The sequence below is a fragment of the Oceanisphaera sediminis genome, assembly GCF_039539745.1.
Lineage (GTDB): Bacteria > Pseudomonadota > Gammaproteobacteria > Enterobacterales > Aeromonadaceae > Oceanimonas > Oceanimonas sediminis.
Genome location: NZ_BAABDS010000039.1, coordinates 168,923 through 210,842, shown reverse-complemented (window position 1 = coordinate 210,842; position 41,920 = coordinate 168,923). Strand labels below are relative to the sequence as shown.

Here is a 41,920-nt window from a genome sequence, read left to right as displayed (position 1 = left end):
CTGCCATGTGAAAGTAGGTCACTGCCAGGCACCCAATACAAAAAGCCCGATTCGAAAGAGTCGGGCTTTTTTGCGTCTACGTTTTAACCGTGAGTGGTGAATGCTGCACGGATGCACGCGACTACATCCGTGCTGTATACGAATACGATATCGTTAAAGGCTCGGCGTTATCTCTTCTTTTTCCAACTGCAACTTTAGTTCGGCAATGCCGTCTTCCAGTTGCACCTTGACCTTGAATCCCAGCTTGCGGGCCAGAGTGATCATGCCCCGGTTTGAGGGCATGGTGATACCGCTCAGACTGCTCAGGCCGCGAACGCGAGCGTAGCGGATGATCTTCTCCATCAAGAGCCGGCCCAGGCCCATGCCCTTGAGATCGGAGCGAACCAGCACCGCAAACTCCGCATCTTCGTTATCCGGATCCGAGATGGCTCGTACCACGGCCAGAATTTTTCCGTCTTCGGCTACGGCCACAAAGGCTATTTCCCGGTCGTAATCAATCTGCGTCATGTGGGCCAGTTCTTCATGTCCGATCACCACATCGGCGAAGAAGCGCTTGTAGCGGTCTTCATCGGACACATGACTGACAAAATCCTTATGGGCCGGTTCATCTTCCGGCAATACCGGACGGAGCAGGATGCTGCTGCCATCCTTGAGCAGTGTTCTTTCTTCCCATTCCTTGGGGTAGGGGCGGATTGCCAGGCGAGCCTGGCCATCCCCTGTAAAAGGCTCGAGCTTCATGCTCACATCCAGGGCGATCAGCTCCTTGCCGGTGGCCAGCAGCGGGTGAATATCGAGCCGGGTGATCTCGGGATGATTGATGATGAGATGAGACACCTTGGTCAGTACGCGGCAGAGGGCTTCCATGTCCAGCGATTGCTGCGATCGGTTGGCCCTGACCTTGCCGCTTTTAAGGGCATTAATGACCAGATAACGGGCCAGGGTCATGTTCAGTGGCAGCAGGGCAACGGCGGCCTGCTCTTCGCCCTCCCAGTCGATACCGCCATCACCCAGCAGAATGACCGGGCCAAACACCGGATCCGAGCGCACGCCTATATGTAATTCCTGGGATCCTGCCCGGCGTGCCATGCGCTGCACGATAAGGCCGTGAATACGGGCACCGGGATAAGCCTGCCGTACTCGATCCATAATGGCATCGGCGGCCTGTGCCACCTCGGCGGCCGAGCGCAGGTTGAGTACTACGCCCGACACCTCGGATTTGTGCACTATGTCGGGAGATCGCAGCTTGATCGCCACCGGATAGCCGATTTGTTCGGCAATATGCGCGGCCTCGGTGCTGTCCGAGGCAATCCAGGTCGGCAGGGTCTGAATGCCGTAGGCCGCCATCAGGCGGCTGACTTCGTGGGTATCCAGCTGAACAATGCCTTGATCAAAGGCTTCTCTGATCAGCAACTTCACCGTCTCGCTGTCGCTGGGCATATCGGAGATGGACTCCGGGGTTTCCATCAGTTGCTTCTGGTTGCGGCGATACTCGACTAGGTGCATAAAGGCGCCGGCGGCACTTTCCGGCGTGCGGTAAGTGGGAATACCGGCCTCGGTAAAGCAGCGGCGCGCCTCGAACACGCTGGTTTCCCCCGACCAGTTGGTGAGGATGTTGAAACGCCGGGCACGCGGATGTTCCTTGATGATCCTGATGACTTCCCTGGCCACCAGGGTGCTGTTTACGGCGGCAGAGGGCGCATGCATGATCAGGATGGCGTCGCAGTCATCGCTGTCGAGCAGTACCTTCAAGCTATCGGTATAGCGTGCGACCGGCGCATCGCCGACGATATCGATGGGATTGGTTCGGGACCAGGCCGACGGTAATACCTGGTCCAGCGCCGCCCTGGTGCCCTCGCTCAGGCTGGCCAGCTTGCCGCCTCTGGCCAGCAGGGTATCGATGGCCATGATGGCCGGGCCGCCGCCGTTGGTCAGGATCACCAGCCGTTCGCCACGCAGGCTCTGGGCATGGTTGAGGGTTTCTACTGCCGCAAACAAATCGTGGGTATCTCTTACCCGCAGCATGCCGGCCCGACGAATAGCGGCATCGTAGGCGGCATCCATGCCTACCATGCCTACATTACCACCGGTGTGCAGGTGGCCGAGCTGGGCGCCGATGCGGGTCTTGCCGCTTTTGACCACCAGTACCGCCTTGTTGCGTGAAGCGGTTCGCGCCGCCGACATGAAGGCGCGCGCGTCCTGCACCGCATCCATATACAGCAGAATGGCACTGGTGTGCCTGTCCCGTGCCAGATAGTCCAGCAGTTGGGCGAAGTCGATGTCACAGGCATCACCGAGCGAAATGAAGTGCGAGAAGCCAATGTCGTTATGGCGGGCCCAGTCCAGAATGGTGGAGCACACCGCCGCCGATTGCGAAACAAAGGCAATTCGCCCCGGTTTGGCCGGAAAAGGCGCAAAACTAACATTAAGCCCCATATGTGGCAGTATCACCCCCATGCTGTTGGGGCCGAGCAGGCGCATGCGATGTTCGCGCGCGCTGGCTTTCATCTGCTCCAGCTGTTCGGAAGAGGTACCGGCGGCCAGAATAATGGCGGCTTTACAGCCTTTTCGGCCGAGTTGGTCGATAATGCCCGGATTCTTGCCGGCTGGCGTACAGATAATGGCCAGGTCGGGCACTCGGGGCAGGCTCTGAATGTCGGGGTAGGCCATCACCCCGGCCACCGCTTCGTACTTGGGGTTGACCGGCATGACGGGGCCGCTGAAGTTACCGGCCAGCAGGTTTTTCATCACCAGCTTGCCGGCGCCATCGTCCCGATGAGAGGCGCCGATTACGGCGATACTGGTGGGTCGGAACAGGGCATCAAGTCCTTGCAGCGGCATACAGACTCCTTTATACAGATGGCATGACGATAGGCGACAGCGCCATATAGATGGTATGGCAGGACCTAAGGGTTGTAGCATATTATCAGGCCCCTGGTCTTTTTTAGTGAACAAGGGCGCAAGCCTGAACGAGGTATAGAATGGAACTCTGGTTGTTGTTTATTCCTGCCTGTCTGGCCCTGAATCTAACACCGGGACCGGATATCTTCTTTGTGCTGTCGCAAGCTCTGGGCGAACGCCGTTTTGCCGGACTCTGGGCCGCGCTGGGGTTGGGGCTGTCTTATCTGGGTCATACCCTGCTGGCGGTCGTGGGGCTGTCGGCGCTGGTGATGCAATCGGCCACCGCTTTCATGGTAATCAAGTATCTGGGCGCGGCTTATCTGCTGTATCTGGGCTGGACCAGCCTGCGCAGTGCCTCGACCATGCATCTGCCCCAGGCGCAAAACAGCGGCAGTGTTGGCCGCATATTCTATCGCGGCCTCATGGTTGGCCTGCTCAACCCCAAGGTCGCGCTGTTCTTTCTCGCTTTTCTGCCCCAGTTCATCAGTCAGGAACGCGGCTCGGTGCCGATGCAGCTGCTGCAGCTGGGGCTGGTATTCACCCTGACCGCCACCCTTTGCAACGGTGCTTACGGTCTGCTCGGCCAGCGGCTGAAGCGTGGTCTGCAGGGCCGAGAGCGGGTCTCGGTTTACCTGAATCGACTCTCGGGTGGGCTCATGATGGCACTGGGTGCCCGCTTGGCGCTGGTGCAGCAATAACTTGCCCGGTAATAAGCGGTCGAGGCCACTGGCCGCATCGGGTAAAATGGCGTCAACGCCTTATTTTCACATAGCTTTCAAGGACTAATGATGCAGTTCCCGACCATAGAAGACTTTGTCGGCAATACCCCCCTGGTACGCCTGCAGCGGCTGGCCAGCCATACCGGCAGTCAGGTGCTGGTGAAGCTGGAGGGTAATAACCCGGCGGGTTCGGTAAAGGACAGACCGGCGCTGAACATGATTCGCCAGGCCGAGGCTCGGGGTGATATCAAGCCCGGCGACACCCTGATCGAAGCCACCAGTGGCAACACCGGCATCGCATTGGCGATGTCGGCGGCGATCAAGGGCTATCGCATGGTGTTGATCATGCCCGACAACGCCACCGAAGAGCGCAAGGCCTCCATGCTGGCCTATGGCGCCGAGCTGATTCTGGTGAGCAAGGAAGCCGGGATGGAAGGGGCCCGGGATCTGGCCGACAGAATGGCCGCCGAAGGCAAAGGCGTGATCCTCGACCAGTTCAACAACCCGGACAACCCCGAAGCACACCTGCTGACCACGGGGCCCGAGATCTGGCAGCAAACCGAAGGTCGGGTCACCCATTTCGTGTCCAGCATGGGCACCACCGGCACTATTATGGGGGTGTCGCAATACCTCAAGCAGCAGAATGAAGCGGTGCAAATCGTCGGCCTGCAACCCTGCGAAGGCAGTAATATCCCGGGTATTCGTCGCTGGCCCGAGGCCTATCTGCCGGGCATCTTCGAAAAGAGCCGGGTGGATCAGGTGCTGGATATCGGCGAAGCAGAAGCGGTCGCCACCATGCTGCGGCTGGCGAAAGAAGAAGGCATCTTCTGCGGCGTCAGCTCCGGCGGTGCCGTGGCCGGCGCGCTCAAGCTGGCCGAGCAGGTCGATAACGCCATCATCGTCGCCATCATCTGCGACCGGGGCGATCGCTATTTGTCATCCGGGGTATTTAACGGGTAACAGCAGGGATTAGGGAATAGGGATTGGAAAAGCGAGTCTGCCAATCCCCAATCCCCAATCCCCGGTTTCAAGCCGTTAACGCCAGACTTTCTTCGGTCACCTGCTGATCGCCCAGATAGAGGCGGCCGCCCTGGCTGCCCAGATAAAGGGTCTGACCGCGGCGGGCCTGCTCCAGCTGCCGGCGAGGCAGCTCGGCTTCCAGCAATTGGCCCGGCCAGTTCTGGGGTTCCAGCTCCAGTCGCAGCAGGGCACCGCGCGGATTGACGTCGGTCACCACCACCGGCAGCGGGTGTTGGGCATCGGCTGCGGTGCTCAAGCTGATTTCGTGCGGGCGCAGATACCAGCTGGCCTTGCCCTGCCTATGGCTGGCCACCGGCAGTTGCAGCGGATAATGCCCCACCTTGAAGCGGCTGCCGTGCAGCTCGCCATCAATCCGATTCACCTCACCGAGAAACTCCAGTACGAAGCGACTGGCCGGTTGCTGCCAGATATCATCCGGGCTGCCGATCTGCTCCACCTTGCCCTGGCTCATCACCACCACTTGATCCGACACATCCAGCGCCTCTTCCTGATCGTGGGTCACGAAGATGCTGGTGAAGTGCAGCTCGTCGTGCAACCGGCGCAGCCAGCGGCGCAGTTCCTTGCGCACCTGGGCGTCGAGGGCGCCAAAAGGTTCGTCCAGCAACAGCACACGTGGCTCTACCGCCAGAGAGCGGGCCAGGGCCACGCGCTGACGCTGACCGCCGGACAACTGGGCCGGAAAACGGTCGGCCACATGCGACAGCTGAATCATCTCCAGCAGCTCGCCAACCCGGCGTTTGATGTCGGCTCTGGACGGGCGCTCCGCCTTCGGCATGATAGTCAGCCCGAAGGCGATGTTGTCGAACACCGTCATGTGGCGGAACAGCGCATAATTCTGAAACACGAAGCCGACCTTGCGATCCCGGGCGTGCAAGTCGGTCACATCGCTGTCGTTGAAGCGAATGCGGCCGCCGTTGGCGTGCTCCAGCCCGGCGATGATGCGCAGCAGCGTGGTCTTGCCCGAGCCGGAAGGACCCAGCAGCCCCACCAGCTGGCCGCTGGGCAGGTCGAGGTTGATGTCGTGCAGCACCCGGGTGTTGCCGAAGGACTTGTGAACCCCCTCAATCTGAATACTCATGCGGTCTTACTCCTGTGCTTCGGCGCCGTGCAGGCGCCACTCGAGATAGGATTTGAACAACAAGGTGATCACCGCCATCAGTGTCAGCAGGGCGGCGGCGGTAAAGGCGCCGACCGCGTTATAGTCCTGATGCAGCAGCTCGACGTGCAGCGACAGGGTATTGGTTTCGCCGCGAATACCGCCGGACACCACCGACACGGCGCCAAATTCGCCCACCGCCCGGGCGTTGGTGAGGATCACCCCGTACAGCAGCGCCCAGCGAATGTTGGGCAGGGTGATTTTGCGAAACAGTTGCCAGCCGCTGGCCCCCAGCAGCACCGCCGCTTCTTCCGAATCGGTGCCCTGGCTGCTCATCAGCGGCACCAGCTCACGCACCATGAAGGGACAGGTGACGAACACGGTGACCATGACGATGCCGGGCCAGGCAAACATCAGTTGCATGTCGACCCCGTCGAGCCAGCCGCCGACCGGGCCGTTGACGCCGTACATCAGCAGATAGAGCAAACCGGCCACCACGGGCGATACCGCAAAGGGCACGTCCATCAGGGTCAGCAGTAGCTGACGACCGCGAAACTGAAAGCGGGTGACCAGCCAGGCCAGCAGGGTGCCGAACACCAGGTTGATGGGCACGGTCAGTGCCGCCACCAGCAGGGTCAGGCCGATGGCATGCAGCATGTCCGGCTCGTTCAGGTTATCCAGCACGCCACCCACACCGGCGGCGAAGGCACCGGCAATAATGGCCAGCAGCGGCACCACCAGCAACAGCAGGGTCAGCACCACGCCGGTGCCAATCAGCAACCAGCGACCCCAGGGACGAGCGGCTTTCAGTGTCAGAGACTGTTCCATCAGCTGTTACCTCGTACCCGACGCATAAAGCGGCTTTGAATGCCGTTGATCAGAAACAACAGCACGAAGGAGGCCAGTAAGATGATGCTGGCGATGGCACTGGCGGCGGCATAATCGAATTCCTGCAGCTTGATGAAAATCATCAGCGAGGTAATTTCGGTCTGCCACGGCATGTTGCCGGCAATAAAGATAACGGCGCCAAATTCACCCAGACTGCGGGTGAACGACAGGGCGGTGCCGGTGATCAGTGCCGGCTTCAGCTCGGGCAATACCACACGGCTGAATGCCTGCCAGGGGCTGGCGCCCAGGGTGGCGGCCGCCTCTTCGTATTCCGGTCCCAGATCTTCCAGCACCGGCTGCACGGTACGCACCACAAAGGGCACGCTGGTAAAGACCATGGCGATGACGATGCCAACCCAGGTGTAAGACACCTTGATGCCCAGATCGGCCAGCCATTCGCCGTACCAGCCGTTGGTGGCAAACAGCGAGGCCAGCGTCAGGCCGGCCACCGCCGTAGGCAGGGCAAAGGGCAGATCCATCAGACCGTCGAGCAGGGCCCGGCACGGAAAACGGTAACGGGTCAGAATCCAGGCCATTAACAGGCCAAACACCATGTTGAACAGGCTGGCGGCGGCGGCGGCGCTGGCGGTGACCTTGTAGGTGGCCACCACTCTGGGGTCACTGATGACCTGCCAGTACTGTGCCCAGCCCATCTGGCTGGTATTCAGTATCAGCCCGGTGAGCGGCAGCAGGATAATCAGGCTGACGAACAGCAGGCTGGTGCCCAGACTCAGGGTAAAACCCGGTAGTACCCGCTTGGATGAACCCAACAGCGCCGCCATGGTTTAGCGTCCCTGAGCCTGCAGTTGATCCAGGCTGCCACCGTTGGCGAAGTGGGCGGCCATGGCCTGCTCCCAGCTGCCGAAGATGTCTTCTACCTTGAACAGTTCGGTGGCAGGGAATTTGTCTGCCACTTCGGCGGCAACCGTGTCGTTATGTACCCGGTAGTAGTAACCGGCGAGAATGCGCTGGGCTTCGGGAGTGTATAAAAACTCCAGATAGGCCTTGGCCTGTTCGGCGGTGCCGTTACGCTCCACGTTGCGGTCAATCCAGGTCACCGGAAACTCGGCCAGCACGTCGACCGGCGGCACCACCACCTGATAACCCGCTTGTGGGTTCAGTGTGCTGATGTTGTTCACTTCCGACTCGAAGGTGATCAGCACATCACCGATGCCACGCTCCACAAAGGTAGTGGTGGCGCCACGGCCGCCGGTGTCGAATACCGCCACCTGTTTGATCAGTTTGCCCATGTGCTCGCGAATCTTGTCTTCATCGCCGTCAAACTGCTGGTGGGCGGCGCCCCAGGCGGCCAGATAGGTATAACGGCCGTTACCGGAAGTCTTGGGGTTGGGGAACACCAGCTGCACGTCGTCCCGGGTCAGGTCGTCCCAGCCTTGAATATTCTTGGGGTTACCTTCACGCACCAGAAACGCCATGGTGGAGAAATAGGGCGAGCTATCGTTGGGCAGACGAGCTTTCCAGTCGGCGGGGATCAGCTGGCCTTTCTGGTGCAGCACATCGACGTCGGTCACCTGGTTATAGGTGACCACATCGGCACGCAGGCCCTGCAGAATGGCCTGTGCCTGGCGGGAGGAGCCGGCATGAGACTGTTTGATTTCCAGGGTTTCACCGGTCTTCTGCTCCCAGTGTTCGGCGAACACCGGGTTGATCTCGGCAAACAGCTCGCGGGCGATGTCGTAGCTGCTGTTGAGCAGTTCTTTTGCCTGAAGGGGGACGGCGGTGCTTAACCCGGCAGCAAACAGCAGGGAAGCCAGAAGAGATTTGCGCATGATGAACTCCAGGGACTCAAAGATGATGTACCCGAGTTTAATATGCTTATAGAGTATTTAAACTAAGTTTTTTATTCGTTTAAGGTATATGAAAGCAAGGGTGGATCTATCGAGTCCGATTCATACCAATTTGAATAAACATCTGATCATTTTAACCTCGGGATCAGAGGCAACACCGATGCATCAAGGAGGACAAAGGGATCTGCTCAGCCGACCATTCGCGCCACGGATGGCGCGGCTGAGCCTAGAGGGGGCAGCTTGCTGCCGTGACGAAGTGCTTTCGTCTGATCGAACATCCAGTGAATGTTCGCAGTGGGCTAAAGCAGTGAGTGTCACGTCCCACGGCGAGTCGGCGGAGCGGGCCCTTTGTTCGACTTTTATACAAAAATGGAATAGATCATTTGTTTAGGGGGATTGGTATAACAAAAAGGGCCTGCATCTGCAGGCCCTTTTTACGTCAGCTGTTTACCGAACGCCTTATTGCGGGGCGACCGGTGAAATCGGCTGTGCCGGCTTGGCGATCAAGGAGCGGGTGTCTTCAATCGCTTCGGTGATGATCACCTGTACCGCCTGACCCAGCTCGTACAGCGGGGCCTTGTCCAGGTAAACCCGGCCATCGTCCCAGCTGCATTCCAGTCGATCCCGGTTGGCCAGGATCAGCGAGGAAGGCATGAACACCACGGCACCGTTTTCCTGCAGGCGCAGCTTGACGCCACCGCGACCGATATCGACCACTTCGGCATCGAACACCTTGCCTTCGGCCACGGCCGGCTGCAGATAACGCACATACAGCCAGTCGGCGATATCGCGCTCGGCCCGGCGATGCATGCGGCGCTGCTCGGACAGGTGAACGGCCAGTTCGTCACTGGGTGCATGCACGCCATGTTCCTGCTCGGCAAGAATGGCCTTGATCAGACGGTGGTTGACGATGTCGCCGTATTTACGAATCGGCGAGGTCCAGGTGGCGTAGGCGGTCAGGCCCAGGCCAAAGTGCTCACCCGGGGTGGCGCTCATGGCGGCAAACGACTGGTAACGACGGGTGCGACTGTCCAGATAACTGGTGTCGCGGGCATCCAGCCAGCGGCGCAGGGCACAGAAGCCTTCCAGGCTCGACAGGGTGTCAGGCTCGAAGGGGGCTTCGTGGGTCTGCAGCAGTTCGACCAGGCCTTCCATTTTTTCACTGTCAAAACCGGCGTGCACGTTGAAGATACCGGTGCCGGCATGTTCGGTCAGCCAGTTGCCGCAAGACAGGTTGGCGGCGATCATCGCCTCTTCTACCATCTGGTTGGCGATGCGACGGTGATCGACCAGAATGGCCGTGACGTTGCTGTCTTCGTCGAGCGCAAAGCGGTAATCGGGTCTGTCCTTGAACACGATGGCGTGCTTGCTGCGCCAGGCGCTGCGGGCATGGGTCAGGGCGGTCAGCTCACGCAGCTGCTCGGCAATGACTTCGCTGCCGGGCTGCCAGTCGCCGATTTGCTCGACCCAGTCGGAGACCTGATCGTAGCTTAAGCGGGCCTGGGAGCGAATGTGGGCGGCGAAGAAGTCGGCCTTGTCGGACACCTTGCCGTCAAAGTCGATCTGCAGGCGGGCACACAGGGCCGGACGCTCTACCCCTTCCTGCAGCGAACAGAGTTCGTCGGCCAGGGTGCGGGGCAGCATGGGAATGTTGCGGCCGGGGAGATAAACGGTAAAGGCGCGCTCGGCGGCGACGCGGTCCATTTCGCTGTTGTGGGCAACATAGGCGGTGGGGTCGGCGATGGCAACGGTCAGTTCCCAGGCGTTATCCAGCTTTTTCACGCTCAGGGCATCATCCATATCCAGGGTGGATTCGCCATCGATGGTGAAGAAGGGCATATCGGTAAGATCCTGACGCGGCAGGGTTTCTTCCAGCGTTTGCCACTCGGCCCTGTCTTCCGGCGCCTGGTTGGCCAGCTTGTTGCGGGCCAGCACCACCCACCAGGGAGCGATGGGGTCTTCTACGCCGGCAATCACTTCCACCACGCTGGCGAAAAAGCCTTTGTTGTCTTTCAGGGCGTGGCGGGTCATTTCGCCCAGTACCCAGTCGCCTTCTTTCAGGCTCTTTTCGTCCAACCCCTTGATGGCGCGTGCCTTGATGGCATCTTTCATCAACGGATGATCGGGCACGATATTGAGCCGGTCACGGAACCACTTCACCCGGGCCACAAAGCGGGTAACACCGGCTTCGATCAGGGTCTCGGGCTCAACCAGCTCGCGCTCGTTTTCGGTACGCACCACGGCGGTAATGTGATCGCCATGCATCACTTTTTTCATCTGTGGTGGTGGAATAAAGAAGCTTTCTTTTTCGCTTACTTCAAGAAAACCAAAACCTTTGGAGGTACCTTTCACGATGCCTTCTTTAATGGGAAGGGTTTCGCGGATTTGTTGCTTGAGCTGGGCCAGCAGGGGGTTGTTTTGAAACATAAGTAAAGACCTGTCGAAATATGCGCCTGACTATACGGATTTACCCCCGATATGCCAAGGAAACCTTGACGCTAGCCGTGGCATTGGATAAGGCTGAGTCTGGACATGTCGGGGTGACCGGCCTCGTTCACGCCCTGGCTTAGCAGGTAGTAACCGCGGTTGTCGGGGTAGCACCATTTTTAACCGGGACGCGGCCGTCGAGCTTGGTTATCATAATCGTTTGAATCCGACTGCTAAGCGATACTCATATGTCACCACAATCCTGGCTGCTGGCGATTCGGCCCAGAACCCTGCCTCTGGCGGTGGCCTCCATGCTGTTGGGCGCGGGCACCGCCGCTCAGGCCGGCGCCTTTAACGGCGGCGTGCTGACGCTGGCGCTGCTGACCGCGCTGTTGCTGCAGATACTGTCCAACCTGGCCAACGACTATGGCGACGGCGTACGCGGTACCGACTCGATAAACCGCACCGGCCCGACCCGAGTGCTGGCCTCCGGCCTGGCGAGCCCCGATCAGCTGCGTAACGCCATGATAGTAACCGCCGCACTGGCAACCGGCTCGGGCCTGTTACTGCTGTGGGCGGCATTGGGGCCCGATGTCGGTGCCTGGCTGGGATTTATGGCGTTGGGGTCTTGTGCCTTGCTGGCGGCGCTGGGTTACACCCTGGGCCGGCGCCCTTATGGCTATCTGGGCCTCGGCGATGTGGCGGTATTCGTGTTTTTCGGCCCGGTGGCGGTGCTGGGCTGCAGTTACCTGATGCAGCATCGGCTGAGCGAGTCCGCCGGCTGGGCATCACTCACCGCCGGCCTGCTGGCGGTGGCGGTGCTCAATATCAACAACATTCGCGACATGGACACCGACCGGCAGGCCGGCAAGCACACCCTGGCGCTGCGGCTGGGGTTGCGGCGGGCGCGGGCCTATCAGTTGTTGCTGCTGGGGGGCGCCGTGCTGGCCGGCACCCGCATCATGACCGAGCCGGGCTTTGTAAGTTTGCTGGCGCTCTGGCCGCTGGCGCGGGCCACTCAATTGGTGCTGACCGGCCAGGGCGCCGAGCTTAACCGGGCGCTGGCTCTGACCGCGCGGGGCACGCTTGCCTTCACCGGCCTGCTTGCGCTGGGGCTGGTGGTCGGATAAAAACCGGCCGAGTCCAATGCCGAAATGTTTCATGGCGGTTAACTTTTTATAGCCGGATTGTCCGGTAATGACTTTGCTTTTGTGAGCGGGGTCTGTTTATACTGGCCGCTATCTTGTCGGAGTGCTCTATATGGGCTGAGACCGCGAAAGCGGGATCCGTTGAACCTGATCAGGCTAATACCTGCGTAAGGGAAGCAAGCGAGAACTTGGCGCCACACCTCTTCTGCCGAGTTCTTTCTCAACACTCCTGACAAGCATTTTCACCCTCAATGGATTCGAAGTGAGATTGCTATGTCAAAAATAAACCGTCGTGAAGTTCGCAGCCAGGCCCAGGCATTTATCGATAACCTGAAAGGCGAGCACTTCCCCAATTCCCGCCGCATCTACATCGAAGGCTCGCGCCCGGACATCAAGGTCGGCATGCGCGAAATTCATCTGGCCGACAGCTTCAAGGGCGGCACCGAAGAAAACCCCATTCTCGAGCCCAATGCGCCGGTACCGATTTACGACACCGCCGGTCCCTACGGCGATCCCGATGCCGATCTGGATGTACGCCGGGGTCTGCCCCAGATGCGTCGTCAGTGGATTCTGGAGCGTAACGACACCGAGGAGCTGGAGGGCGTTACCTCCGAGTTTACCCAGCAGCGCATGGCCGACGATGGCCTGGATCACCTGCGTTTCGAGCAGATGCCCAAGCCGCGCAAGGCCAAAGTCGGCGCCTGTGTCACCCAGCTGCACTATGCCCGCAAAGGCATCATCACCCCCGAGATGGAATACATCGCCATTCGCGAGAACATGGGCCGCGAGCGGGTGCGGGACGAGATGCTGCTGCAACAGCACCCGGGCCAGAACTTCGGCGCCAACCTGCCGGACGCCATCACCCCCGAATTCGTGCGCAAGGAAGTCGCCGAAGGCCGCGCCATCATTCCGGCCAACATCAACCACGCCGAGTCCGAGCCGATGATCATCGGCCGCAATTTCCTGGTGAAAATCAACGCCAACATCGGTAACTCGGCGGTGACTTCCAGCATCGAAGAAGAAGTGGAGAAGCTGGTGTGGTCCACCCGCTGGGGTGCCGACAACGTGATGGATCTGTCTACCGGTCGTTACATTCACGAAACCCGCGAATGGATACTGCGCAACAGCCCGGTGCCCATCGGTACCGTCCCCATCTACCAGGCGCTGGAAAAAGTGAACGGCGTGGCCGAAGACCTGACCTGGGAAGTGTTTCGCGACACCCTGATCGAACAGGCCGAGCAGGGCGTGGATTACTTCACCATTCACGCCGGCGTGCTGCTGCGCTTCGTGCCCATGACCGCCAAGCGCGTCACCGGTATCGTGTCGCGCGGTGGTTCCATCATGGCCAAGTGGTGTCTGTCCCATCACAAGGAAAGCTTCCTCTACGAGCATTTCCGCGAAATTTGCGAAATCTGTGCCGCCTACGATGTGTCGCTGTCGCTGGGTGACGGCATGCGTCCCGGCTCCATTGCCGACGCCAACGACGAAGCCCAGTTTGCCGAGCTGCACACTCTTGGTGAGCTGACCAAGGTCGCCTGGGAATACGACGTACAGGTGATGATCGAAGGCCCCGGCCACGTGCCGATGCACATGATCAAGCGCAACATGGAAGAGCAGCTGGAGCATTGCCACGAGGCACCCTTCTATACCCTGGGCCCGCTGACCACCGATATCGCCCCCGGCTACGACCACTTCACCTCCGGCATCGGTGCCGCCATGATCGGCTGGTTCGGTTGCGCCATGCTGTGCTACGTCACCCCGAAAGAGCACTTAGGGTTGCCGAACAAGGAAGACGTCAAACAGGGGCTAATCACCTACAAGATTGCCGCTCACGCCGCCGATCTGGCCAAGGGCCATCCGGGTGCGCAAATCCGCGACAACGCCATGTCCAAGGCGCGCTTCGAGTTCCGTTGGGAAGATCAGTTCAACCTGGCGCTGGATCCGCAGACCGCCCGTGCCTATCACGACGAAACCCTGCCGCAGGAATCCGGCAAGGTAGCCCACTTCTGCTCCATGTGCGGACCCAAGTTCTGCTCGATGAAGATCACTCAGGAAGTGCGCGAGTATGCCGCCGCCCAGGAAGCCATAGCGGTGCAACTGGTCGATATGGACGGCAACAGCGAAACCGTGGTCGCCGGCATGGCGCAGATGTCACAAGAATTCAAGAAACGCGGCGGTGAGCTGTATCACCAGGCCGACAAACTGGAGCAATAATTTCTATGACAAGACCCATCGTCTGGACCATCGCCGGCTCCGATTCGGGCGGCGGTGCCGGTATTCAGGCCGATTTGCACACCATTCAGGGACTGGGCGGCCACGGCTGCTCGGTTATCTCCGCCATTACCGCCCAGAACTCGGTGGCGGTATCCATGGTCGAGCCGGTATTGATGCAGGCTTTTACCAGCCAGCTGGTCTCGCTGGCCAGCGACATGCCGGCCCGGGCCATCAAGATTGGTCTGCTGCCCGGCGGCCTGCGGGCCGAGGTGCTGGCGCGCACGCTGCGTGAATATCGCCGCCAGTGGCAGCCCTTTGTGGTGCTGGATCCGGTGGCCATTGCCAGCACCGGCCAGAGCATGGCCGAAACCAACCTGATCCCGGCGTTGCAGCAGCACCTGCTGCCCGAGGTGGATCTGGTTACCCCCAATGCGCTGGAACTGAAAGTATTGTCGGGCATCGCGCCCGACTCTCCGGCACAGCTGCGCGCCGGGGCCGCCGCCCTGCTGGAACTGGGCGTACGCGCCGTATTGGTGAAGGGCGGTCACCTGGACTGGGCCGGCGAGCAGGCCATCGACTATTACACCGACGGCCAGCGTGAAATCTGGCTGGCCAGCCCCCGAGTGCAAACCCGTCACGGTCACGGCACCGGTTGTACCCTGTCGTCGGCCATCGCCACCGCCGTGGCGCTGGACTACCCGATTGAAGATGCGCTGGTGCTGGCCAAGGCCTACGTCAATCAGGGCCTGAAGGGCGCCGAGGCCATCGGCGCCGGTGCCGGCCCGGTGGCCCATCTGGGCTGGCCGACGGATTTGAACGACTTTCCCACCGTGGTGATGCCGGGCTCGGCCCTGGCCGAACAGCTGGGCATCACCGGCACCAGCCCGCAAGGGGATTTTGCCGCCATGGATACCCTCAAGCTGGGGCTGTATCCGGTGGTGACCTCGGTGGCCTGGCTGGAACGCCTGCTGGAGCAGGGAGTACGCACCCTGCAGCTGCGCATCAAGGACAAGGCCGACGCCGAGGTGGAAGCCGACATCAAGGCCGCGGTCGAGCTGGGCCAACGCTACAACGCCCGGCTGTTCATCAACGACTACTGGCGGCTGGCCATCAAGCACGGCGCCTACGGCGTGCACCTGGGCCAGGAAGATATCGAAGTGGCGGATCTGGAGGCCATTCGCGCCGCCGGTCTCAAACTGGGCCTGTCTACTCACGGTTATTACGAAATGCTGCGCGCCCGCGAGCTCAAGCCGTCCTATCTGGCGCTGGGTCATATCTTCCCCACCAAAACCAAGGACATGCCGTCCCGCCCTCAGGGGCTGGAGCGGCTGCACCGCTATGTGGCCTTGATGGAGGCGGAATTTCCGCTGGTGGCCATCGGTGGCATCAGTCGCGATCGGGTACCGCTGGTGGCCCAGACGAATGTCGGCAGCATCGCCCTGGTCACCGCCATTACCGAAGCGGCCGATCCGGATGCGGCCATCCGCGATCTGCTGGAAATGGTGGAGGGATAAGATGCTCAGCGACAGCGAATTCATGCGTTATAGCCGGCACCTGTTGCTGGAAGAGGTTGGCGAAGAGGGGCAGATGAAGCTGAAACACGCCTCGGTGCTGGTGGTGGGCCTGGGTGGCCTGGGCTCGCCCGCCGTGCAGTATCTGGCGGCGGCCGGAGTCGGCACCCTGTGGCTGGCCGATTTCGATCACATCGAGGTCAGCAACCTGCAGCGCCAGACCCTGTATGACATGGACAGCCTGCAACACAGCAAGGCGGAAACGGCGCGCGAGAAGTTACTGGCGCTGAACCCCGACATCGAAGTGATCGCCATCAATCAGAAGCTGGACCGGCAGAGCCTGGGCGATTTTGTCGCCGAGGTGGATCTGGTGCTGGACTGCACCGACAACATCTCGATTCGCCAGGACATCAACGCCGCCTGCTACGCCTGGGGCAAACCCTTGCTGGTGGGGGCGGCCATTCGCTTCGAAGGTCAGTTGCTGGCGCTGGATCCGGCCGCCGAGCATGGCTGTTATCGCTGTCTTTATGGCCCCGACATCGGCGAACGGCTCAACTGCAGCAACTCCGGGGTCATCGGCCCCGTGGTCGGCACTATCGGCCTGTTGCAGGCGCTGGAAGCCATCAAGTTTTTTACCGGTACCGGCAGTGTGCCCTGGGGTGAGCTCAAGCTGTTCGATGCCAGGGCGCATCGCTGGCACAGCCTCAAGGTGCCGAAAGATCCGGCCTGTCCGGTGTGTGGACCCAAGGGGGAAGAACAACAATGCGAGTAGTACTGAACGACGAAGCGCTGGATCTGGCCGAAGGCACCACCCTCGGCCAGTTGCTGGTCGAACTGGAGCAAGACAAGCCCGGCGTGGCGGTGGCCCTGAATCAACAGGTGGTGGCCCGCAGCCAGTGGGGGGAGCAGCAGCTGACCCCCAACGACAACATTACCCTGTTCCACGCCATAGCCGGAGGCTGACATGAGCCTGATTATTGCCGATAAAACCTTTAATTCCCGCCTGTTCACCGGCACCGGCAAGTTTGCCAGTGGCCGCCAGATGAAAGACGCCTTCGTTGCCAGCGGCACCGATCTGGTGACCATGGCGCTGAAACGGGTGGATCTGAAAAACCACAGCGACGACATACTGCCGCCGCTGCTGGAACTGGGCGTGAATCTGCTGCCCAACACCTCGGGTGCCAAAAATGCCGAAGAAGCGCTGTTTGCCGCCCGGCTGGCGCGCGAGGCCCTGGGCACCAACTGGCTGAAACTGGAAATTCATCCGGATCCCAAGTATCTGCTGCCCGATCCCATCGAAACCCTCAAGGCCGCCGAGCTGCTGGTCAAAGACGGCTTCATCGTGCTGCCTTACTGCGGTGCCGATCCTGTGCTGTGCAAGCGGCTGGAAGAAGCGGGTTGTGCCGCCGTGATGCCGCTTGGTGCGCCCATCGGCTCCAACAAGGGGCTGGTGACGCATGACTTCCTCGAGATCATCATCGAACAGGCCACTGTGCCGGTAGTGGTGGACGCAGGCATCGGCGCCCCCAGCCACGCCGCCTACGCCATGGAGCTGGGCGCCGATGCGGTGCTGGTCAACACCGCCATTGCGGTGGCCGGTGATCCTGTGGCCATGGCCGAGGCCTTCAAGCTGGCGGTGATTTCCGGCCGTATGGCCTATGAAGCCGGTCTGGCCGGCCAGAGCCGGCAGGCCCAGGCGTCCAGCCCGCTCACCGCCTTCCTGGAGACCTTATGAGTTTCTTCGACGTCTGGTCATCCATGGACTGGGATGACGTCAAGATGAGCATCTATGGCAAGCAGGCCCGGGATGTGGAACGCGCCTTGGCCAAGCCGAAGCGGGATCTGCAGGACTTCATGGCGTTGATCTCGCCCGCCGCCGAGCCCTATCTGGAGCAGATGGCCCAGCAGTCTTATCAGCTGACCCGCAAGCGTTTCGGCAACACGGTCGGCTTTTATATTCCGCTGTATCTGTCCAACCTGTGTGCCAACGACTGCACCTACTGCGGCTTTTCGATGAGCAACCGCATCAAGCGCAAGACCCTGAGCGCCGAGGAAATCGAGCAGGAATGTCTGGCCATCAAGGCGATGGGCTTCGATACCGTGCTGCTGGTGACCGGCGAGCACGAAGGCAAGGTGGGGCAGGACTACTTCAAGCAGATGCTGCCGATCATCAAGCGCCACTTCAGCTACGTGATGATGGAAGTGCAGCCGCTGTCGGAAGAAGAATATGCCGAGCTACGCGAATACGGGCTCGACAGCGTCATGGTGTATCAGGAAACCTATCAGCACCTGACTTACGACGAGCATCATATTCGCGGCAAGAAGAAGGATTTTCGCTGGCGGCTGGAAACCCCGGATCGGCTGGGAAAGGCGGGCATCGACAAGATTGGCCTGGGCGCCCTGTTCGGGCTGGAAGACTGGCGGGCCGACAGCTTCTATGTGGCGGCGCATCTGCGCTATCTGCAAAAAAATTACTGGCAGACCCGTTATTCGGTGTCGTTCCCGCGCCTGCGACCCTGTGAAGGCGGTCTGGTACCCAAGTCGGTGATGACCGATCGCCAGTTGGTGCAGTTGATTTGTGCCTATCGCCTGCTCGACGGCGAGCTGGAACTGAGCCTGTCGACCCGCGAAGCGCAGGAGTTTCGCGACAAGGTGATACCGCTCGGTGTCACCAGCATCAGCGCCGGCTCCAAGACCCAGCCCGGCGGCTATGTGGAAAACGTCAAGGAAGAGCTGGAGCAGTTCGAAATCGACGACGACCGCAGCCCGGCCGAGGTGGCCAGGGCCATTACCGCCACCGGCCTGCAACCGGTATGGAAAGACTGGGACAACAGCTACTCCGCCAGCCGCAGCTGAAGCTGTTGGCCGTAAGCTTTCAGCCATAAGCCGCCAAAGAGGGCGCAACGCGAAGCATCAGTGCGGTTGCGCTCCGCCGACACGCTTCAAGTACTTCCCTGTAGCGCTCGAAAATGCCATCCATGGCATTTTATGGTCGGCTACGGCAATCCCCACTGCTGCTTCGAGCAACATGGGTGTTGTCTGCATGCTACTAGTCAGCGCCAAGCGAGCTGAGGAGGGGAAAGCGTGTCTGCTTCGCCGTGCCCTTTGCGCCATGGATGGCGCAACGGAGCCCCCATGGATGGGTTTACGGCGTGCCGGAGAAGCAGTGCGCTTTGACCGACGGGAATGCACTGGGCTACAAACAAGACGTAAGTGCCATGCTGCTCGAACGACGAACCGGGTCGTCGGTTGGCCCACAGATGTGGCAGTTACCCACGGCAACGTCTAAAATGGTCGTTTTTATCACCCGTCCCGAGGCAGCATGAACAACACACACAGCAAGGTGATCGGTTACATACTGTGGATTTTCGGATTCATGGGTGCGCACCGCTTTTATTACGGTCGGCCGGTCAGCGGCACCCTCTACTTCTTTACCCTGGGTCTGTTCTTCATCGGCTGGATAGTGGATTTATTCCTGATTCCGTCCATGGATCGGGATGCAGACATGCGCTACGCCAGCGGCCCCAAGGACTACAGCCTGACCTGGATTCTGATGACCTTTCTCGGCATCTTCGGCATTCACCGCCTGTACATGGGCAAGTGGGTCACGGCCATCATCTGGTTTCTCACCGGTGGCTTGTTCCTGATAGGATTTCTCTACGACTTCTGCACCCTGAACACTCAAATCGACGAAGTTAACCGCAAATCACGCCGCTTCGGCTGATGTTTACCTCCACGAATTCGTTAGAACAAAAGGCCCCTTGGTGCGTAACACCGTTCAGTTAACGGGAGCAATTGGCTTTCAAACCGACCTTCTGCGCCATGGATGGCGCAGCAGAGCCCCGGGGATGGGGTTACGGCGTGTCGGTGGGAAGTCAATGGATCCCGTTTTACGCTTAACTGACAGGTGTTCCCTCTTTCCTGCATCGGCGTTGCCTGCTGCAAGCCCGAATTATGCGGACAAAGACGATTGCTCTGAACATGCATGTTTCGGGTACTATCGAATAAACTCGGGCATCCGGTATCAACATCTGCAAGGAACGGCATGAACACACAAACCATCGTCACCGCCCTGAGCGCGGTACGAGCGCAAAAGCCGCTGGTGTTGAATATCACCAACTATGTGGTGATGAACAACACCGCCAACGGTTTACTGGCGGTGGGGGCCTCGCCGATCATGGCCCATTCTCGCGATGAGCTGGCGGAGATGATGGCCTTTTCCGGTGCCCTGGTGGTCAACATCGGTACCCTGGACAGCGTCTGGATTGAGCGGATGCGCTTTGCGGTCGAGCAGGCGAACCAGCATGGCAAGCCGGTGGTACTGGATCCGGTGGGCTGCGGGGCCAGCAGCCTGCGTACCGAAACATCCCGGCGCATCGCCGAAGCGGCGGAGTGCCTGATTATTCGCGGTAACGCTTCCGAGATCATCGCCCTGGCCGGTGCCGAAGCGGGTTCCAAAGCCAACGGCAAGGGTGTGGATTCGCTGGATGCCAGCGAGGCGGCGGTGGACGCGGCCCGTTATTTGGTGCAGCACTATCGCTGCAGTGTGGTTATTTCCGGTGAAACAGACGTTATCATTACGGAGAATAGCGAATTCAGGTTGCATAACGGACACGCCATGATGCCCTTTGTCACCGGCATGGGTTGTACTCTGTCGGCACTGACTGGTGCCTTTGCCGCCGTGGGTGAAACCACCGGTCTGGCGGCGGCGGCGGTGCTGGGGGTGGCCGGTGAAATCGCGGCGGAGCAGTCGGCAGGGCCGGGCAGCCTGCAGCTGAACCTGCTGGATGCCCTGTATTGTCTGGATGCAGAAACCCTGATGCAACGTTTGAAGCTAACCTCATCAGGTTAAGCAGGTGGGTTATTAACTCCCACTGTCTCATCGGCCAAAGGGCCAGCTCCGCCGACACGCTGTGGATACGTCCGTGTACGCTCTCTGTTTCATCCCTGAAACAGAAGGTCGGCTGAGCAGATCCCTTTGTCCTCCTTCAGCTCCGGCGTCGCCTGTTTGTATCGCCAGCAGGCCCGGCTGGCGTTATGAAGAGGTAACCTTGCTGCCGATTAACCACAACTCCCAAATATTGAATAGTCAGCATCACTATCCCTTAACAACAAGCCGGAGCAATCATGAATCCCTATCGTTTATATCTGGTCACCGATGATCGGCAGCCTATTGATGTGCTTGAAACCGTGGTGGCCGAGGCGGTTGCAGGCGGCGTGACCATGGTGCAGGTGCGCGAAAAGCACGGCGATGTGCGGGCCTTTATCGAACGGGCGCAAACCATCAGGACGGTGCTGCAAGGCACCGGGGTACCGCTGATCATCAACGACCGGGTCGATGTGGCGCTGGCGGTAGATGCGGATGGAGTGCACCTGGGTCAGTCGGACATGCCGGCGACGCTGGCCCGTCGGCTTATCGGCCCGCACAAGCTGCTGGGCCTGTCGGTCGAAACCGAGCGGCAGTTGTTCGAGGCCGAATCGTTACCGGTGGATTATCTGGGCTTGAGTGCCATCTTTTCTACCCCTACCAAAACCAACCTGATCAAAGAGTGGGGCCTCGACGGGCTGGCCGGCGCCGTGGCACAGAGTTCGCTGCCATTGGTGGCCATTGGCGGTATTAACGCCGCCAATTTGCGGGAGATAGCGGTAACCGGCGTACATGGGGTGGCGCTGGTATCCGCTATCTGCCAGGCGCCATGTCCACGCACGGCGGCGCAGGAGCTGGTGCGGCTGATGGGCTGAGCGGGTGCGCAGAATGAAGTATTCATGCAGGTCTTTAACATAAGCATTTAGTACTCGATTATTTCGTGTGTAGCGCTATTTCGGGGGCTTTTTTTCGTATTTGCCTGTAAACAAACGGCTAATTCCTTTAGGATGGCAAGGTTTTTGCAATCGAAGGAGACAGTTTTGAGCAAGCAAAAAATAGCAATTTTAGGCGCTGGTCCTAGCGGTTTGGCGCAGTTAAGGGCTTTTGAGGCGGCTCGCCGGGCAGGGGTTCAAGACCTGCCGGAAATCGTCTGTTATGAAAAACAAAGTGATATCGGCGGCATGTGGAATTACACCTGGCGCACGGGTTTAGATAAAAATGGCGAGCCAGTTCATGGCAGCATGTATCGGTATTTATGGTCCAATGGCCCGAAGGAATGTCTGGAGTTTGCCGACTACTCCTTCGACGAACACTTTGGTCGGGCCATTCCCTCCTATCCGCCGCGTGCCGTGCTTAAAGACTACATCATGGGTCGTCTCGACAAGCAGGCCATTTTTAAATACATCCGATTCGAATGCCCGGTACGTTGGGTGACCTACGACGAAGGCACCGAAAAGTTCACCGTGACCGTGATGAATCACAAGACCGGAGAGCAGGAAACCAACGAATTTGATCACGTAGTGGTCGCCACCGGCCATTTCTCTACCCCCAACATGCCGTACTTCGAGGGCGTAGAGCAGTTCCCGGGCCGGGTATTGCACGCCCACGACTTCCGCGATGCGCTGGAATTCAAGGATCAGAACGTGCTGCTGATCGGCGCCAGCTATTCGGCGGAAGACATTGGCTCTCAGTGCTACAAGTACGGTGCCAAGTCGGTCACCATCAGCTATCGCAGCAACCCCATCGGGTTCGACTGGCCACAAGGCATGGAAGAGCGTCCGCTGCTGGCGCATTTTGAGGGTAATACCGGCTATTTTGCCGACGGTTCAAGCAAACAGTTTGATGCCATCATCATGTGCACCGGTTATCTGTTCCACTTCCCGTTCCTGCCCGATGAACTGCGGTTGCAGACCCATAACTGCCTGTATCCGGACAACCTGTATAAAGGCGTCTTCTTCCAGAACAATCCCAAGCTGATTTACCTGGGCATGCAGGATCAGTACTTCACCTTCAACATGTTCGACGCCCAGGCCTGGTATGCGCGGGACGTGATGTTGGGCAAGATAGCGCTGCCTGCAGCCGATGAGCGCCGTCAGGACATGCAGCAGTGGCTGAGCCGTCATGAAGCACTGGCCGGCTGCCATGCGGCCATTGATTTTCAGGCCAGCTATATTCGTGACCTGAACAATGAGACCGACTACCCCGAGTTTGCGGTAGAAAAGCAGGCGGATCTGCTCAAGGAATGGCTGCAGCACAAGCAGGAGAACATCATGGGCTTTCGGGAAAACGCCTATCGTTCTACCGTGACCGGCACCATGGCCTCCAAACTGCCGGCTCGCTGGCTGGACATCAAGGATGACTCGCTGGAAAGCTTCATGTCTCTCGACTTTGTCGAGAACAAGAGCTTCGACAAGGTCGACTGATATTCTTGTTTAGCGCGTCATTCTGACGAAAGTCGGCATCTTTGTGTAGAAAGGTACCGGGTCCGTTATACCGGTATGACAAGTGCACAAAAAGCCCGCCTCAGTAAGGCGGGCTTTTTTTGTTGTTTCAAAACTGCGCCCGAAACGCTCTGTATTCCTGCTGGGCTTCGCTGGCGGTGCTGGTGGTCAGCCACAGTTGCTGCCCCGGTCGGCATTGGGCCAGGCGGGCACAGGCCAGTGGGGTCAGGGTGCCGAGACGCGGATAGCCGCCAATCGTTTGACGGTCGTTCAGCAGCACTATGGGCTGGCCATCGGGCGGCACCTGTACCGCCCCCAGTGCTATGCCTTCCGAAATCATCGAGTCCATGCTGCAGTGCAACAGGGATCCTTGCAGTCGGATCCCCATACGATCCGATCGAGGATCCACCCGCCAGGGCTGGCTGAAGGCGTGGATCAGGCTGTGATCCTCGAAAAAGCGGAATTGGGCACCGGGGATCAATGCCAGCCGGGGCTCCGCGCCGTAGTCGGGGGGAGTATCGGCTGGCAACTGGCGTTCGGGGAGCGGCTGGTCAGTCGGTAGAAAAGCCAGGCGATCGCCCGCCGCCAGTGCGCTGCCATCGCCCTTATGACCGCCCAGACCGTCGCGTACCACACAACTGGCACTGCCCAGCACCTTTTCTGCGATAAAGCCACCCACCACCGCCAGATAGGCCCGTACCCCGAGGCGCGCCATGCTCAGGGTCAGGGTGTCGCCGGCATTCAGCTCAAAGGCTCGCCAGTTGGACAGCGGCTGCTCGTTGCGGCGGGCCTGCATGTCGGCGCCGCACAGGGCCAGGGTGCAAGGCTGCTCGGCGCTCAGCGTGAGCCCGCCCAGGGTGATCTCCAGCGCCGGACTGCCCCAGGGGTTGCCCAGCAGCCCGTTGGCCCAGGCCCAGGCGTGCAGATCGGCCGGGCCGCCCTGAGTCACCCCCAGCCGACGCACCCCGAAACGACCGCCATCCTGCAGGGTGCTGAGCGGGCCGGGCTGTTGAATGGTCAGATATCCGTGGCGCATTCAAGACTCCTTCATGGGCGTGCTGTCGCCGCCCAGTCGTTCGAATTCGGCCCTGCTCACCGGCACGAAGCGTACTCGATCGCCCACCTGCAGCAGGCTGAAGCCCGTACGGTGCAGATCGAACAATTTGGCCGGGGTGCGGCCGAGCAGGTTCCAGCCGCCGGGGGAGGTTTTGGGGTAGGCGGCAGTCTGCCTGCCGGCAATGGCCACGCTGCCGGCGGGTACCCGTGGCCGCGGGCTGTCGAGGCGGGGCAATTCCAGTTGCGCCGGCAGCGTGCCCATAAAGGCGAAGCCGGGGGCAAACCCCAGGGCAAACACCCGGTAGCAGTGACCGCTGTGCAGCTCGATGAGCCGGTCGGTGCTCAGCCCGGTGTGTCGTTCCAGCCGGGCCATGTCCGGCCCCACGCTGGAGTGATACCACACCGGCAGCTCCTTTACCGGCGCCGCCTCGTCCTCGGCATCGGGGGTGAGCTCGGTCAGCAGTTGTTGCAGCAATCGGCGCGCCTCAACGTTGTCCAGCTGCAAGGGGTCGAACTGCACCAGTACCGTGGTGTAAGAGGGCACCACATCGACCAGCTGCTCGCCAAAGGCCCGTTCGCAATCGCGCACCAGGGCGGTAATCCAGCCCATGTTGCGTTCGTCTATCTCGTCGAACAGTCGCACCAGCCAGGCATCCATGCCGGCATTTTCCAGCCGGGGTTGGGGGCAGATGCTCATGACAGCGTGGCCAGCATTTGGCGAATGGCCTTTACGGCGGCAATGGACTCGGGATTGTCGCCATGTACGCACAGGGTATCGGCCTGCAACCGCAGTTCGCTGCCGTCATTGGCGATAAGCGGCTGGCCGGTGGCGATGCGCCGGGCCTGCTCGACGATCACCGCCGGGTCGTGATGCACGGCGCCGGGCAAGGAGCGGGACACCAGAAAACCGGCGGCGTCGTAGGCGCGATCGGCAAAGGCCTCGAACCACAGGCCAATGCCGTGCCGGGTGGCCAGCGCCCGGGCCGGGGCGGGATTGGCCGTGGCCATCAGCATCAACGGCAGGCCGACATCGAAGGCGGCCACCGCCTTCATTACCGCCGCCAGCTTGTGTTCATCTCGCATCATGTCGTTGTAGAGGGCGCCGTGGGGTTTGATGTAACTCACCCGGGTACCCTCGGCCCGGCACAGGGCGTCGAGCGCGCCCAGTTGATACAGCACCATGTTTTCTATTTCGTCGGGTGTGCAGGCCAGGGTGCGGCGACCAAACCCCACCAGATCCGGATAGGCCGGATGCGCGCCGATGTTTACCTGATGTTGTTGTGCCAGTTGCACGGTGTGGCGCATGGTATCCGGGTCGGCCGCATGAAAACCGCAGGCCACGTTGGCCAGGTCCACAAAGGGCATGACGGCGTCGTCCTGCCCCATGGTCCAGGCGCCAAAGCTTTCTCCCATGTCGGCGTTCAGCAGTAGTCTGGGCATGATGTCGGCTCCTCCATAATCAGTGGTCTTTATCTTACCTTTACCAGACCTGCCCCGCTCGAGGATCGGCCGGTCGGTTAATGTGGTCGTCGGCTTTGCAAAGAAATAACCTTGCCAGCCCGCTTTTTGCCATTATGATATGCGTTCATTTTAACCAAGAGGTCCGGTCAATCGCCGGTGTACCATATGGATTGCTCGCGAAGTTGCTTGCAACAGAGTTCTGAATTGTCACTTCCCCCCTGTTTTTTGCTGTCCCCGGCACTCGCCACCCCATCCGGATTTGTCTGCTGCCCCGGCTATACTGATTTTGCCGGCCTGGCCTGCGTTATTCGCTGATCTGCATTCATCTACATTCTCTCAAGAGGTAAATCATGGAATTCCTGATGGATCCGTCTATGTGGGCGGGCTTGCTGACACTGATTATTCTGGAAATCGTGCTGGGTATCGACAACCTGGTGTTTATTGCCATTCTGGTCAAGAAGCTGCCGCCGCATCAGCGCGACAAGGCCCGGCTTATCGGCCTGTCGCTGGCGCTGTTGATGCGTCTGGCACTGCTGAGTGTGGTGTCCTGGCTGGTCACCCTGACCACGCCGCTGATCACCCTGGGTGAGCTGAGTTTCTCGGGCCGGGATCTGATCCTGATGGGCGGGGGTCTTTTCCTGCTGTTCAAGGCCACCACCGAGCTGCACGAGCGGCTCGAAGGCAAGATGCACGAAGAAGAAACCAGCACCGTGTACGCCGGCTTTGGCGTGGTGATCGCCCAGATCCTGGTGCTGGATGCGGTGTTCTCGCTCGACTCCATTATTACCGCCGTGGGCATGGTCGACAGCCTGCCGGTGATGATGACCGCGGTGGTACTGGCGATGCTGGTGATGGTGGCTGCTTCCAAGTCGCTGACCGACTTCGTCAACGCGCACCCCACCGTAGTGGTGCTGTGCCTGAGCTTCCTGCTGATGATCGGTTTCAGTCTGGTGGCGGAAGGTTTCGGTTTCCATATTCCCAAGGGCTATTTGTACGCCGCCATCGGTTTCTCGATTCTGATTGAATTCCTCAACCAGCTGGCTCAGCGCAATTCCGCCAGGGAAGAGGCTCGCCAGCCGCTGCGTGAACGTACCACCGCCGCCATTTTTCGCCTGATGGGTGGCAAAGAGCATGATCAGGAGCAGCCGGCACAGACCCCGGAACAGGCTCAGGAGCAGGGTTTTGCCGAAGAAGAGCGCAACATGATCAGCGGCGTGCTGTCACTGGCCGAGCGTTCCATTCGTACCGTGATGACGCCCCGGGCTGACATTGTCTGGCTGGACGTGTCCGATAGCCGGGAAGAGGTGATCGCCGAGCTGATGGCCTCTTCGCACAGCCAGTTTCCGGTGTGTGATGGCGAGCTGGACGACCTGCTGGGTGTGGTACGCGCCAAGGATCTGATGGTGGGCCTGAAGGAAGGTAAGACCCTGGCCGAGCTGGCCGAGGGCAATGATCCCATCATAGTGCCGGACAGCATCAGCGTGATCCGCCTGCTCAACATACTGCGCGATGCCCGCGGCAACATGGTGCTGGTAAACGACGAGTTCGGTACCGTGCAGGGGCTGGTGACGCCGCACGATTTGCTGGAGGCCATTGTCGGCGAGTTTCTGGACGAAGACGAATCTCCCGAGGTGGTCATCGAAGGGAGTGGCTGGCTGGTGAAGGGCAGTACCGATCTGCATTATCTGGAGCAGGTGTTGTCGCGCCGGGGGCTGGTGGATCCGGCTGACGAATACGCCACCCTGGCCGGCATGTTGTTGGCCTGGAGCGGCCAGCTGCCCGAGGCAGGCGCTGTGTTCGAGCGTGAAGATCTGCGCTTCGAGGTCACGGAGGTAGAAGACTTCCGTATCGCTCAGGTACGCATTACCCCGCTTGCCGCTTAACCATAACGCGGTAATATGTAGAAACGGCGCCCACAGGGCGCCGTTTTTGTTGGTGGCGGCTTACAACACCGCCGCGATGGCGTCCTGCAGTTTCTGGTCATTTGGCTTGGTCATGCTGGAAAACACCGCCGTCACCCTGCCGTTGCGATCGATCACGTATTTGTAGAAATTCCAGCGTGGCGGCTTGCCGCTCTGACGGGCAATTTCCCGAAAGATGGGATGAGCATCGTCGCCCCTGATCTTGATGGGTTTGACCATATCGAAGGTCACACCGTAGTTCACGTAACACACCTCGGCCGCCTCGGCTTCGTTTTTGGCCTCCTGCCGAAAATCGTTGGAGGGGAAGCCTATCACTTTCAGGCCCTGTTCCCGGTAGCGTTGATGTAACGCCTCCAGTCCCTCGAACTGACCGGTAAAGCCGCAAAAACTGGCGGTATTAATCACCAGTATCGGCTGGCCGGCAAACTGGCGCATGTCGACTACCTCGCCGGAATGCAGCCGAGGCAACTGGTGTTCGAACAGGGCGGCGGTATCGGGCTCTGCCGCCAGCAGTGGCTGGCACAGCAGCAGCGCACACAGGCTGCCAAGCAATGGTTTCATGAGGGTCACTCCCTGATGGACGATAAACCGAATGTGTAAAGCAGACCCTCATGGCGACTGAATAATTACAGCGAAGCGAGATTCGCCCCCGTGTTACCACCAGCGGCGTAGTTTGAGCCAGAGGCCGAGTCCCACCGCCAGCCCGGTGAGAATAAGGCAGAAGGTCCAGAAGGCGGCGGGACTGTCGGCGCCGGGCATGCCGCCCAGGTTGATGCCGAACAGGCCGGTGAGAAAGCTGGCGGGCAAAAACAGCAGCGCCATAATCGACATCTGATAGGCACGGCGGTTGGTGGCTTCGGCCATGATGTTGTTGACTTCATCTGCCAGCACGGCGGTACGGGCCACGCCTGCGTCCAGATCGTCCAGCCAGCGCCGCAGTCGGTCGGCAATGTCCTGCAGGCGGCGGCGATCGTCGTCGTTCAGCCAGCCGATTTTCTCGCTGGCCAGCCGGGCCACCAGATCCCGCTGAGGCGAAAGGTAACGGCGAATCATGATCAGCTGCTTGCGAATGCGGCCCAACCGGCCGGTGGCGGGCATTTCGTTTTCCAGCACCGCTTCTTCCAGTTCCAGAATCTGATCGTGCAGCGTTTCCACAAATTCGCCGGCCCGGTCGGTGAGGGCATCGCAGATGTCCACCAGCCAGTCGCCGGGGTTGAGCGGGCCGTCTCCGGTGGCGAGTTGCTCATAGACGTCTTTTTCCGACAGCAGCGGGCGGCGCCGACTGCTGATAATCAGTGACGGCGTAATATAGAGGCGCAACGCCACCATTTCTTCCGGTCGGTCATTTTGATTGTGGTTGATACCCCGCAGGATCAGCAGCAGGTTGTCGCCCTGGCGCACCAGCTTGGGCCGGCTGCTCTGACCGAGCAGGGCCTCGCGGCCGGCTTCGTTCAACAGCCCGGTCTGTTGCAGCCATAGCTCCGCCTGTGGCTTGCCGTAGTCCAGGTGCACCCAGGCCGGGGTTGACGTCGGAAGTGGTGTACCCGCCGACAGTGGCTGCATGCCGCCGCTGCCATTCAGCTGCAGGCTGTAGATGCTGTTCTCTGGCACCCGTTCCATGGTGGGCCTCCCTGTAATGGTGATGGCCCAGCTTACACTAAAGTGGTTTCAGCTGAAGCGGATGGATGCGGTATTAATATTCAGATGGCGGCGTGTTTTCTCTACTCCATTAGGTTTTCGTTTGGAGCGCGCCCTGTTGTGGCTGTTAAAAATAGATCTTAATCACACCATTAAATGTTTAGAGATGTAAGTGATGGTATGCGCATGTAGAGTCGCGTTCCCAATAGTTATAAATAAAAATAAATAGGTCTATAAAATGAAAAAAGCATTATTTGCCGGCAGTGTACTACTGGTGTTGAGCGGTTGTCAGTTGACCGGTGATATGGGTAATAACAACCTTGCTTCTAACGATTTTTCTGCCATGTCCTGCGATGAAATCAAAGCGACTTTCGATAACCATAACGCACGGATGGAAAGCCTGAACACCGGTAATACCCTGCTGTCTTCTATGGGCGTGAACACCGGCGCCGGATCCGCGCAAGCCGCTGTGGACAAGGCCTATCTGCAGGCAAAGGAAGTAGCCCAGCCTATCGCGATTGCCAAAGGTTGTACCTATACCCTGTAATGGCATAAGCGTACCTATGCATACTTAAAGCCACGGCCTCATGCGTGGCTTTTTTTGGTTTGCATACTCCTTTTCCGTAGTAATGGGGCCGTTATCTGCCAGCGTACGGGGTATCATAAAGTTATCTCTGTTCCCCTGTATCAGGCTGACTCATGCGACGCGGCTCTTATCATCCCGAGGTGGAAAACGCCTCCTTCAACTGGCAGACGCTGCGCACCCTGCTGCCGTATCTGCTCGAATATCGCGGCCGTATCGTGCTGGCACTGGGGTGTCTGGTGGCGGCCAAGGTGGCCAGCGTGGGCCTGCCCTTCATTCTCAAGCATATCGTCGATGCCATGGACACCGGCGAGAACAGGGTACTGGCGTTGCCGTTGGGGCTGCTACTGGCCTATGGCGTCGTGCGGTTTGCCAACGTGCTGTTCGGCGAAATTCGCGATGCGCTGTTTGGCCGGGTGACCGAGAGGGCCATGCGCCGCATCGGGTTGTCGGTATTCAACCATCTGCATCGGCTGGAGCTGGGCTTTCATCTCAACCGCAGTACCGGCGGTCTGTCGCGAGACATAGAGCGGGGCGTGTCGGGAGTCAGTTTTCTGCTGCGTTTCATGGTGTTCAACATAGTGCCGACCCTGTTCGAAATCGCCCTGGTGGTGGGGGTGCTACTGGCCAACTATTCGGTGTGGTTTGCGCTCACCACTCTGGTGGCAGTGGTGCTGTATGTGGCCTGGTCGGTGGTGGCCACCGACTGGCGCACCGGCTATGTGCGGGCCGCCAATCAGGCCGACTCCCAGAGCAATTCCCGGGCGGTAGACAGCCTGCTCAATTTCGAAACGGTAAAATACTTCACCAACGAGCAATACGAGGCCGACCGGTACGACACCGATCTGGCCGACTGGGAACAGGCCCGGCGCAAGAATCGGTTGACGCTGTTTGCATTGAACGGCGGCCAGGCGCTGATCATTGCCCTGGCGATGACGGTGATGATGGTACTGGCCGGGCGCAACGTGGTGGCCGGGACCATGACCCTGGGTGACTTCGTGCTGATTAACGCCTTCATGATGCAGCTGTTCTTACCGCTGAATTTTCTCGGTTTCGTGTACCGGGAAATGAAAGGCTCCATGGCCAATGTCGAGCGCATGTTCACGCTGTTGCGCCGGGTACCAGCCATCAATGACGCCCCCGCTGCATCCGAACTGGTGATCAGCCGGGGCGAGATTGAATTTCGCGAGGTGAGCTTCGGTTATGGGCCGGACCGGCCCATTCTGGAGCGGGTCAGCTTCCATGTGCGGCCCCGGCAAAAAGTGGCGGTGGTGGGCGCCAGTGGCGGTGGCAAGTCGACCCTGGTCAAGCTGCTGTTCCGTTTTTACGACGTGACCGGCGGGACTATTCTGATCGATGGTCAGGATATTCGCCAGGTTAGCCAGCATTCGTTGCGCCGGGCCATCGGCATAGTGCCGCAGGATACGGTGCTGTTTAACGCCTCCATCTACGACAACATTCGTTACGGTCGCATCGATGCCGGCGAAGAAGAGGTGCAGCAGGCCATTCGGATGGCACATCTGGAGGACTTTATTGCCCGGCTGCCGGATGGCCATCATACCCTGGTGGGCGAGCGCGGGCTCAAGCTCAGCGGCGGCGAAAAGCAGCGGGTGGCCATCGCCCGTACCATTCTCAAGCGGCCGCCGATACTGGTGTTTGACGAGGCTACCTCGTCCCTCGACAGCCGTTCGGAGCAAAGCATACTGCAGGCCATTCGCGAGGTGTCTCGCGGTCAGACCAGCCTGGTGATTGCGCACCGGCTGTCGACCATAGTGGATGCGGACCATATTCTGGTGATGGATCAGGGCCGTATCGTCGAGCAGGGCAGCCACCAGCAACTGCTGGCCACCCAGGGCCCTTATGCCCGGCTGTGGCAGCTGCAGCAACAACAACGGGAACAAGAGCAAAAAACATGATTCGAATCTATGCCGGGCTGGCGCTCTGGTATCTGGTGCTCAGCCTGATCACCTTTGGTGTGTACTGGTGGGACAAACGGGCCGCGATTCACGGCCAGTGGCGGGTGCGCGAACGCACCCTGCATCTGCTTGCGTTGTTGGGGGGCTGGCCTGGCGGCTGGCTGGCCCGGCATCTGCTGCGGCATAAATCGCGCAAGCCGTCGTTCCGGCTGATGTTCTGGCTGACGGTGCTGGCCAATCTGGTGTTGCCGGCCGCCCTGTGGTGGGGACGATGGGGCTAGCCTGCTGCATCTATACTGGCTGAAGATACCACCACCGGGAACCATGATGTCATCTCGTCTGCTCGCGATTGTGTTACTGGGTGTCTGGTTGGCCGCCGGGCCGGCCAGGGCGCTCACCTTTACCCCCGCCGATATGCTCGGCTGGGAACCCAAAAGCTTTGCCGGCGAGACCGAGTACCGACTGGTGTTCGACCCGCAATTACAGCAACCGGTGGTGCGGGCACAGAGTCGGGGGGCGGCGTCCGGCCTTTTCTACGAACAACGCATCGATCTGGATGCCACGCCCTGGCTTAGCTGGCGCTGGCGGGTGGAGCGTTTTCCGGCGGTGATCGACGAACGTGCCAAGCGCGGAGACGACTTTGCGGTGCGGGTCTATGTGGTGGTGCGCGACGGCTGGACCCGGCTGAGCAGCAAGGCCATCAGTTACGTCTGGGCGCAGCAGTCTGGCGTGGGGCAGCGCTGGGCCAATCCCTTCGCCGGCGACAAGGCGATGATGCTGGCGCTGCGCACTCCACAGGACGGCAACGGCTGGGTAAGTGAAAAACGCAATATCAAGGCGGATCTGCGGCGGCTGTTCGGCAAGGATTTTCGCTATCTCGAGGCGGTAGCCATCATGACCGACGCCGATAACGGCAAGGGCACCGCCATCGGTTATTATGCAGACTTGGTCTTTACCCGCGAATAACATTACTCCTGTGACGAGGTTGAAAGTGACGAGGTTGCAACACCGATGAAAAAACTCCTTCTTGCCCTGCTGTTCGGCCTCGGCCTGGCCAGCGGCCTGACCCAGAATCCGCAGCTTTTTTCTTTCTTGTCGACGGCGCAGGCCGCCACCGATCCGCTGGCGCTGGCCTACGAGAACCGGCAGAGCGATGTGCAGGTGGAGGGCTGCGGCCGGGTGTCTCGCCTGCTGGCGGATGACAACAAGGGCTCCCGCCATCAGCGTTTTCTGCTGGCATTGCCGAGCGGCCAGACGCTGCTGATCGCCCATAACATCGATCTGGCACCACGCATCGACGGCCTGCAAGTGGGCGATACGGTGGCGTTTTACGGCGAGTATGAATGGAATGACAAGGGCGGCGTGGTGCACTGGACCCATCACGACCCCCGAGGCCGCCACCCGGGCGGCTGGCTGAAACATAATGGCCGGATTTATCAGTAATACCAATCCCACTAAACAAATGATCTATTCCATTTTTGTATAAAAGTCGAACAAAGGGCCCGCTCCCCCGACTCGCCGTGAATCCCTCCCTGGAGGCTCAGCCGCGCCATCCGTGGCGCGAATGGTCGGCTGAGCAGATCCCTTTGTCCTCCTTGATGCGCCGGAGTTGCCTGTTGACGTCGTCTACGGGCAACTCGGTGGCCAAGAAGAGGCAACAGAGATCGACTACCACGGCCGTGAAATGCCATGGCCGAAAAATGCTCCTGCCGTTCCGACATTCTCGCCTTCCCTGGCGGTCAGATGGCATTTCCCGAGCCCCCAGGGGGCAGCGTGCTGCCTGCATCAAGTTTGGTGATGGACCAAACATCCAGTGAATGTTTGCAGCCATTGCCAAACGCAGATGGCCTTAGCCCATGGCGTGTCGAGGGAGGCGGCTGTGTTGCCTCTGAGCTCGGGTTTAAAAATGATCAGATGTTTATTCAAATTGGTATTACCATGGTGCGGCCGGGTGAGCCGAAATAGAAGAGAAATGAGTCATGTCAGAACAAGAGCAAATGCAGTCAGAACAGGCGCAGTACATAGAGCACACCGCAAACTGGGTGAAACAGGTGATCATGAAGTACAACCTGTGCCCCTTTGCCCGGCGGGAAGTGGAGCGTGCCAGTATTCGTTATGTGGCGGTGGAAGAGCACAAGCCCAAGGCGGTGCTGCAGGCGCTGCTGGCCGAATGCGTGTTGCTGGACGAGCAGCCGGAGGTCGAAACCACCCTGGTGATCCTGCCGCGTGGTTTCGAGGGTTTTTACGCCTATCTGGATCTGGTCGACATGGCCAATGACGCGCTGTTCGAGCAGGGTTTCGAGGGCAAATACCAGCTGGCCAGCTTTCATCCCGACTACTGCTTTGACGGCGAACCTCAGGATGACGCGGCCAACTACACCAACCGCTCGCCTTATCCCACCCTGCACCTGATCCGCGAAGCCAGCATGGAACAGGCGCTGGCCGGCTATGATGATCCCGAGTCCATTCCCGAGCGCAATATCCGGTTTGCCCGCCGCAAGGGCAGCGACTTCTTCGTCAAGCTACTGGCGCAGTGCACCAAGCCGTAATATACCAGTCAGGAAGAAAATCATGGGTCATCAGGTGATCAGATGCTGTTGGGGTGGCGAAATTCTATATAGTGATGGGGTGCCCTCTAGCGTACCACCAGTACGGAGGCATCGGAATGGGAAGCAAAATAGCCGGCATTGGAGGCGAAAAGGTGCTCGAGAAGGCCGGGTACATGGGAGGCCATCACCACCAAATCGGCGCCATTATCTTTAGCCGCCTGCAGCAGGGTCTTGTTCAGATCCACTGCCGGGTCAGGGCTGATACAGGCGCTACTGCTGACGTTTTTCAGGCCGTACTTCTCTGCCTGATCCTTGGCAAACTTCTGCAGTTTGGCGTTGAATTCGGCGGGGTTATGCGCCACGGCACTAGGGGCGCTGGCTGACACCCCGATATAACAGACCGGTATGTTATAAAGTTTGGCCAGGTCAGCGCCGGTTTGCAGGGCTTTTTCGAGCCGCTCAACATGAGCCAGATCGACAGGGATCATGAGTTGTTTGTACATCCTGATAGTTCCTTATCGGTGGAAGATAATGTTTTCTTACGGGAATATTGTTGCTTCTGACAGTATTGCAGATGATTGCCGAGTTTGTGGTCAGCTGCCGAATGATACGAATCTAAATAAAAATATGATCTATTTCAAAGCTGCACACGAGAGGAAACAGAGTCACCTCCCACGACACGCCACTGGGCTTCAGCGTCTTTCTGCTAGGCTGTTGCGAGGTTTGTGAATTGCAGAAACACGTCTTCGAGCCGATCTGCGGTGACGACGTCAAGGAGAAAAAGGATGCGAATACTGAGCTGGTTTCTGGTTGGGCTGCTGTCCGGCTGCATGGGCATGCCGGACGGGGTCACGCCGGTGAGCAATTTCAATTCCGAACGTTATCTGGGCACCTGGTATGAGGTGGCCCGGCTGGATCATTCCTTCGAGCGGGGGCTGGAGCGAGTGAGTGCCGAATACCAGCCACGTGAAGATGGCGGTATTCGCGTGATCAACCGGGGGGTCGATGCACAAAGCGGAGAGTCGAAGGCGGCGGAAGGCAAAGCCTATTTTGTGAATGATGCGCAGGAGGCTTATCTGAAGGTGTCTTTCTTCGGCCCCTTCTATGGCTCTTACGTGGTGTTTGAGCTGGATGACGACTACCGGCATGCCTTTGTGTCCGGCTATAACCACGATTATCTGTGGCTGCTGGCGCGCGACCCGATAGTCAGCCCGGAATTGAAGGCCCGTTTTGTGGCTCAGGCTCAAGAGCGGGGCTTTGCTACCGATGGCTTCATCTGGGTTAATCAGGAGTAGCGTCGCAACTTCACTTTTTGCGGGTGGCGTTGCCTGATTCGATGGTTTACCGTAAACCGCTAATTGCTGTGAAGCTGTTTATGAGTACTGAAAAATAACGAAAAAGGAGCAAAAAATGCTGAAAAAAGTCGTGCTGCTGGCCATGGGGGGCGTGTTCGCCACCAGTGTTGCCGCCCAGTCTGAGTTGTTCAAGGCGGATGATCTGGTCAAGTATCGTCAGTCCATCTATCAGGTGATGGGCGCGCAGGCCAAGGTGATGGGCGCCATGGTGAAAGGCGAAATCGACTTCGATGGCGAGGCACTGCATCAGCGGGCGCTGAACATGGGTAATGTCGGCAAGCTGCTGGGTGAAACCTATGTACCGGCCACCGAGGGCGTTGCCGACAGCAACATGCTGCCCGCCGCCTGGGAAGACATGGACGGTTTCAGTGCCAAGGGCAAGGCCTTTGGCAGTGCGCTGCAAGAGCTGATTGCGGTGTCTGGCGAGCCGGGCTTCGATGAAGCCCAGGCCCGTGCTGCCGTGGGCAAGGTGATGAAAGGCTGTAAAGCCTGCCACGACGACTATCGCGATTAAGCGGTATGTTCGAACCAAAAAAAGGAGCCGTAAGGCTCCTTTTTTTGTATTCGATAGCGGAAATCAGACGGCGTTGAACAGCGCCCAGATGGTGCCGGCCGCCAGCGCGGCAGACAGCATGCAGCGCAGCCAGGGAAAGGCCTTCGGGTGGCGCTCCAGCCGATCGGCCACGCGATTGATCGGGGCCTCTTTATGACCGGTGAGCATGGGCTTGACCAGGTTTTCTCCGCGCAGTCGATACAGGGCGATGGCCAGTACGTGCAGCCCGATAATCAGCAGCAAGCCGTCATAAAACCAGGACTTGTGCCAGTCGGTCATCCAGCTGACGGTGGCGCCCGATACGTAGCGATACAGGGGCCCTTCATAAAAGATGTCGTCGGTGGCGAACAGGCCGGTACCGGCCTGAAACAGCAGGGTAGCCAGCATCACCAGTACCATGATGCCGCCGAGCGGATTATGACTGAGGTACACCGGCTTGTGCGGCGTGAGGCTGGCGCGCAGGTAGGCGATGATCCGGCCCGGATGGTAGATAAAATGGCTGAAACGGGCATAAGGGGTGCCGATAAAGCCCCAGATAATGCGATACAGCAGCAACCCCAGCAGCAGCTGGGCGAATAGCATGTGCTGATCCATATCCTCGCCGGCCGAGCGCCACAGCAAAAACAGCAGTAGCGGCAGACTCCAGTGAAAAAGGCGGATGGACCAGTCCCAGACGTGAACCGGATGATGGGACGACGCATTCATTAAGGTGATCTCCTGTGATCCTGGTACGTAATTCAACGAGTTCGCGGTGCAAGGCGGTGCGTGAATCGACGAGGGTCGATGGTGACGCTGCCTTTCGCAATGAGCGATAGATTATCAGGGTCACAAAATAAAACATCCCGGTAAAGACCGGGATGTGAGTGAAAGCGGTAAAGACGCGGTGTTACTGGGCCGGGGCTTCGCGTAACTTGGTCAGCGCCTGTTCCAGTCCCTGGCGGAACTGGCCGCGGGTCAGGGCGTCGATTTCCTGCCATCTTTCCCGAGGGGCGAAGTCGACTTTGGTCTCGGTGACCACGTCTTTACCCTGCAGGGCAATCCAGCGCGGATCGTAGCTGCGGCTCTGTTCGCTGTCCCATTCCAGCACCTGGCTGACGATGCCTTGCAGTCGTTGCGGGTTGCTCATGGAATAAGGGGCAATACGAACACCAAAGCGTTGATTCAGCTGATTAACGGCGGTGTGGGCGGTGTCGTCGCCGGATTTGTTGGCGTCGCTGCGCGCCCGCAGCTGGGCGGCGTAATACCAGAAGGTGGCCTGATCCTGATAGTCGTTGTCGAACATGATGGCCGACATCAGATACAGCACCGGTGGCGCGTATTCGTTGGGCGTTTTCAGTATCTCGTTGATGGTATCGGCATTACCGCTGGTAATGGCGTCCATCGCCTGCTGGGAGCGGCTGACATCAATCTGGGCAAATTCTCCCTTGGGAGTAATTTCCTGGGGAGACTGGCTGCTGGTGGCGGGGGTCGGCTTCTCGGCCTGTTCGACCTCAGGCTGGCTCGAACAGGCGGCCAGCAGACCACAGAGTAACAGGGGATATAATTTCATCGTTAAACCTCATCAAGAGTAATATCACCAGCAAAGCGGGAAATCGGGTTCAGGTCAAGAGTGCCGGGGCAAATTTGAGGCCGATTTCGGGCTGTGATTGATCATTATGGCAGCTCGATATGATTGGCTGTTCAAGACTGCTGCTGCCAGAACAGGTGAATGTCCTGGCGGTAGGAAGCGGGAATGCTGCGCGAGCAACTGAGCACCACGCCGTCACCTTTCCTGAAGCCGCGAATGGTACCCTTGAGGGTGCGGGCATCCTGCATCAGCTGTTGGCAATGGCGGATCAGCGTCTGGGGTGGTTGTCCCCGTTTCACATTGAGGTGGACACCCTCTATGGTGATCAAAAAGCTTTCCTGGCGGCGGCGCAGCGCATACAGCAGGCCGAACAGCGCCAGCGAAATCAGACTTATGGTGCCGAACATCGTTTTCATCCTTGAAAAACAGCGATTAATACAAGAATGATGACAGTTTGAACAATAAAGGCAAGCCAGCTACATGATGTCGTTTTCAAAAGTGAGAGTTGCCACCTTTAATGTGGCGCTGGATCGCGCCCGGCCGGGACAATTGGCGGCCGATCTGGTGGCGGGCCACCGCCAGCCGCGGAATATCGCCCGTATTGTGCAGCACATCCGGCCCGATGTGTTGCTGCTGAACGAGTTTGATCACGACGGCGAAAGCCGTGACGACCATCACCTGCGGCGGTTTTGTGCCGACTACCTGGCCGTCGGCGAGCGGGGCATCGAGTACCCCTATCGCTATCTGGTGCCCACCAATACCGGTTTGCTGGCCCCGGTGGCGTTACATGGCGCGGGCATCCCGACGCTGCCCGGTGACGGCCTGGGCTTTGGCGCCTTTCACGGTCAGTACGGCTTTGCGGTGTTGTCGCGTTTTCCGTTGTTATTCGATCGAATGCGCAGTTTTCAAAGCTTTTTATGGCGAGACATGCCCGGTGCTCGCCTGCCGATGACCGAGTCCGGCAGCTATTACGGCGCCGAGGCGCTGGCGGTGTTGCCGCTGTCGTCCAAGAATCATCTCGACCTGCCGGTACGCCTGCCCAATGGCCGGGTGCTGCATCTGCTGGCCTGCCATCCGGCGCCGCCCATCGACGAAGGCCCGGAGCGACGAAACAGCTGCCGCAATCACGACGAGCTGCGCCTGTGGCATGACTATGTGAGGCCCGGACGTGGTGACTATCTGGTGGATGACGCGGGTAACCGGGGCGGGCTGGATCCCGAGTCGGACTTCGTGATCCTTGGGGATCTGAATGCGGATCCGCAGGATGGCGATGGTTTTCGTGCGGGCATTCAGGCGTTGCTGGCCGACACGGCGCTTAATCGCAGAGTGGCCCTTGGCCGGTTGCGACCCGCCTCACGCGGCGGCTTTGCGCTGCGAGGCATGTCATCGCGGCGGGGATCGCCGCGTTTCTGGACCCACAGTCAGGGGTTGCGGCTCGATTATGTGTTGCCGGGGCGCAGCCTGCAGGCTCTGGCCAGTGGCGTTTACTGGCAAGCCCCTGGCGAAACGGACGGCGAACTGTTCTGGAACCGGCGGGGTTGGCCGGAGCGCAAGGCCAGCTCGGATCACCGGCTGGTATGGGTGGATATCGCCCTGTAGCGATGTGAGAGTGCTCACGCTTTCATTCGGCAATAATGCAATAACGCGAGCGATATCAAACATTGGTTAATCAATGCTGGGTTTTTAAGGTTTTCGGGGATTTAATATTACTCGAGACCCTAGATTGCTTTCGAAGTACAGTTATCCAGGTTGGTGACCCGGATAATCAACTGGTATTCTTCATGACGGGCAGGCCGATTGGCTTGCCCTTTTTCTTGCCTGCTTTTCCCTCTTTATCGCCTCCGTACTCCACTGCTTCACTCACGAACCAGACACGAATGGTACCTTTTATGTTCGACATCATGCCGAGGATGATCTTGCTCATTCGGCTACGGATTGGCGAGCATGAATGTTAAATCATGGTAAATCATGCGGTTTTTTATTAGAAACTTAGCACTATATTTACATGATATTCTCGCATATTGAGAATCCAAGTTTACATCGTCGTTTTTTCAGGCAATGTGCGCCGTGAGGACAGCATCATGACCATTAAAATCAGCTCTCAGGACAAGGCGTTTACGCTGTTGTCATCCCTGGTGACGGCCTCGGAGGCCATGACCGCCCGCGAACTCGCCGACCTGACCGGTCTGCCATTGTCCAGCACCTATCGTTATCTGGCGGTGCTGTGTCGTTGGTCACTGGTGCAGGAACGCCAAAGCGGCAGATATGCTCCCGGCCCCATGGCCGTTCAGCTGGCCGCCGGTTTCGAGTACCAGAACAGCGTGCTGACCTGGGCCCGGCCCTTGCTGGCCGAATTGGCGGAACGATCCGGAGAAAGTGCCGCCCTGATGATGATTTCCGGCAACCGGGCGCTGTGTGTCGAGATGATCGACAGCTCTCAGGCCCTGCGCTGTTGTTATCAGAAAGGGTATTCCCAACCGTTGCGCCATGGGGCCAGCGCCAGAGCCTTGCTGGCGTTTATGGACGAGGCGCTGCGCGAACAGATACTGGCGGAGCTGCCTGCGGCAGAGCGCACCCTGATGATGCAGGCACTGGCACAGGTGCGGGAGCAGGGGTACGCGGTGTCACAGGGCGAAATAGACAAGGGAGTCTGGGGCGTCAGCGCTCCGGTCATGGGCAGCCGGGAACATTTGCTCGGCGCCATCAGCCTGATGGCACCCGCCGAGCGGGTTGGCGGCAGTCAGAGTCAGTGGATTCGCTGGACTTGCGATGCCGCCGCGCGGCTGGGTGCCATGAGCTATTAGTCAATTTTGTGAGGAGTCGTAATGGAACACACCGGATATAGCACCGCCGACATGTCTTTGTGGCAGGGGCGGGTCGATCATGAAGAAGGTGATTTGGCCCGGCGTTGGCACCAGCAGGTGCAGGCGATAGCGGGTGATCAGGCTGCCGGTCTGGTACTGCTGGGGTTTTGTTCCGATGCCGGCGTGGTCCGTAATCAGGGCCAGGCGGGCGCGGCCGCGGGCCCCGGCGCCCTGCGTTCGGCCACCGCCAACCTGGCCTGGCATCTGGATATGCCCCTCTACGACGGTGGCGATGTGCATTGTCACGACGATGAGCTGGAAATCGCTCAGGCGCTGTATGCCGACAAGGTGGCCGCCTTCATGGATGCGGGGCATAGGGTGATTGGCCTGGGCGGCGGGCACGAGATTGCCTATGCCAGTTTCAGCGGTCTGGTCGAGCACCTGTGCCGCCGGCAGGACGCTCCTCGCATCGGCATCATCAACTTCGATGCGCACTTGGATCTGCGGCGCTCGGCACGGGCCAGCTCCGGTACCCCGTTCAACCAGTGTGCCGCGCTGTGTGAAGCGCGGGGTCTGCCGTTTCATTACACCTGTATTGGCGTCAGCCGCTACCACAATACCGACGCCCTGTTTGAGCGCGCCAGCCAGCTGAATACCCGTATCGTGCGGGATGAAGAGCTGAACAACTGGGATATAGCGCCGCTGAATGCGGCGCTGGATCAGGCGATCGATGAGGTTGACCTGCTCTACGTCACCGTTTGTCTCGATGTGCTGCCGGCCAGTCTGGCGCCGGGTGTCAGTGCGCCGGCCGCACGCGGCATGGATCTGGGCTTGCTGGAATATGCGCTGGAGCGCATCAAGGCCAGCAACAAGATAAAGATGGCCGATATCGCCGAGCTGAACCCGGCTCGGGATCGGCACTCGAATACGGCCCGTGTGGCCGCCCGTCTGTTGGCCCGGCTTGCCGGCTGACACCCTTTGTCGGCCTTGACCGCGTCACTCGCCGGTCTTGGTTGATGTTGTAATTAGTTGTAGATATAGGGAAATAAGATGAATCTCATTACTCTCGATGTGATGAACACCACGGCGCTGGCCGCCCTGTTGCTGATGCTGGGACTGGTCTTGCAGCGCAAGGTACCCTTGTTGCACCAGTTGTGTGTACCGGCGCCGGTGATCGGCGGCTTCGGTTTCGCGCTGGTGGTGTGGGCCGCCCGCCACTGGGGAGGCGTCGAGTTCAAGTTCGACACCGCCCTGCAAACCCCGTTGATGATTGCCTTTTTTGCCACCGTCGGTCTGGGTGGCAGCCTGGCGCTGCTGAAAAAAGGCGGCAAGGTGCTGGGCATTTATCTGGTGGCCTGCTGGTTACTGGCGTTATTGCAGAACGGACTGGGCATCGGTATTGCCTCCCTGTTGGGTGAACACCCGCTGCTGGGTCTGATGGCTGGTGCGGTGTCGCTG

Annotated in this window: 42 protein-coding genes and 1 riboswitch (1 of these 43 only partly in view); of the genes, 26 read left to right on the top strand and 16 right to left on the bottom strand. The window is 59.5% G+C overall.

Features of this window, described 5'->3' with window-relative positions:
* Positions 1 to 153: 153 nt before the first annotated feature.
* On the bottom strand, positions 154 to 2,838 hold the full coding sequence (locus ABD827_RS14645) for a bifunctional acetate--CoA ligase family protein/GNAT family N-acetyltransferase (protein ID WP_344965423.1): 2,685 nt from the start codon (positions 2,836 to 2,838) through the stop codon (positions 154 to 156).
* Between the two features lie 140 nt (positions 2,839 to 2,978).
* On the opposite strand from ABD827_RS14645, the gene ABD827_RS14640 reads away from it, so the two are divergent.
* On the top strand, positions 2,979 to 3,596 hold the full coding sequence (locus ABD827_RS14640; RefSeq protein ID WP_344965422.1) for a LysE family translocator: 618 nt from the start codon (positions 2,979 to 2,981) through the stop codon (positions 3,594 to 3,596).
* A gap of 90 nt (positions 3,597 to 3,686) precedes the next feature.
* Positions 3,687 to 4,577, top strand: coding sequence for a cysteine synthase CysM (gene cysM / locus ABD827_RS14635; RefSeq protein ID WP_344965429.1), 891 nt, complete (start codon positions 3,687 to 3,689; stop codon positions 4,575 to 4,577).
* A gap of 67 nt (positions 4,578 to 4,644) precedes the next feature.
* Here cysM and cysA read toward each other — a convergent pair whose 3' ends face one another.
* The 5 genes from cysA to ABD827_RS14610 form a co-directional block, all read right to left on the bottom strand.
* Complete coding sequence (cysA, locus tag ABD827_RS14630) at positions 4,645 to 5,736, bottom strand: sulfate/thiosulfate ABC transporter ATP-binding protein CysA (protein ID WP_344965421.1); 1,092 nt, start codon at positions 5,734 to 5,736, stop codon at positions 4,645 to 4,647.
* Between the two features lie 6 nt (positions 5,737 to 5,742).
* Entirely contained in the window at positions 5,743 to 6,582 is an 840-nt protein-coding gene (cysW, locus tag ABD827_RS14625; RefSeq protein ID WP_298717239.1) for a sulfate/thiosulfate ABC transporter permease CysW, read from the bottom strand.
* The gene (gene cysT / locus ABD827_RS14620; RefSeq protein WP_344965420.1) at positions 6,582 to 7,424 is read right to left on the bottom strand and encodes a sulfate/thiosulfate ABC transporter permease CysT; all 843 of its coding nucleotides are present in this window, start codon (positions 7,422 to 7,424) and stop codon (positions 6,582 to 6,584) included. The genes cysW and cysT overlap by 1 nt, the downstream gene beginning before the upstream one ends.
* A 3-nt stretch (positions 7,425 to 7,427) precedes the next feature.
* Complete coding sequence (gene cysP, locus ABD827_RS14615) at positions 7,428 to 8,432, bottom strand: thiosulfate ABC transporter substrate-binding protein CysP (protein ID WP_344965419.1); 1,005 nt, start codon at positions 8,430 to 8,432, stop codon at positions 7,428 to 7,430.
* 477 nt (positions 8,433 to 8,909) lie between these two features.
* The gene (locus ABD827_RS14610; RefSeq protein ID WP_344965418.1) at positions 8,910 to 10,877 is read right to left on the bottom strand and encodes an exoribonuclease II; all 1,968 of its coding nucleotides are present in this window, start codon (positions 10,875 to 10,877) and stop codon (positions 8,910 to 8,912) included.
* 248 nt (positions 10,878 to 11,125) lie between these two features.
* On the opposite strand from ABD827_RS14610, the gene menA reads away from it, so the two are divergent.
* The 11 genes from menA to ABD827_RS14555 all read left to right on the top strand — a co-directional run bounded on the left by menA (position 11,126) and on the right by ABD827_RS14555 (position 23,040).
* Positions 11,126 to 12,007 (top strand): 1,4-dihydroxy-2-naphthoate octaprenyltransferase, encoded by an 882-nt coding sequence (menA, locus tag ABD827_RS14605; RefSeq protein ID WP_344965417.1) that lies wholly within the window; start codon positions 11,126 to 11,128, stop codon positions 12,005 to 12,007.
* Between the two features lie 107 nt (positions 12,008 to 12,114).
* A riboswitch (TPP riboswitch) is annotated at positions 12,115 to 12,218 on the top strand.
* Positions 12,219 to 12,298: 80 nt separating this feature from the next.
* Positions 12,299 to 14,239, top strand: a complete 1,941-nt coding sequence (thiC, locus tag ABD827_RS14600; protein WP_425568007.1) for a phosphomethylpyrimidine synthase ThiC — start codon at positions 12,299 to 12,301, stop codon at positions 14,237 to 14,239.
* Positions 14,240 to 14,244: 5 nt separating this feature from the next.
* Entirely contained in the window at positions 14,245 to 15,753 is a 1,509-nt protein-coding gene (gene thiE, locus ABD827_RS14595) for a thiamine phosphate synthase (RefSeq protein ID WP_344965416.1), read from the top strand.
* Between the two features lies 1 nt (position 15,754).
* On the top strand, positions 15,755 to 16,522 hold the full coding sequence (locus ABD827_RS14590) for a HesA/MoeB/ThiF family protein (protein ID WP_344965415.1): 768 nt from the start codon (positions 15,755 to 15,757) through the stop codon (positions 16,520 to 16,522).
* Positions 16,513 to 16,713 carry a sulfur carrier protein ThiS gene (thiS, locus tag ABD827_RS14585; RefSeq protein ID WP_071473916.1) on the top strand — a complete coding sequence of 67 codons (201 nt, stop codon included), beginning with the start codon at positions 16,513 to 16,515 and terminating at the stop codon, positions 16,711 to 16,713. Before ABD827_RS14590 ends, thiS begins: the two co-directional genes overlap by 10 nt.
* 1 nt (position 16,714) lies before the next feature.
* Entirely contained in the window at positions 16,715 to 17,485 is a 771-nt protein-coding gene (locus tag ABD827_RS14580; protein WP_298717216.1) for a thiazole synthase, read from the top strand.
* Positions 17,482 to 18,606, top strand: a complete 1,125-nt coding sequence (gene thiH / locus ABD827_RS14575; RefSeq protein WP_344965414.1) for a 2-iminoacetate synthase ThiH — start codon at positions 17,482 to 17,484, stop codon at positions 18,604 to 18,606. Before ABD827_RS14580 ends, thiH begins: the two co-directional genes overlap by 4 nt.
* Positions 18,607 to 19,072: 466 nt before the next feature.
* The gene (locus ABD827_RS14570) at positions 19,073 to 19,474 is read left to right on the top strand and encodes an NINE protein (RefSeq protein WP_344965413.1); all 402 of its coding nucleotides are present in this window, start codon (positions 19,073 to 19,075) and stop codon (positions 19,472 to 19,474) included.
* A gap of 321 nt (positions 19,475 to 19,795) precedes the next feature.
* A complete protein-coding gene (gene thiM / locus ABD827_RS14565) occupies positions 19,796 to 20,602 on the top strand; it encodes a hydroxyethylthiazole kinase (RefSeq protein WP_344965412.1) in 807 nt (268 codons plus the stop codon).
* A gap of 275 nt (positions 20,603 to 20,877) precedes the next feature.
* Positions 20,878 to 21,492, top strand: a complete 615-nt coding sequence (gene thiE, locus ABD827_RS14560) for a thiamine phosphate synthase (RefSeq protein WP_344965411.1) — start codon at positions 20,878 to 20,880, stop codon at positions 21,490 to 21,492.
* Positions 21,493 to 21,624: 132 nt separating this feature from the next.
* Positions 21,625 to 23,040, top strand: a complete 1,416-nt coding sequence (locus ABD827_RS14555) for an NAD(P)-binding domain-containing protein (protein ID WP_344965410.1) — start codon at positions 21,625 to 21,627, stop codon at positions 23,038 to 23,040.
* Between the two features lie 127 nt (positions 23,041 to 23,167).
* Here ABD827_RS14555 and ABD827_RS14550 read toward each other — a convergent pair whose 3' ends face one another.
* From ABD827_RS14550 to ABD827_RS14540, 3 genes are read right to left on the bottom strand one after another with little or no spacing between them, the layout of a single operon-like run.
* Entirely contained in the window at positions 23,168 to 24,094 is a 927-nt protein-coding gene (locus ABD827_RS14550) for a 5-oxoprolinase subunit C family protein (protein WP_344965409.1), read from the bottom strand.
* A complete protein-coding gene (pxpB, locus tag ABD827_RS14545; RefSeq protein ID WP_344965408.1) occupies positions 24,095 to 24,811 on the bottom strand; it encodes a 5-oxoprolinase subunit PxpB in 717 nt (238 codons plus the stop codon). It lies immediately after the preceding gene.
* A complete protein-coding gene (locus tag ABD827_RS14540) occupies positions 24,808 to 25,554 on the bottom strand; it encodes a 5-oxoprolinase subunit PxpA (protein WP_344965407.1) in 747 nt (248 codons plus the stop codon). Before ABD827_RS14540 ends, pxpB begins: the two co-directional genes overlap by 4 nt.
* Before the next feature lie 371 nt (positions 25,555 to 25,925).
* Between ABD827_RS14540 and ABD827_RS14535 the strand changes: the two genes are divergently transcribed.
* A complete protein-coding gene (locus ABD827_RS14535) occupies positions 25,926 to 27,458 on the top strand; it encodes a TerC family protein (protein ID WP_344965406.1) in 1,533 nt (510 codons plus the stop codon).
* Positions 27,459 to 27,518: 60 nt separating this feature from the next.
* Here ABD827_RS14535 and ABD827_RS14530 read toward each other — a convergent pair whose 3' ends face one another.
* Both ABD827_RS14530 and zntB read right to left on the bottom strand, forming a co-directional pair.
* Positions 27,519 to 28,058 (bottom strand): glutathione peroxidase, encoded by a 540-nt coding sequence (locus ABD827_RS14530; protein WP_344965405.1) that lies wholly within the window; start codon positions 28,056 to 28,058, stop codon positions 27,519 to 27,521.
* 93 nt (positions 28,059 to 28,151) lie between these two features.
* Positions 28,152 to 29,117, bottom strand: coding sequence for a zinc transporter ZntB (gene zntB / locus ABD827_RS14525; RefSeq protein ID WP_344965404.1), 966 nt, complete (start codon positions 29,115 to 29,117; stop codon positions 28,152 to 28,154).
* Between the two features lie 256 nt (positions 29,118 to 29,373).
* Here zntB and ABD827_RS14520 point away from each other — a divergent pair, with 256 nt between their 5' ends.
* The 6 genes from ABD827_RS14520 (at position 29,374) to ABD827_RS14495 (ending at position 34,183) form a co-directional block, all read left to right on the top strand.
* The gene (locus ABD827_RS14520; protein WP_298717179.1) at positions 29,374 to 29,682 is read left to right on the top strand and encodes a hypothetical protein; all 309 of its coding nucleotides are present in this window, start codon (positions 29,374 to 29,376) and stop codon (positions 29,680 to 29,682) included.
* 152 nt (positions 29,683 to 29,834) lie between these two features.
* The gene (locus ABD827_RS14515; RefSeq protein WP_344965403.1) at positions 29,835 to 31,634 is read left to right on the top strand and encodes an ABCB family ABC transporter ATP-binding protein/permease; all 1,800 of its coding nucleotides are present in this window, start codon (positions 29,835 to 29,837) and stop codon (positions 31,632 to 31,634) included.
* Positions 31,631 to 31,915, top strand: a complete 285-nt coding sequence (locus tag ABD827_RS14510) for a DUF1294 domain-containing protein (protein ID WP_298717174.1) — start codon at positions 31,631 to 31,633, stop codon at positions 31,913 to 31,915. The genes ABD827_RS14515 and ABD827_RS14510 overlap by 4 nt, the downstream gene beginning before the upstream one ends.
* Positions 31,916 to 31,958: 43 nt before the next feature.
* Positions 31,959 to 32,600, top strand: a complete 642-nt coding sequence (locus ABD827_RS14505) for a DUF3047 domain-containing protein (RefSeq protein WP_344965402.1) — start codon at positions 31,959 to 31,961, stop codon at positions 32,598 to 32,600.
* Positions 32,601 to 32,645: 45 nt separating this feature from the next.
* Positions 32,646 to 33,077 carry a DUF3465 domain-containing protein gene (locus ABD827_RS14500; RefSeq protein WP_344965401.1) on the top strand — a complete coding sequence of 144 codons (432 nt, stop codon included), beginning with the start codon at positions 32,646 to 32,648 and terminating at the stop codon, positions 33,075 to 33,077.
* 536 nt (positions 33,078 to 33,613) lie between these two features.
* On the top strand, positions 33,614 to 34,183 hold the full coding sequence (locus ABD827_RS14495) for a DUF1415 domain-containing protein (RefSeq protein ID WP_344965400.1): 570 nt from the start codon (positions 33,614 to 33,616) through the stop codon (positions 34,181 to 34,183).
* 86 nt (positions 34,184 to 34,269) lie between these two features.
* Here the strand turns inward: ABD827_RS14495 and ABD827_RS14490 are convergent, their stop codons facing one another.
* Positions 34,270 to 34,686, bottom strand: a complete 417-nt coding sequence (locus tag ABD827_RS14490; RefSeq protein ID WP_344965399.1) for a universal stress protein — start codon at positions 34,684 to 34,686, stop codon at positions 34,270 to 34,272.
* 282 nt (positions 34,687 to 34,968) lie between these two features.
* Between ABD827_RS14490 and ABD827_RS14485 the strand changes: the two genes are divergently transcribed.
* Positions 34,969 to 35,478 carry a lipocalin family protein gene (locus ABD827_RS14485; protein ID WP_344965398.1) on the top strand — a complete coding sequence of 170 codons (510 nt, stop codon included), beginning with the start codon at positions 34,969 to 34,971 and terminating at the stop codon, positions 35,476 to 35,478.
* A 115-nt stretch (positions 35,479 to 35,593) separates the two neighbouring features.
* Positions 35,594 to 36,052 carry a c-type cytochrome gene (locus ABD827_RS14480; RefSeq protein WP_298717158.1) on the top strand — a complete coding sequence of 153 codons (459 nt, stop codon included), beginning with the start codon at positions 35,594 to 35,596 and terminating at the stop codon, positions 36,050 to 36,052.
* A 63-nt stretch (positions 36,053 to 36,115) separates the two neighbouring features.
* On the opposite strand, the gene ABD827_RS14475 is transcribed toward ABD827_RS14480, so the two are convergent.
* From ABD827_RS14475 to ABD827_RS14465, 3 genes are all read right to left on the bottom strand, one after another.
* A complete protein-coding gene (locus tag ABD827_RS14475) occupies positions 36,116 to 36,796 on the bottom strand; it encodes a cytochrome b/b6 domain-containing protein (RefSeq protein WP_344965397.1) in 681 nt (226 codons plus the stop codon).
* A 181-nt stretch (positions 36,797 to 36,977) separates the two neighbouring features.
* Positions 36,978 to 37,640 carry a hypothetical protein gene (locus ABD827_RS14470; RefSeq protein WP_298717154.1) on the bottom strand — a complete coding sequence of 221 codons (663 nt, stop codon included), beginning with the start codon at positions 37,638 to 37,640 and terminating at the stop codon, positions 36,978 to 36,980.
* Positions 37,641 to 37,771: 131 nt separating this feature from the next.
* Positions 37,772 to 38,065, bottom strand: a complete 294-nt coding sequence (locus tag ABD827_RS14465) for a DUF3634 family protein (protein WP_298717152.1) — start codon at positions 38,063 to 38,065, stop codon at positions 37,772 to 37,774.
* A gap of 73 nt (positions 38,066 to 38,138) precedes the next feature.
* On the opposite strand from ABD827_RS14465, the gene ABD827_RS14460 reads away from it, so the two are divergent.
* Positions 38,139 to 39,257 (top strand): endonuclease/exonuclease/phosphatase family protein, encoded by a 1,119-nt coding sequence (locus ABD827_RS14460; protein WP_344965395.1) that lies wholly within the window; start codon positions 38,139 to 38,141, stop codon positions 39,255 to 39,257.
* A 166-nt stretch (positions 39,258 to 39,423) separates the two neighbouring features.
* Here the strand turns inward: ABD827_RS14460 and ABD827_RS14455 are convergent, their stop codons facing one another.
* Positions 39,424 to 39,582, bottom strand: coding sequence for a hypothetical protein (locus ABD827_RS14455; RefSeq protein WP_344965394.1), 159 nt, complete (start codon positions 39,580 to 39,582; stop codon positions 39,424 to 39,426).
* Between the two features lie 157 nt (positions 39,583 to 39,739).
* Here ABD827_RS14455 and ABD827_RS14450 point away from each other — a divergent pair, with 157 nt between their 5' ends.
* The 3 genes from ABD827_RS14450 to gltS all read left to right on the top strand — a co-directional run.
* Complete coding sequence (locus tag ABD827_RS14450; RefSeq protein ID WP_344965393.1) at positions 39,740 to 40,462, top strand: IclR family transcriptional regulator; 723 nt, start codon at positions 39,740 to 39,742, stop codon at positions 40,460 to 40,462.
* A gap of 21 nt (positions 40,463 to 40,483) precedes the next feature.
* A complete protein-coding gene (gene hutG, locus ABD827_RS14445) occupies positions 40,484 to 41,434 on the top strand; it encodes a formimidoylglutamase (protein WP_344965392.1) in 951 nt (316 codons plus the stop codon).
* A 78-nt stretch (positions 41,435 to 41,512) separates the two neighbouring features.
* Positions 41,513 to 41,920, top strand: partial view of a sodium/glutamate symporter gene (gene gltS / locus ABD827_RS14440; RefSeq protein WP_344965391.1) — the 5' portion only. Its footprint extends 801 nt past the window's final position; only the first 408 of its 1,209 coding nucleotides appear in the window; it begins with the start codon at positions 41,513 to 41,515; the stop codon falls past the right edge of the window.

Coding starts and splice junctions, on each gene's coding strand:
- cysT (WP_344965420.1), bottom strand. CDS start 7,424: ATGGCGGCGCTGTTGGGTTCATCCAAGCGGGTACTACCGGGTTTTACC.
- ABD827_RS14645 (WP_344965423.1), bottom strand. CDS start 2,838: ATGCCGCTGCAAGGACTTGATGCCCTGTTCCGACCCACCAGTATCGCC.
- ABD827_RS14460 (WP_344965395.1), top strand. CDS start 38,139: ATGATGTCGTTTTCAAAAGTGAGAGTTGCCACCTTTAATGTGGCGCTG.
- menA (WP_344965417.1), top strand. CDS start 11,126: ATGTCACCACAATCCTGGCTGCTGGCGATTCGGCCCAGAACCCTGCCT.
- cysW (WP_298717239.1), bottom strand. CDS start 6,582: ATGGAACAGTCTCTGACACTGAAAGCCGCTCGTCCCTGGGGTCGCTGG.
- ABD827_RS14480 (WP_298717158.1), top strand. CDS start 35,594: ATGCTGAAAAAAGTCGTGCTGCTGGCCATGGGGGGCGTGTTCGCCACC.
- thiE (WP_344965416.1), top strand. CDS start 14,245: ATGACAAGACCCATCGTCTGGACCATCGCCGGCTCCGATTCGGGCGGC.
- ABD827_RS14590 (WP_344965415.1), top strand. CDS start 15,755: ATGCTCAGCGACAGCGAATTCATGCGTTATAGCCGGCACCTGTTGCTG.
- ABD827_RS14530 (WP_344965405.1), bottom strand. CDS start 28,058: ATGAAACCATTGCTTGGCAGCCTGTGTGCGCTGCTGCTGTGCCAGCCA.
- ABD827_RS14510 (WP_298717174.1), top strand. CDS start 31,631: ATGATTCGAATCTATGCCGGGCTGGCGCTCTGGTATCTGGTGCTCAGC.
- zntB (WP_344965404.1), bottom strand. CDS start 29,117: ATGGAACGGGTGCCAGAGAACAGCATCTACAGCCTGCAGCTGAATGGC.
- thiM (WP_344965412.1), top strand. CDS start 19,796: ATGAACACACAAACCATCGTCACCGCCCTGAGCGCGGTACGAGCGCAA.
- ABD827_RS14500 (WP_344965401.1), top strand. CDS start 32,646: ATGAAAAAACTCCTTCTTGCCCTGCTGTTCGGCCTCGGCCTGGCCAGC.
- hutG (WP_344965392.1), top strand. CDS start 40,484: ATGGAACACACCGGATATAGCACCGCCGACATGTCTTTGTGGCAGGGG.
- ABD827_RS14520 (WP_298717179.1), top strand. CDS start 29,374: ATGAAAAAAGCATTATTTGCCGGCAGTGTACTACTGGTGTTGAGCGGT.
- ABD827_RS14485 (WP_344965398.1), top strand. CDS start 34,969: ATGCGAATACTGAGCTGGTTTCTGGTTGGGCTGCTGTCCGGCTGCATG.
- ABD827_RS14555 (WP_344965410.1), top strand. CDS start 21,625: ATGGCAAGGTTTTTGCAATCGAAGGAGACAGTTTTGAGCAAGCAAAAA.
- thiS (WP_071473916.1), top strand. CDS start 16,513: ATGCGAGTAGTACTGAACGACGAAGCGCTGGATCTGGCCGAAGGCACC.
- cysP (WP_344965419.1), bottom strand. CDS start 8,432: ATGCGCAAATCTCTTCTGGCTTCCCTGCTGTTTGCTGCCGGGTTAAGC.
- pxpB (WP_344965408.1), bottom strand. CDS start 24,811: ATGAGCATCTGCCCCCAACCCCGGCTGGAAAATGCCGGCATGGATGCC.
- ABD827_RS14550 (WP_344965409.1), bottom strand. CDS start 24,094: ATGCGCCACGGATATCTGACCATTCAACAGCCCGGCCCGCTCAGCACC.
- ABD827_RS14540 (WP_344965407.1), bottom strand. CDS start 25,554: ATGCCCAGACTACTGCTGAACGCCGACATGGGAGAAAGCTTTGGCGCC.
- ABD827_RS14610 (WP_344965418.1), bottom strand. CDS start 10,877: ATGTTTCAAAACAACCCCCTGCTGGCCCAGCTCAAGCAACAAATCCGC.
- ABD827_RS14505 (WP_344965402.1), top strand. CDS start 31,959: ATGATGTCATCTCGTCTGCTCGCGATTGTGTTACTGGGTGTCTGGTTG.
- ABD827_RS14570 (WP_344965413.1), top strand. CDS start 19,073: ATGAACAACACACACAGCAAGGTGATCGGTTACATACTGTGGATTTTC.
- ABD827_RS14515 (WP_344965403.1), top strand. CDS start 29,835: ATGCGACGCGGCTCTTATCATCCCGAGGTGGAAAACGCCTCCTTCAAC.
- ABD827_RS14490 (WP_344965399.1), bottom strand. CDS start 34,686: ATGTACAAACAACTCATGATCCCTGTCGATCTGGCTCATGTTGAGCGG.
- cysA (WP_344965421.1), bottom strand. CDS start 5,736: ATGAGTATTCAGATTGAGGGGGTTCACAAGTCCTTCGGCAACACCCGG.
- cysM (WP_344965429.1), top strand. CDS start 3,687: ATGCAGTTCCCGACCATAGAAGACTTTGTCGGCAATACCCCCCTGGTA.
- ABD827_RS14475 (WP_344965397.1), bottom strand. CDS start 36,796: ATGAATGCGTCGTCCCATCATCCGGTTCACGTCTGGGACTGGTCCATC.
- ABD827_RS14455 (WP_344965394.1), bottom strand. CDS start 39,582: ATGAGCAAGATCATCCTCGGCATGATGTCGAACATAAAAGGTACCATT.
- thiE (WP_344965411.1), top strand. CDS start 20,878: ATGAATCCCTATCGTTTATATCTGGTCACCGATGATCGGCAGCCTATT.
- ABD827_RS14470 (WP_298717154.1), bottom strand. CDS start 37,640: ATGAAATTATATCCCCTGTTACTCTGTGGTCTGCTGGCCGCCTGTTCG.
- thiC (WP_425568007.1), top strand. CDS start 12,299: ATGTCAAAAATAAACCGTCGTGAAGTTCGCAGCCAGGCCCAGGCATTT.
- ABD827_RS14580 (WP_298717216.1), top strand. CDS start 16,715: ATGAGCCTGATTATTGCCGATAAAACCTTTAATTCCCGCCTGTTCACC.
- ABD827_RS14535 (WP_344965406.1), top strand. CDS start 25,926: ATGGAATTCCTGATGGATCCGTCTATGTGGGCGGGCTTGCTGACACTG.
- thiH (WP_344965414.1), top strand. CDS start 17,482: ATGAGTTTCTTCGACGTCTGGTCATCCATGGACTGGGATGACGTCAAG.
- ABD827_RS14495 (WP_344965400.1), top strand. CDS start 33,614: ATGTCAGAACAAGAGCAAATGCAGTCAGAACAGGCGCAGTACATAGAG.
- ABD827_RS14450 (WP_344965393.1), top strand. CDS start 39,740: ATGACCATTAAAATCAGCTCTCAGGACAAGGCGTTTACGCTGTTGTCA.
- ABD827_RS14640 (WP_344965422.1), top strand. CDS start 2,979: ATGGAACTCTGGTTGTTGTTTATTCCTGCCTGTCTGGCCCTGAATCTA.
- ABD827_RS14465 (WP_298717152.1), bottom strand. CDS start 38,065: ATGTTCGGCACCATAAGTCTGATTTCGCTGGCGCTGTTCGGCCTGCTG.